Origin of the sequence: Streptomyces sp. SAI-127 (genome assembly GCF_029894425.1) — a bacterium.
Taxonomy (GTDB): domain Bacteria; phylum Actinomycetota; class Actinomycetes; order Streptomycetales; family Streptomycetaceae; genus Streptomyces.
In genome coordinates this window covers 225,076-281,578 of record NZ_JARXYJ010000001.1, presented here as the reverse complement: position 1 = coordinate 281,578, position 56,503 = coordinate 225,076, and the positions used below count along the sequence as shown (strand labels likewise).

Here is a 56,503-nt window from a genome sequence, read left to right as displayed (position 1 = left end):
GCGACTACGAGCGCCGCTTCCGCGAACTCATCGAGCGGGGCGCCGCCGAGGGCGCCTTCCACGTGCAGTCGGCCCGCATCGCCTCGTACTCGATCCTCGACATGGGCATCGGCGTCGCCAGCTGGTTCCACGAGGGCGGCGAGTTCTCCGTCGACCAACTCGCCTACCAGTACGGCGACATCGCGCTGCGCATCGCGGGAGCGCGCCCGCACAGCGGCACGTCGGCGGGGGAGGAGCCGGCGTCGCAGCCCTGAGGCAACCGTGTCGGGCCAGCCGGTGACGCATGACGGCGATGAGGGCAAGGTGCCTGCGGTGCCTGAGCGTTGTGCCGGCGGTGCCACCCATCGCCGCGGGATGCGACGGAATCAATGTTGGCTGAGCCCGGCCACCACGCCGGCCCGTTCAGTGTGGCCCTGATGGACCCCGACGCCCGCCGCAGATCGGTCTACGCCGCCTTCAACCACTACGCGGACAACCGTGCAGGCCCGGGAGGTGACGGCCGGGCGGCGCGAGGCGATGGACGCCGTCCGGCGCTCCGTGGCGGTGCTCGCCGTCCGGGTCTTGCTGCCGCTGGGCTTCACCTCGTGGGAGACGTACTGCCAGGCAGAGTTCGGCGTCAGCCCCGGGCAGGCGTACCGGCTGCTCGACGTCGCACGCGCCCTGACCGCGATCTACGGTGCGGTCACCGCTGGCACCGAGACGTCTCGCACGCGAGACACCGACCCGACCGCTGCGGCCGCGCTTGACCACGGCCTGTCCCAACGAGCCTTGGCCGCCGTCTCCGGACGCCTGAGCAGCGGAAACGCAGCGATCAAGTTCGGTAAAAACGACGGCTTGTAAGAGGTCGGGAGTAATTTGACAGCGGTCGGCGGGCTCGGGCGTCTGCTGTGAACCGTGAGCGAGCGCAAGCCCACAAGCCGCGTGAACCTTCAGTAAGTCACGATCACGCCTATCGACAAGCTTCCAACCGTCAAGGACGGACCAGCTGGCGCGTGATGCCGGCGATCACCGCGGTGGCGAGGATCCAACCGGCGACGATCAGGCCGTAAGCGACGGTCTGCCCCGGCCCATACGGACTCCACGCGGTCTCCTGGCCGAGGTTCACCACCGGCAGTAGAAGATCCAGCGTGTAGGCCAGTGCCGAGAAGGGCGGCGGGTCGTCGCGGGCGGCAGTCGGAGGCATGGCCGCGAAGCACACGGTGCCCGCGGCCAGCAGTACCAGGAGCCAGAGGCCGGCCAACCATGGTCGGTACCCGTAACCGACAAGCAGGTCCTGGATCAGGCCCCACGTCCGACCGGGGGGTGCGAGCGTCCTGCGGCGCTCGCGCTGTTTGTGCAGCAGGACACGCCGGGCGTCCTCGTCGTGGCCGATGCGCCGATAGTGCGCCGCGAGTTGTTCGAGGGGCTGGGGTCGGTAGTCGTTCCGGCCGCGCGAAAGCCAGTCAAGTCGTGCCGGCGCGGGGAGGCGAGGCGCCAGGTCCTCGTACCGCAGACCGTCGAGCCTGGTTTCCCGTGGCCAGTGCGCCGGGTCGTCACACAAGCTGTCGACGTGCGCCTGGCGTAGATCCAGCACGGTGAGGCGGGTGTCGTCGAGTCGGAGTTCGCGCCTGATCCGTGCGCCCCGTAGGTCGAAATCGCGTTCGATCGTGCACACGGCCCGTTTCCCGAAGCCGCAGTACATGCCGTTGTCGACATCGAGGTTTCTTGCGAGGACCCCTCCGCGGATTGTGGAGCCGTCGAGCTCCACGTAGCCCTTGACGTGAGCACCGGGCAACCGTAATTGTCCGTCGAGGACGGCGTCATGGCAGTAGAAGGCGCCGTCGATCGCGGCGAGATCACCCTGTACCGCGACGTTCGGGGAGGTGAACGTCGAGCCGGAGATTTCCACGTCTCCCGTTCGCGCTCCGTAGAGCGACAGCTTGTCGAGTCGGCAGCCCGCGACCTCCAGTTCACCGTCGAGAGTGATACGAGCCGCGTTCATGTGGGAGAGGTAACAGCCGCGTAGCCTGATGCTGCGGGTGGTTGCCTCAGCCAGCAACAGTTCGCCGTCGAATACGCAGTGCTCGAACAGGAGCGAGGTCTGTAGCCGTGCGTTGGCCAGGTCGAGGTCGCCGGAGATCCTGACACCGCACAGGGTGAATCGGCTGGGCGAGTCCGCGCCGGACACCAGGGCAGCGATCACTCCGGCGCGCACCCGACGGTCCTCGCTCCACTGTTCCGCCTCGTTCGGGCCGTAGGCGTCATCGGTTCGGAAGTCGACCACCATCTCCTGGCGGGCCCTCGCTATGAGGCGTTGCTCGGACTCAGACAGGTTGTGGGGCATGTCCATGGCGAAAGCATGCCCGACGAGAACCGAGCACGTAGCCAGCCGCACGTGTGAGGTAGGCCGCGCTTCCACACATAACGTATGGCGGAAGTGCGTCCCGCCCTTAGGTGCCGGCTGGGCGGCTACGGCCGGGGCTGGGTTAACAAGCCCTGCTCGGTCTCGACCAGGACTTCCGCCCTCGGTCAGCCGCTGAGCTTCAGGCGGGTGTTTGTTGTAAGGCCGAGGCAGCGCCTGCTGACTCAACCTCCATGAGGGCTGGTGGCGCACCTTCCGCAAGGCGGCCCTCGCCAGCCAGTCATGGGCCGGACCAGCCGAGATCGAACACCCCGCCCCCTCGCGACGTGACACTCAACGCCCGAGCTCGGCCTGGATATGGGGAAGACCCGCACCACCAACTCGCCTCCCCACGATGATGCCGTTCAACGTGCCCGCTCTGACCGTCTGGGTGGTCGACATGCTCGCCACGCTGCGGAAGGTGGCGGGCGCCAAGGCCGCCGATCATGTGACCGTCACACCTGATCCGGCCGTGGAGGCCGTCGTCGGCTACTGGCACGCGGTCCTCGACCGCCGCCGCGGCCGATGCCCGACGCGAGCTTCGAATCGGTGGTGGGGGCCTATGCGCCGGTCACCCTGGGGCGGTGGCCGATCGCCCGGAGCGATGAGTGAGTGCGACGGATCTGCTTCGCTCGGCTGCTGGCTGCGGCAACCGGCCATGGGGAATGACGCGCTGGACGGCCTTGTTACACCGACTGCATGACATGACCGAGTCAAAGCACTCGGTGGTGGTGGAAGGAGGACCTCATGGCACGCAGCACCACGCGGCCCGTCATCACGCTCAGGTCGACGGCCGGCACCGGAGTCACCTACGTGACGCGCAAGAACCGTCTGACCAACCCCGACCGGCTGGTCGTGCGCAAGTACGACCCGGTGGCCGACAAGCACGTTCCGTTCCGCGAAGAACGATGACACCCTCCCCGGTCGTCGACCGAGGTTTCTCAAGGAGGCACCACCCATGAGGTCCGGCATTCACCCCGTCTCCCGCCCCGTCGTCTTCCGCGACCGCGCGGCAGGCTTCCACCTGCTCACCCGCTCCACCCTCGACACACAGCGCACCGTGGAGTGGGAAGACGGCACAACGTACCCGGTCATCGACGTGGACATCTCGTCCGCGAGTCACCCGTTCTACACCGGCACCTCGCGGGTCGTGGACACCGCGGGCCGAGTGGAGCGCTTCGAGCGACGCTACGGCCGTACCGCTCCCGTCCGTCCTTGACCGCCCGAGCCGTCCGACCCCTGCAAGGCCCAAGGAGGCTGCTATGAAGGTACGCAAGTCCCTGCGCTCGCTGAAGGCCAAACCCGGCGCTCAGGTGGTCCGCAGACGTGGCGTGACCTTTGTGATCAACAAGAAGGACCCCCGCTTCAAGGCCCGCCAAGGCTGACGCCACAGCGCAGCACCCCAGCGGCCCGACACCACACCCGCGGTGCCGGGCCGCTGCATTGCGATGTCGCAGGTATTTCTCTGACGGGCCCCGACGGCCACAGATGGGGCTTGACGCTCGCGGACTCGGTCACACATCCCGCCGTGTGGCCGACGGGTTCGGCGCCATGGTTCCCGCGGGCGCGGACGACTTCGGCACGTCCGGTGGTGAGTCCCGCAGACCGCCGAGCGCCAGGACCGTCAGGACTGCCCTTGAGCCCGTGATCTTGAGCGCCAGCGCCGTTCGCGAGATTGTTGCCCGCGCCGAGGCGGCAGGCTTCGAGTTCGACGACTGATGCTGTCACCAGCAGGTCTGCCGGGTTCAGTCCGCAAACCGAAGGGGCCTGCCGCCCCAGCGCATGTGCTTCTCGCTGCGGATGCGGGCCCGTTCGCGTCGTTGGGCGGTGAGGAAATCGGGGTGGTGGGCGTGCTTGTTGCGCCAGCGCAGATAGGCGTGCAGAGCCCGGGTCTGGACGGTGAATCAGAACGTGGCGTGGCCGCCGAACGGGGGCTCCGACGCGCACCATGCGGCATGGGCGGAGGTCGTCCGGCGGTGTCCTACCGAAGCGTGGTCCCTCTCGACACGTCAAGTGACACCTAGGGCTTGACCGACGAGGTGATCGGCGACCCGGCCGCGGCTCCGGAGTCCGGCACCCCCGCGTAGTGGGGCAGCTCGACGCCGTTGATCGCGCGCCCGACCAGCTCGGTGAACCATTCGCCGGCGAAATCGGGGCCCGGCTCGGCGTCTGGCCCGGGGACGTCGCGGCTGCGGGCGTTCAACCGGCCGATCTCCTGGTTGGCCTCGACGAACGAGCGCATCCGCGCCTCGTAGCGGGCGAACCCGGCGTCAGGGTCCCATCCGGCGACGGCCAGCTCTCCGGCCAGCAGATAGGCGCCGACCAGTGCCAGTCCGGTGCCCTGCCCGGACATCGGCGACGAGCTGAATGCCGCGTCCCCGAGCAACCCCACCCGTCCACTCGACCAGCGGTCCATCACCACCTGGGCGACCTGGTCGAGGTAGAAGTCCGGGGTGTCGTCCAGGTGCGCGAGGATGTCCGGGGCCAGCCAGCCCAGGCCCGCCATCCGCTCCCGCAGCAGGCGCTTCTGGGCCGCGACGTCACGGTGGTCGACGTCGAAGTCAGCCGAGGCGGAGTAGAACATGGCCATCGCCCGGGTGGCGTCCTGGATGGGTCGCAGGAGGGCGGAGCGCCCGGACTCCGGGTCCTGGTACTCGAGCAGCCAGCGGTCCAGCCCGAACTCGTTGGGCACACTGTAGAAGGCCAGCACGTGCCCGAGGTGGCGGAGGAACCGCTCATGCGGCCCGAAGACCATCGCCCGCAGCTCCGAGTGCAGCCCGTCTGCCCCGACCACCAGATCGAAGCGCCGCCGGTCGCCGCCCGCGAAGACGACGTCGACCCCGTCCGCGTCCTGGGCGAGCTCGGCGATTCGGTCGCCGAAGATGTACTCGACGCCGTCGCGGGTGTTGTCGTAGAGCACCTGGGACAAGTCCCCGCGCAGGATCTCGATGTCCGCGATGAACCCGTCGCCACCGTCGTCGTCCGCGCGGAAGGTCTCCAGTACCTGCCCGTCCGCGTCCACGGTGTGCGCGCCGGCGGTGTCGGTGCACGCCGCGCGGATCGCCGCGTCCAGCCCCATGCGCCCGATGACCTCCTTGGCGACCCCGCGCGCGTCCACCGCCTGCCCGCCGGGACGCAGCTCGGGAGCCCGCTCCACCACGGTCACCTCGGCCCCCCGCCGGCGCAGCCAGTGGGCCAGCGCGGGTCCCGCGATGCTCGCCCCCGTCACCAACAGCTTGGGACCGCTCACCCGCGTCCCCCGCTCGCCCGTCCGGATCGTGCGCTCCTGCTCGGAGTCGTCGGTGCCCATCACTGCCTCCATGTGCTTCCTCCCGCGCTGGAACGTTCCCAGCACTGGCCCACCGCTGTCGGTGGATCCGGCAGTATCGACTGGGGATCCGCACAAAACTCATCGGCACGGCCGAAATTACGGGAGTCCTCCCGGACGGGGCGGTCGTCGGTGAAGCAGGGACCCCAGCGGGCGACCGCTGGAATCCCTCGCCTTTAGGCGGGGGAGGAAGTCAAGGGTGTTCGCCGAGTTGGAGGAGGCCGGCGAGGGAGAAGCACAGGGCACCGGTGAGGGTGCCCCAGTTGGCGATGTCGGCGTTCACGAGGCTGTTGGTGGCGGGGCGGGTGTAGGCAGCGAGTGCGGAGACCATGAAGAGGGCGGAGCCGAGTTGGTTCACGGCCACGATCCGCCAGCCGAGGCTGTGCGGGCGGAGGCAGGGCCGGCCGTGGCAGATCTCGACGAAGCCCAGGTGGCCGGATACCAGGAAGAGGGCGCAGCCGATCACGTCGGGCACCCAGATCAGCCGGTTGACCTGGTGGACGTTCAGGCCCTGCAGGAAGGAGTCCAGCAGGTCGACGGCGAAGACGAGGGTGCCCGCGAACAGGACGAACGTGCTCAGCCAGTCCACCCGCATCGGCTCGTAACTCCACCATCGCCAGCGGCCGGTGACCAGTCGGCCTTCGCCGCCGCCTTGGTGGCGGGGCGCGTTGATCACCTGGAGCAGTGAGACGTACCCGCCAGTGGTGAAGAACAGGCCGCCCGCGAAGTAGATCGAGGCGCACTCGGTGGCGTCGCCGGAGCCGAACTGGGCGACGGCCGCGCCGGCGGCGAAGAGTGCCCCGCCGATGACGAAGGCGATCGCCGCGATGACGTTGAGTCTGTGCAGGCGGGCGATGGCGACGGCGTCTGCACGGATGTGCCGGGTTGCGGTCGCACCGTGGGGGCGGACGGCGAGTACTCCGCGTCGGCGCGCGAGCCGAGACTCCCACACGGTGGTGCCGCCCCCGGGAGGGTGCCAGGTGAGCCGGGTGGTGAACGGTCCCGCGCCCTCGGCGCGCTGCTCAGGTTGTCCCACGGGCCGAGCCTGGGAACTCAGGCAGCAGCGGAAGGTGGGCGAAATGGCGTACTGCCGAGCCGTCGCTGCAGCCTGCGGGGGTGTCGAATGGTTCTTGGTCGGCCCGGTCTCGGCGGCGGGATACGGGGCGTGGCCGGTTCATGCGGGCGTGCCCTCTTCCTCGGGGTTGATGGGTGGGCGTCGTTTGGCCGCGCCGCCACAGCCTGGTGGCCATCACGAGGGCCATCAGCAGACCGGTGATCACCGCCCGCCAGGACGGCGACCTCGGCTCCTCGTCAGGCCCCGTGGACGCGGCGCGTCCACCGCGTGACCTGCCAGTAGCTGGCTGTTCGATCGCCTCGTCACCGGTCAACCGCGCTTCCCTCAGGGAACTCAACTCACACCATCCTTAAAGGGGTACGGCAGGTCAAAATTCTGCTCTACCGGCATGATTCTGACTCGCTTTCCGGGATGTGGCGCGGTGAGGCGGTGCTGGGGCGCGTAGTGGAGCTGGCCGGACCCGGAAGGGTTGTGAGAACTGCGGCCGTCGCGAGAGGCGGGACGGCGCCGCGCCCGAGCGGTCCGTAGGAAGGGCGCAATGCCGGGCTCGGCATCGGCAGGGTCGGTGCCGTCCAGGACGACGAACGCCGCACAAGAAGAGGGCCTGGTGGCCCGGCCATCTTGCATGAACCCGCCGTATCCGCCCAACGGTTCTGCGGGGGTTGCGAAGTGAGGGGTGGCGTCGCCGATGTACGTGGCGCCCAGGATCTGCGCGGAACGCTCGCCGCCGACGAGGTAGACGGTGAGCGGAAGTGTGGTGCACAGGGACGCGACCAGGACCATGAGAGCCACTGCCGTGATTCACCGGGCCCCAGCTATGCGGCCCGGTCCCCGGGAAGATGGTAGTTACCCTGTTTGCCCGGTGAGATGTCCTGATCCGGGACATGCCTGTGGCTCCGGATACATCCGGAGCCACAAGCATGCTGCTGCTTGGCGGGTTACCAGCGATACCAGCGGCCCTTGCGGCCGCCCGTGTCAGCGGAGCGCATGACGAAGCCCAGCAGCCAGACGACCAGCACGATGACCGCGAGCCACCACAGTGCCTTCAGCGCGAAACCCGCGCCGAAGAGAATCAGAGCCAGCAGAAGAACGACAAGCAGGGGAACCATAGTTATCAACCTCCGTCGCTCCTCGTGCCCGGCGAATGCAAGAACACACGGTCGATTTCCCTGGTTTCTCCACTGCTCATGCGGGCACTGAACTCAGTTTCTCCACGGCGTTCACTGACTTCCGGGACCGAGTTGAACACAGAGTGGCCGCAGCTGCCGGCGATATGTGGCACGGACGGAGCCCTTCGCCGGCGCAGGTCGACGAGCGCGCGGGTCTGTTACGGCCCAGCCGATCGGCCCACCCGATCGGCGCAGCCTGGGGCTAGAGGGCGGGACGCTGGAACGGTTGGCCCCGGGGCGTGTTCTTCCTGCCGCGCCGCTGGCCTCTGGAACCGCCGTGTCAAGGCGGCGGTTGCCGGTCAGGGCTCGGGGCAGGCGTGGTCCGAGAAGGTCTCGGTCTTCAAGCCGGCTGCGCGCCGGTGCCGATCTGTTGGGTGAGCTTGAGCAGTTCTTCGACGTGGTAGATCTCGGTGATCTTGCCGTCAACAACACGGACGATGTCGGTGCCCGTGATGTCGACCGGGTTGCCGCTGGGCGCGAACCCGAAGGCGTCTGCGGTGTGTGTCCCGGTCATCCGCCAGTGGAGGACCACCCAGCCGCCGGGAAGCTCCTGCTGGAACAGGATCCGGTGCTGCGTGTCGGTGAATCCGTCGCGCACCGCGGCGATCAGCACTCGCATGCCGTCGATCCCCGAGGCGGCGCCGTCAGCGGGGTTGTGGTCTATCACGTCGGGGGCGAACACCTCGTCCGCCCCGGCGACATTGCCGGTGTCGTAGAGCTCAAGGTTGCGCGCGGCGACCCGCAACGGGGTGGTCGTGGCCGAGCGCACCACCTCGCTCGCGGTGTTGGCCGTACTGATCGCGGTCATGAGGTCCTCCATGGTGGGGAGTGCGGGCTGGTCCGGCTATAGTTCCCTGAGGGAATCAGTTCCCTCAAATGAACTAATGGAGAGTGCGTGAGTGAGCTGGACCACCCTTTGCCGGAATGTCCGATCGCCCGGTTCCTGACCGTGCTGGACGGGCCCTGGGCGACGCTGATCGTGCGGGAGCTGCTGACGGGCCCGAAACGCTTCACCGAGCTGCGCGCCGGGCTGCCGGGGATCAGCCCCAAGACCCTGTCCTCACGGCTGCGACGATTCGTACTCCTCGGGCTGGTCACCCGCACGGCCTATCCGGAGATCCCGCCGCGCGTGGAGTACGAACTCACCCCTGCAGGCGCCCGACTCGAGGTCGTGCTGGCCACCATGGGCGCCTGGGCCGAACAAGACCTTCCCCGCACTGGCGCGTTCCCCGTCGAAGATCGGTAAGCAGGACCCGCCGATTGCCCGGGCGCTGAGCGCAAGAGAATGGCCGCGCGCGCCTCGCGGTCAGGCGTCTAGGGTCGACCTCGACTTCTGGCCGCGGGTGCTGGTGTAGTGCACGCCCGCGCCCCACTTCTCCTGCACCGGCGACATGCACCGCTGGCGCAGCGGGATGCCGCCGGGGCCGTACCGGTGGGTCCTGCGCTGGCATCCAGCGCAGACGCACCGACCCCATGGTCAGTAGGCCGGGGCTGATGGCGTGCACATGGGCCGGCGGGCGGCTAAGTCGATGATGTGGAGCTGGGTGTCGGGCTGGCAGTGGGTGCAGGCGCGCAGGCCGTCGGCGAGGAGGCGGCGGGCTTCGTCGCGGCTGACGGGGCGGCGGCGGGAGCCGATCATGTGGCAGGTGCCGGCGTGGACCTGGACGGGTGGCTTGCCGGTGCCGATGCCGACTTCGACGACCCATTCCGGCGTCTGCGGTCGGGTGCGCCGGCCGTGTTCGGCTTCTGCCTTGCGGCGCTCCAGCAGGGCGATCTTCGCGTCGATGCGGTTCAGCCACAAGGCATGCCACACCCGCAAGGTGCGCAGTCGTTCCAGGTCGGGCGGCAGATCGTCGAACACATTTGTGATTTTAGGCTCAAGATCGAGGTGCTGCGCCCTCGCGTGTTCGATTTAATGTTCGATAATGTGGTGGGGGAGGTGAGCACGATGAGGACGCGGGCGACGACGGACGGACAGGGCGTGTTGATGCATGTGCGCTGCCCGGACCGGCTGCCGGAGGAGACATACAGGCAGGTGCTCGAGGAACTGGCCGGGCTGTCGCCGGTGATGCAGGCACTACCGCCGACCGCGGCGCTGGTGGACCTGCGCGGGGCGCTGCGCTACCACGGCGTCGATGCCCGCCGACTGGGGGAGGTCCTGCGGATCAGGACGATCTCCCGCCTCGGCGTCGACGTCCGCATCGGCATCGGCCCCTCCATCACGATCGCCGCCACAGCCTCCGGACAGGTAGGCCTGCCGGGCGGGGTCCTGGCGATCGCACCCGATGACGTGACCGGCTGGCTCGGGGCGCTGCCGGTCGAGGCCCTGCACGGGATCGGCCCACGGCAGGCGGCGGCTCTGCGCGACTACGGCATCCATTGCGTGGGCCTGCTCGCCGCGGTGCCACCCGCGACCGTGCAGCGCCTGCTGGGCGGGAAGGCCGGCCGCCTGGCCGCCGACCGGGCCCGCGGCATCGACCCCCGCCCCGTGGTGCCCCGCGCCCTGCCCGCCACGGCGAGCGTGCGCCACCGCTTCGACGAGCACACCCTGGACGGCGCCGTCGTCCGCGCCGCCCTGCTCGACCTGGTCGTCCGGCTCGGCACCCGGCTGCGCGGCCGCGGCCAGGCCGCCCGCGCCCTGACCTTGACCCTGAAGTTCGCCGGCGGCAGCAGCTGGGAGAAGACCCGACGCCTGACCGCACCCTCCGCCCATGAGGACGACCTGCGCCAGCTCGCCTACCAGCTGATGGACGCCGCCGGCCTGCAGCGCGGCCGCCTGACCGGGCTCGCCCTGAAGGGCGAGGACCTCGTCGACGCCGACCAGGTCGCCTGGCAGCTGTCCCTCGATGACGCCCGCGAGGCCCGCCTCGCCGCCGAAACCGCCCTCGACCGCGTGCGCGACAAGTTCGGGCCGGGCGTCATCGGCCCGGCCGCCGTCTTCCGCCGCGCCTCATGACCCGACCAGGAAGGCTGGACGGAGTGGGACGGCGCGCAAGACGTCTAGCGCCCCTTGACGTCGGCGCAGTCGGAGTCTGCGACGACCGTGGCGGTGGCGGTGGTTGTGTTTCTGCGGGGCGAAGGCCGACGAGGCATCGCTGACGCGGCCCCATGCGCGAGCGGCGTACCTCAGGAGCTGGCGCCGCTGACCCCGGGGGCGACGAAGCGCCGGTGCAGGGGGTAGAACTTCGGCTCAGGGTCGCTTTGCACGCCCAGTTCGCCCTTGAGTACGGGGGCGATCCTGGCCTCGATGAACCGGTTGAAGTGGTCCTCCGACTCCCAGATGTCCATCACGTTGAGGCCGCCGTGGACGAACCAGGCGGCGTGCAGCACGCACCCGTCCGGTGCGTCTTCTTCCCAGCGCACCTTCTGGCGCACCGCGTCGTACACGGCGGGTGTGATCTCGGGCCAGGAAAAGGTCATCACGACTGCCATGGAGCTTCCTTTCGCCGCCTGACGCGCCGCGGTCGGACGGCCCGCGGCATAGCACTGCGAAGCTAAGCCGCTGGTATCGCCGGTGCACTCCAGGGCGTCCATCCGAGAAGGGGCTAGGTCGACGGGATGAAGATTCTGCGTCTGTCCGCTGCGCACCTCGACCGAGCCGGCGGCCAGGACGCCGAGGGTGCCGATGGCACGGCGGCGCTTCGCGCCCTCCTCGCCGCAGTGGAGGCCGCCCTGGACGACTCGGGCAACGGTTGGTCCGGACTTCGTCGACGAAGTCCTTCGCGGATACGAGGCTGCCGGCAGCCTCGTACGCGGAGTATCCGGCGCCTGGAGGAACTCAGCCTTGTGCCGCAGTGCCGTCTCACTGTCGACGACGAGGGCATTCGCGGGGTGCTCGCCCGGCTCCACGAGCTGACCCCGCGGCGGCCACACCACATTGCATGCCCCCATGAGGAGGGGCACGAGATGCGCGGCACAAGGCAAGAACAGTCGATACGCCCAGGTGCCGAGGACGCCCACGAACGGTAGAACGTAAGGGTGAGGGACGAGACCAGCCCTGCTGAGGGTGCCCGGCCACATCGTGTGGCGAGGCCGGGGATCGACTACCAGGCGCTGTTCTCGGTCACCCCCAGCCCCTGCATGGTGCTGGGCCCGGACCTGGTGCTCGCCGACGTCAATAAGGCGGCCTGCCGGGTGACCGGCCGCACTCGGGAGGACCTGGTCGGGCGGTACCTCTTCGATGCCTTCCCTGACAATCCGGCTGATCCGGATGCTGACGGGGTACGGAATCTGCACGCCTCCCTGCACGGGGTCCTGCGCTCGAAGGAGCCGGACACGATGGCGCCGATGAAGTACGACATTCCCGTGGCCGACCGGCCCGGGGTGTTCGAGGAGCGGTGGTGGTCCGCGATCAACACGCCGGTGCTCGGGCCGGACGGTCAGGTGGAGTGGATCCTGCACCGGGGGGAGGACGTGACCTCGTTCATCCTCTCCCACCCTCGTCGGCGAGGAGGCGGGGCGCTCAGCGACGTGGAGGCGATGGAGGTCGAGCTGTACGCGCGGGCGCGTGAGCTCCATCGAGTGAACGATAGATTGCGCCAGGCCCACGCCCGGGAACGCCAGGTCGCTGTCACCTTGCAGGAGGCCATGCTCCACTCGCCCCACCTGGCCCGGCACCGGGACACCGCGGTGCGCTACTTGCCCGCCGCCGGGTCACTGAACGTATGCGGCGACTGGTACGAGGTGGTCGACCTGCCCGAGAACAGATTCGCCGTCGCGGTCGGCGACGTCGTCGGCCACGGCCTGGAGGCCGCCGCCGTCATGGGCATGCTCCGCAGCGCGTTGTCCGCCGTCGTCCGGGCCGTCGACGGGCCCGCGAGAGCCCTGGACGTCCTGGGCCTGTATTCACGCTACGTGGAGGGCGCGCTGGCCACCACCGTCGTCCAGGCCGTCGTCGACACCCGCGCCCGCCGCATCCTGTACAGCAGCGCCGGCCACCCGCCCCCCATCCTGCTCCACCCGGACGGCACCTGCGATCTTCTCGACCAGGCCACCGACCCTCCGCTGGGGGCCCGCCCCAAACCCGTCCCCCGCATCCAGGCCGGCCTGCCCTACACCCCTGGCGACACCTTCGTGCTCTACACCGACGGTCTCATCGAACGCCGCGGCGAGGACATCGATGCCGGCCTGCAACGCCTCACCGACGCGCTCGCCCGCCATGCCCGCCACAGCCCCGAACGACTCGCCGACGCTCTGCTTGCGCACCTCGGCGTCAGCAGCGGCGCCCGCGACGACATCGCCCTGATCGTCCTCCGCCTGTGACCCGTGCGCCGCAACCTGCACGCAACAGGTGGCGAACCCCGTCCACTGAAACGCTCATGTGCACCTGCGGTTGCCTGCGGAACTGGACGTAGAGACCACACAATCGCCGTCCATCGCCAACAGACCTCGCCAGATGCGATGAACAGAACCGCCGTGACCAGCCAGGACGCAGTGGCTCCTCGCCAACTACCGTGAACAGCCACAGTCGGGCCAGATCCGGTCCCATGCCCCGGCAGGCCCTCTGCGAGGCGGGATCCGAAAATCGCCCCGCGGATGCGGTGCGGTGAGGTGCGCGTGAGGCTGGTGCCATGTCGGAGCGCCGCGCCATCATCTGCCCGCCGTATGGGACGGGCGGCCGCAGGGCGTGCACCGACGATCAGTTGCTCCGCACGGCCTGCCGTCTCCACGCCCTCACCGTGCCCGTGCAGAACGCGGTCCGCACTGGCAGACACGAGGTGGATGTCGTGGAGTCGGGACGGAACGTGCGGCATGAGGACAGCCCGGAGGTGCGGGGACACTGAGCACGCGCAAAAGCCGTCGGGGCAGCGAAGCAGACGACGTGGAAGCCGTCCTCGACGAGCTGTACACCACGCCGCCGGCTGACTTCGTTGCCCGGCGGGAGACGCTGGCCGCCGCCGCGAAAACAGCCGGCGGGCTGGACAATGCCCGCCGCATCCGCGCCGCCCGCCGCCCCACCCTCGCCGCCTGGGCGGCCAATCTCCTGCTGCGCACCCAGCCGGAAGAGAGCCGGCAATTCCTGGAACTGGGCCGCGCGCTGCGCGAGGCCTACCAGGCCCTGGACGCCGACGTGCTCAAGGATCTCTCCGCACAGCGCCGCCGTGTCGTCTCCGCCCTGTCCCGGCAGGCCGCCCAGCTCGCCAGCGAGGCCGGGCACGGGCTCTCGCAGCCGGTCCAGCAGGACCTCGAAGCGACCCTGCGCGCCGTACTCGCCGATCCGGACGCAGCCGATCAGTGGGCGGGCGGCCGCCTGGTCAACGCCCTCACCCCGCCCTCGGAATTCCACCCGGGCAGCGCACCAGCGGCCGAGAAACCAGGCACCCGCAGTCGCCCGGCCTCCCCGTCCCCGTCTGTGTCTCCGGGACGGGCGTCCAAGGACGAACTCGCAGAGCGGCGCCGCGCCCGCCAGGAGCAGCTGGCCCGGGCGCGGGAGGCAGCCGAGGCCGCCGAGCAGCGCCTGCGTGACGAGCGCGCACGGCAGGCGGACGTCGACGCCGAGCTGCAGCGGGCGCGCGAGCGCACCGAACAGGCTCGCCGACGGATGTCCGCCATTGAGGAGCAGCTGCGCCAGGCGCGCGAGGAGTGCCGGCAGGCCGAGCACGAACAGCAGGAAGCCGAGGCACACGGCCGGTCCGCTGCCGAGGTCGTCGCCCAGGCCGAGCGGGCGGCACACGAGACCACACAGCAGCTACGCCGCATGACCAGAGGCGCCACATAGCCAGCACCGGATGACCAGAGGTCGTTTTCTCCCGTTGCTATGAGTAGTCGTACTTGAGGACGAAGGCGCTGTCTTCGGCTCCGTCCTGGGCGGCGACCGTGACGCTGTGGGTTGGCAGCGATGCCAGGTTCACCCAGGCGGAGACCGAATAGCTGCTCGTGGGGTCGAGCACCTGGGCGCCGCTCGTGGCCTCGCCGCTCGTGCCGTCCAGGGTCAGGACGGTGCCCGGGTGGCGTTGGTAGTCCTGGTTGCTGTGCGGTAGAGGGCGAGCGGACTGTTGCCCGGGTCGGGATTGGCCGGGTTGGCGTTGCGGCTGTTCGGCGAGTCGGTCGCCGCGGTGGCCAGTGCGCCGAAGGCCGGGCTGGTGAGGTTGACTAGGTGCGATGTCCTGTCGCACGGACGTCCGCGCAGTGGTTCTCGCCCACACGTGATGCTCACTCACAAATGACTTCGGAGCTCCCATGCTGCTGCGAAGGCACTTCACCTCGGAGGACGCGTCCTGCACGAGCCCTCGGACTGCCCGGACCGTCCGGGCGACTGGCTCGGGAGCGGGCTGCCTCCCGGGCTTCCAACAGATTGGCCTGACAGGGTGACCGTGGCACCGCGTCTGCCCGCCAAGCCTCTCATCTGTGGTGATGCCTGCTAGCTTCGCCAGCTGATCTGTGGTCCCGTACGCCTGCAGCGCAGGTTGGGCCACGACTGCGAGGCGAGGAAGACTGGTGTGAGGGAAGACCCTAAGAAGCCAGCGGTGGCTCCATTCAAACGCAGGACTTTCCTGGCCACGGCCGCCGTGACGGCCGCCGCGTCGGCCACCGCGACAGCCGCACCGGCGTCGGCCGCGGGTCCCCACAGTGGACCAGCCGACCCGTGGCCTCTCGACTCCGTGGCGCGCCTGCTGGCCATGCCCGAGGCCGGCCGCGGTATCGACTGGCTCAGGTCGGCGCTACAGGTCGCCGTGGAGCTGGAACTGTCCACCATCCCGCCGTACCTGTGCGGCTGGTGGTCCATCAGGGACCGCGGCGCGGATGCCGCGCGCCTGATCCGGCGCATCATCGACGACGAGATGTACCACCTGGGCGTGGTGTGCAATCTGCTCGTGGCCGTGGGGGGCAAGCCCCGGATCAGGGCGGCGGCACCCGTCTACCCCGGCCCGCTGCCCGGTGGCGTACGTGCCGGCGTGACCGTGTACTTGTCGGGTTTGACCAGGTCTTTCGTGCACGACGTGATGATGGCCATCGAAGCGCCCGAGGAACCACTCGCCCTCAGTGACAGCGCCCCGCCCACCGTCGGCGCCTTTTACGGCGCTGTGCTGCAGGGTTTCAGGGCCGTGGCCCCGCAGTTGTCGGCCCGCGGACAGCTGAGCGCTCACATCGGATCTGACGAACTGCGGCCGGTTGAGACGCTCCTGGACGCAGAGCGCTCCATCGACATCATCAGGGAACAGGGCGAGGGCACGAGCAGTTCCCCGGCCGACTCCTTCGCCGACGACCACCCGGCCCACTACTACGCTTTCGGCGAGATCTACCACGGCCGGCAACTGCGGCAGACCGACACGGGCTGGACGTTCACCGGGGCGCCCGTCCCCTTCCCCGATGCACGCCCCATGGCCCGGGTTCCGGCCGGCGGCTGGCCCGGCCCGCCGGCGCCCGTGCAGGAGTTCCTGGACCGGTTCGACACCACCTACACCGCCTTGCTCGACTCCCTCGATGCCGCCTGGGGCGACGGCGGTACCCGTTCCCTGGGTGCGGCCATTCACGCCATGCGCGCCCTGGAAGAGCCCGCCGTACGGCTGATGGAGATTGAGATCCCCGGCGCTCACAGCACATATGGCCCCCAGTTCCACGTACTTCCCTAATGAGCGGACAGGACGAACCTCATTCTGAAGCGTCAGGTAGTGCTCTTCCTCGTGCCGTTCTGGCAGAAGCAGGCTTGGGACGCGTACTACCAGGCCAGCCGCTGATGGACACAACGGCTCGATGGGGAGGGGAACTGGCCCAGTGGGCTTGCGGGGAGTGCCAGGGGGAAGCCGCTCGGGGGATGGGGCCGGTGCCGGCTTGCGGAAGGGTGGTTGTGGGAGGCCCGGTTGCCCCCGACGTGGCCGAGTGTGCGGATCACCGTCGGCGGTGCCTGTCCGCTGTGCGCGGTCGGCTGCGCATCCGCATGGGCAGAACCCTGGAAGCTGCGCAGAGCCCTGGAAGCCGCGTGGCGGTCACAGGCTGCGCAGGAACGGCAGCGAGGGCATGAAGAAGTATTCGCCGCCTTTCATGGTGACCGTCTGCTCGGGGGCGGGGGCCTCCTGAGTCTCGTTGTCTGCCCATGCCTGTGGCCATGTCTGCGAGGGCCGACTGCCCTGGCCGGTGACCGGGTCGAGGCCGGGCTCGGCGGCGGTGCCGTGTCGGGGGAATCCGGGGTTGTCCGCCCACCGTCGCTGGACGAACTCGAACTGCTTGCCGAGGTCGGAGTTGCATGCCATGAACAGCAGGCCGACGCCGCTGTCGGGCTGGTCGCCTTCGGTGCGTTCCCCGTAGGTCTGTCCGCGCCGGGCCAGCAGGTGCAGCCTTTCTTCCTCCGGTGTTTCGAAGCCGCCGGATCCGCGTGGGTTGCTCTTGCGGATATGTGCCTGGAGCGGGCATTTGCGGCCGGCGGTGTCGCTGGCGTAGGTGAAGTCGTTCATCACGGGCTTGTGCGCTCCGGCCTGGGCCTGCAGCGTGAGCGGGGTGCCGTCCCTGAAGCGGCCGACGAGCATTGCGCCGGCGCGTTCGCGGTCGTGGTTGTCCAGTTTCAGGGTGTCGGCGAGTTCTTCCTCGGCCGCCTTGAAGGCGCGCACGTTCTGTTCCAGCTTGCGCAGCACGAAGTAGCTGCCGAAGTCGGTGGTGGGGTCGGGGGCGGCCGGGTCGGCGACCAGGACTCTTCCCAGCGGCAGGAACGGATTCCAGACGGAGGTTCCGTCCATGGTGTCGCGCTCGGCGTCCAGGTCCTCGGTGAGGAACAGCGGCAGGCTGCGCCCGTCGACGTACCCGAAGTGCTCGATCGCGCGGCCTGCGTCATCGTGCTGGGTCTTGCCGGTCTCTTCGGCGAGCACGGTGATCGAATCGTTCAGAAGTGCTTTGACCTCGCCGAGCCGGGTGTTGGCAGGAAGGGAGTCGGCGTCGCCCACCAGGACGATGGCGTGGATTTCCTGCTGGTAGCCGGGTTCCCACTGCGTGGGGTCGGGGTCATTCAGGTTGGCGAGGGACTGAGGGTCTCGCATGCCGCGCTGGAAGACGGGGTCCGAGGGCGCCGCGCTTGTCAGGCCCAGCCTGGCGTAGCCCGCGTTCGTCAGCCCCACGCCGACATAGGGGGTGCCCTTCGTGCCGTGTTGTTTGAAGGCTTCCGCTTCTTCGAGTCCGGTCTTGGCCGACTTCATCAGCGGGACCAGGGCGGCCAGGAACGCGCGGGCTGCCGCGGTGGCCTCAGGCCCCTGTCCGAACTGCAGGAGCAGGATGTGCAGACGGTCGCGGACATGGCCCTTCAGGATGTTCGGCTGCAGGTGCTGCAGCATGGTCTCGTTGTCGCCGGTGGCGTTCTTCCACGACAACGGCACCGTGTCGTTGAGTTCAACGGGCATGTCTGTTCCCTTTGTCGATCCAGAATCCGGTGAGTTTCACGAGCGGTATACAGGTCGGCCGGTGCCGGATGCCGGACCCTGCCGTGCAGAACGTTGCCGGCATCACGGCACCTGTTGTCAGTCTGGGGGAGCCGCGTGGAATATGCGACTCGATCGAAACACCAGCATTGCCGAGCGTGGTTTTCCGTTGGCGAGGCAGGAAGTTGAACAACGAAAATCTTGGTTGACGGGAAAATTGCTTCACTTGGGTGACGGGAAAGAGTGCTTCGCTCGCCGGAACACGGAGACGGTTCGCACTGCCCCGTGAAGAGGGACAGGCTGCTACCCGGCTGGCCAACGGGGTGGAATGCCATCGCGGCCGAACACCGCGGACGGCCTCATGGTGGTCGTCGTTGAAACGGCCGGCAGGCGGTCGCCGCGTTGTCGCCGCGCCGCCCGGGGCTCGCTGACGTACCGTGGGAAAAGAGGCGTTCGGTCCTGCCGCATGCGTCGAGCGAACCGTGGGCGGCTCAGACGGTGCGTTACTCGTATTCCCCGGTCCCACGGCCGCCACCACGCCTTCGAACCAGTGGTCTTCGCCGTATCGTCACCGGACCACCCGGGACGGCCAGGGTTTTCCCAGTCGGGAGATGATCCCCATGACGATGCTTTCCGGTTACCGAAGCAACAGGATCGTCCAATTGATGGACGAATCCGCCGAAGCCCGCGGCGCGGACTGGCTGAAGGATTCCTTGCAGCAGGCTGTCATGCTGGAACTGGCGACTCTTCCACCGTATTTGTGCGCCATGTGGTCGATCAAAGACCAGGACGACGATGTGTGCGAGGAGATAAAGCGGATCGTCTTCGACGAGATGTCTCACCTGGGCCTCGCGGGAAACCTGCTCACCACCATCGGCGGCGTGCCCCGCCTCGCCGGTGCGGGAACAGTGCCGGCCTACCCAGGCCCGCTGCCCGGCGGTGTCCGACCCCAGCTGACCGTCTTCCTCAGCGGACTCACAAAGGAATCCCTCGAGCTGTTCTCCCAGATCGAGGAGCCAGAGGAACCAGTGGTCGCGGACGTGGTCGCCACACCCTCCATCGGTGCGTTCTACACCGCGATTCTCGACGCGCTCCGCGACAACGCAGACCTGGTCCGCGGTACCCGCCAGCTGACCCGTGACATGTCGGGCCACGGTGCCGGAAACAGCATCGTGGCGATCAACTCCCTGGAGGATGCCGAGGCGGCCATCGACGTGATCAAGGAACAGGGTGAGGGAACAACGGCGTCACCCGAGAACCCGTTCCCCGGCGAGGCCGGAGAACTCGCCCACTTCTACGCCTTCCGGGAGATCCTCCACGGCCGCAAACTGATCAAGGTCTCCACCGACCCGGTTCGATGGGATTTCCTCGGAGACGAGATACCGATGCCTCCTGCTTTCCCCATGGCCACGGTACCGGCCGGAGGGTGGGGAGCATCAGGCACTGCGGGACCCGACCCCGCAACCCAGACACTCATCGACGCCGGCAACCAGGCCTACAGCCACATGTTGCGCTGCTTGGAGGAGGCCTGGCAGGCAGAGGCGGCCGCGGACGGGAGGCGGCTGCTCGGCAAAGCCGTCCGCCACATGTTCGAGCTCCAAGAGCCGGCTCAGTCGCTGATGAGCCGCGAGCTGCCGGACGGCAGCGGCCGCACCTACGGCCCGGAATTCCGGTACGTCGATCTATGAGAGTGTCATCGCCTGGAACCGCGCCCGCGACGTCGCCGACAGCGAGCCCCTCGACCTCGACGAGATCAAGGAGGTCACCCGGCTTGCCCTGGGCCGCGACTTCGGGATGCACGACACCCGCTGGATGTCCCGCTTCGACTGCGACGAACGCCAGGCCCCCGCGTACCGTGTGGGCCGGGTCCAACTCTCCATAGAGCTCGTAACACGATCATGGTGAAGGGCTGTTGAGTCGTCTCCAGCAGATCAGTCCGCAGGCCAGGGAGACTATGGCGTTGTGGAGGTCGAGCCGTCTGCCAGCGGACTGCGAGGCGCTTGAACTGGCGCGCGACGGTCTGCCTCGACGACATTCCGCAGCCCGTCGAGACCGACGATGTCCGCCGCCCCTTCGCTGTTACTGTCGCGCCATGTCCAAGATCGAGATAGACGTCGTGACCGCCGAGTTCTTCGATGCCTTTGACAACCGGGGCGGCAAGGCTGCCGACGTGGCCCGGATCCGCCAGCTGATTATTCCGGGTGGCGTGATCGTCAAGACCGGCCCGGAGTTCACGGTCTACACCGTGGACGAGTTCATCGAGCCTCGCCAGCGGCTGCTGACCGACGGTCGGCTGGTCGAGTTCTCCGAGTGGGAGACCTCTGAACGGACAGAGATCGCGGGCGATATCGCGTCGCGGTTCGGCGAGTACCGCAAGTCCGGGATCTTGGATGGTGAGCCGTTCGAGGGAGACGGGACCAAGACCATCCAGTTCGTCCGCACCTCCGAGGGCTGGCGGATCGCAGCGTTTGCCTGGTACGACCAGCCCTGACCGCGGGGCGGTCCGGCTGCGGCTTGTCAGCTTGGGTTGATGTGGTGCGTCGACCGGCGACGGACCGGTGTCGGCTCCCCCCTTTTCGCGCGGATGTGGGAGCCGTCCACGCGCGCGCGACCAGTCGAGTTCGCCGGCCGCGTTCAACTCGGCGAGCAGGATACGGTGCAGCTGGTCGAAGACACCGGCCTGCTGCCACCGTTCCAGGCGCCGCCAGCAGGTCTGCCCGGAGCCGAACCCCAGCTCCAGCGGCAGCAGTTGCCAGGCTATGACGTTGCAGAAGACGTACAGGATGCCCTGCAGACACAGCCGGTCCGCCACCGGCCGCGGCCCCGGCGCCCGCTCCGGCCAGGGCAACGGCAGCAGTGGCTCGATCAACTCCCACAAGTCGTCATCCACGACCCACGGTCGAGTACTCACACCCTCCCGAACGGCCGAATCGTCTCGGTCACGCCCGACCAAAGCACTTCAACAAGATCGTGTTACGAGCTCATAGGAGAATCAAGTTCTGCATAATTACTCTGGCTTTGTTCAGCTAGCGTCTGAGACCCCAGGGCCCGCGCTCCACCGCTCGGCATCCCATTCTGGAGCGCTCGGCTGGGAAGTCCGCATCGGATCAGCGCTCGCATTCCAGGGCCGGCGCCGCTTCTGGGTCGGTGTTCTTCAACAGATTCACTCGGAAGCACTGTGACGAGCGGACCAAATGCCGTACGACCTGGGCAAATTACCGTGCCCTCGCCGTCCTGGCCCCCGTACCCGACGGCTACCGTCTCCCGCGCCCGGCCTGGCCGGGCCTCCGGCGGTGAACCTCCTTCCGTGCTCCAGGTGTTCGCCCCACGGGAGGGGCCGCCGCTGTACAGCATCTGACGCACGAGAGCACCAGTCCGTTTGCCACCACTGGGGCGGCGCCCCGCACACCTACCCCGATGATTCCTCTATCAGCTCTCCCGGAACCACTACCGCGACCTGGTGCCAGGTCGGCAATGGGCTTTCGGCGTCGAGCCTGATACCGGAAAGGTCTACTACGTCTTGCCCGACGGGGAAGCCTGGTTCGCCAACTCCTCCATCGACCTCTGGCTGCAGACACTGCACCACTACGGCCGACGAGTGAGCCAGTCTCCGATCCTCAACGACCCGGACGAGCACGAGGACGAAGCCCTGGCCGAGCTGAGCGAGCTTGCGGACGAGCTCTAGGCGATCGACCCGCCCGCCTTCGAGGGCTACATCGGCTTCATCTGGGCCGAGTTCCTCGATCGCTGGCTCTGGTGAGGGGCAGCGTTGCAGATAATCCAGAACCACAGTGGAAGTCGCGGCTCCGCCTGCCGTCGGCACCATGCTGAACGCAAGGTACCGGGCGGCGAAGGTCGACTTGCCGCAGCCGCTCCGGCGACCAGGGCGCACACGTTGCCGGCGGGCAGGATCGGCGGTTGCATCGCGTCCCTTCAACGACAGCGGGCCGCGGTGGCCGGGGCCCGGAGGCTGCTCAGGCGCCGGTGTCGTCTGCCGTGGTCGTGCCGGTGACCGTGGCCGTCTCGTACGGAGCGGTGAGCCGTCCAGCGCGTGGCGGACACGGGCGGTGGTGCTCATTACGTACTCGCGGTGGTGCTCAGCTACTCGCGCCAATCGTAGATCGTTTCGGTCGTGGCAGCGTGCGGCATATACACATTGCCAGGCCCGTCCTATTCGGGTGGGGCGGGTCTGCCCAACCACGGCCTCAGGCCGCGCTGCGCGCCCCGCAACACCTCATCAGGCGGCAGTCCAGCAGCTGATTCGATCACAACAAGTCCCCAAGTTCTTCCGGCCGACGGTGCCGAGCGTCACCGCACGCTCGCGCAGCAGGTACTGCACCGCCGACGCGACATCCACCACTGGGGGGCTTACCTCGTAGCGGGCGAGCTTTCCGACATACCAGTCCAGCCACTGCGCCCCTTCCCTCCTGGCGGCTCGGGACAATGCAGCTTCGGCGTTCCCATCGAGAAAGACCATGACCGGGCAGAGCGGCGCGAGCACCTCTGTGAGGTCAGTCATGAACGCATCGATCGTCTCTTCGCCGTGCCCCATGGCCAGCAGCGTCGGCACGAACGGCATCAGGGCGTCCGCGATCACCACATCACCGCCGGTCGCCAGGAACGAATCTACGAACTCGGCAGTTGTTGCGAGCAACGTCCCCAGGCCGACGGCGCCGGTCGCCTTGAACTCCTCAGCCACTGCGGCGAACTGCGGCCTTGTCAAGATCTCCTCCTCGCGGAAATGGTCCACCCTCAGTCCCTCATCGACCAGCCATCGGGACAGGCCAGCACATAGCGTCGACTTGCCCACTCCGGGAGATACTCCCCACACGGTGATCAGAACCGTCATAGTCGCCGAGCCTAGGAAGGGCGATCATCACTGCCAACCCCGCCGCGTCTCCACCCATCCCTGAGCAATGAGCAGGCGCTGGATCTCGTTGCAGCAGCACTACAGGCCGCCATCCCTGGCCCTGGACCACTCGACAAGCACAACACGCGAAGCCACATGGACTGCTACCGCGTATCCGCGTCCACCGCCCGCATCCACGTCGTCGCCGACCTTGACCGTACGGGTCAGGCGACCCAGATCCAGACGGACATCAGAGGGGCGACATCTGCGCCGGGCAACGAGCTGAAGAGCACGCGCCACCCGCCTGGTCAGCCACGCTCAAGACCCCCGTGCCGCATCCAACTGGCTAGCCCGCAGGCCAATGTGGGTTCGGCATGCCGTCATCGCTCATATGCGCCCGCTGCCAGATCCGTTTCCAGTTGAACGGGGTCTCCGGGACGAACCGATGACGCTGCCCGCACGGACACGGCGCCAGGACCCACGCGCACCCACGGCACAGCTCCACCCAGCCGTGCCCGGTCGAGTTCGACTCCAGCGGTCTCTCGTCGCCGCAGGCGGGGCAGCCGGGAAGATCGGCGCCGTCCAGAATCGCGTTCTGTCGCCGGACGTACTCGGGCAGCCGCAGCGACGGATGGCGAAACGGGTCTTCGAACCAGGCGCGGTTCGGGCCCTCCCACCTGCTCCGCAGCCACCACGGTCGCGGGTTCACTACGGCCCGCCGCCCGGCTCGCTTCTCTGCCCGGCGTTGCTCGGCGTACTCCTCCGCCCGCGCGAGCCACAGAACCCTCGCCTCATGCAGTTCCTCCACCGCCCGCACCAGCGCGTCCGGGTCCACCTCCAGCCGCCGGGGGATCGCGACGCTGAGCGTGAGGTGGTGGTACGTCGCCCGGAAGCCGTACGGAGCAAAGAGGGTGATGCACGTCCGCAGCGCGCTGTGCCGACGGCGGAGAGGGAGGCCGGCGTCGTGCACGCGCGCCCGGTGGGTCAGGAAGCTGGACATTGTATGGGCCCCAGGTCCAGCGCCCGGGCCAGGGCGGCGGTAACGGCGGCGGCGTGTGCCGGCAAGTGTTGTTCGGCCCAGCTTCCGGCGAGGTTGAGGAAGTCCTGCAAGTCCCGCTGGGCACCGGTGACGAGCGTGCGTACCTGGTCTACTGGCAGCTCGATCACCGGGCTGTCTTCATCGCCGTAGGCGTCGAGAGTCAGCCGGACACTGTCGCCCACGCGTTCGGCCATCGAGGACGGGTTGTGGCCGAAGTAGGAGCAGCCGGTGCCGTCGAGCACCTCCAGCCAGTCCCGCCAGGTCTCCAGTCCGCTGCAGCAGCCCGGCTCGACGAAGACGGTGCCGGTGGCGTTGTCGGTCACCCGGAACCCGCCGGCGGCGAGCAGGTCGGGCATGGTGAGCAGTCCGTGCAGGAACGTGCCGAGCGGGTCGGTCGGGCACGGCCCGTGCTCCTCCTCCGGCTCGAAGCCGTTGTAGTCGGCGATCCGCATAACCGCCGTGCCGACCTCCACCGGAGTCAGCTCCCCGTTGAGAACGAGGTAGCCGTACGACTTGTGCTCGCCAACAGGCCAGAGCGTGAAGTCGTCGGCAGCGAAGATCTCCAGAACGGGTTGCATCACCATCACACGGGGATGATGCCGGACCCACTGCTCCACCGCCACGGGCTTTAGCTGCGGCATCGGGCTCAGGGCGGGCCCGCGAACTCGCCGAGGCTCTCGCGGGCGGCACGGGTCAGCACGCGGGGCGTCGGCATGTCGGCGGCCTTGCTCGTCCCGGATATCAGGCCATCGTAGTGAGCCAACCGCTCTCGACCGCCAGGCTTCATGGTCGGCCTGTCCGACCCCCGTCGGCGCCCTCGCGACGCAGCGCGGTCAGCAGCCTGGCAAAGCAGCGCGGATTCAGTCCGGAGCCGCCGAAAATCCGGGACGGCTCCGGCGCCGTGATCACAGCAGCCACGCCTTGATGCTGGCATCGCGCCTGCACCCTCTCTGACCGGAGTCTCAACGGCGGACCATGGTGGGAAGGGCGACCTTGTGACGGACCCGGCAGACCCGGAACTGGCGCACCGCCTCGCCGACCAGGTCAATGGCATCGCCCGACGCTACTTCTCGACCGCCACCATCGAATCCCGGGCCAAGAGCGACGGGAGTCCCGTCACTGACGCCGACCGGGAGATCGAAATCGTTCCTTCGCTCCCTGACCCGCCAGGAGTACCCCGACGACGCGTTTGTCGGTGAGGAGTTCGGCGCCTATGGGCACGGCAGATGGCGCTGGATCATCAACGCCATCGACGGAACAGCAAGCCTCCTCGCTGGCGAACCGGAGTGGAGCACCCTGATCGCCGTTGAGGGGAGTGGCCGCATCACCATGGGCATGGTCTCCGCCCCGGCCCTTGGGCGCCGCTGGTGCGCCAGCCCGGGTTCAGGCTCCGGGACAGGGCCGTGCCCGTCCCGCCCAGCCGCACCGACGCACGGGTTGAAGCTTCAAGCCCACACCGCCCTGATCACGGCGTGGCCTGCTGCAGCCGCCCGCCCATAGAACTCTTTTAGGCCCCTGTGATGGTCGAGGAACTCCTGCCTGACCTGCGCCTCGTCCCAGCCGGCCCAGACGAGCTTGGCACCGGCGACGTTCCACAGCTCGTCGAACGAGACACGTGCGAGGAAGCCTGCGGCCTGTGACACCCCAGGCGGCTCCAGAATCCCCAGGGGCGGGTTGGAGGGGTCGGCATCAGCGCTGTGTGCCACTGGCCGCCCGCCGTAAATCGGCAGCTCCCAAGAGTCGTCGCCATCCACATCGAGGACATCCGCAGCGGCGTACAGGTCATTGACGGAGCCCCAGACCTTGTCAATCGACTCGGCGATGCCCGCTGCGTACTCGTCGGGGTGGTTTTCCCAAGCCTGCCACATGAACGCTGCAAGCCAGGTGTGGTCGTCCCGGATCTCGGATCGCGCGACTGCGCGCATGTGCATGTGGATGCTCACTGCGACGAGTCCTCCCAGTTCGGCGGCCCGTCTGGTGGGCCGAACGGAGAGAACCTACTCGACGGCACTGACGGCGCGATGCCCGTCTCTGCCAGGACGTCCTCCGGCACCCGATCGCCGCCTGTCGTCAAGATCCAGCACTGCATCCACACATCCGCACGGACTTTCGCAATAGGCCTGACCAAGCGCTACTTGACGCCGTTCGGCACCAACCGGGGCAGCGGCACGACGACTTGGCCCGACGACAAGGCGTTCCTCGGCAAGACCGCCGACGCTGACACCGGTCTCAGCCACATTGGTGCACGCGAATACGACCCGGCCATCGGCCAGTTCACCAGCATGGACCCGCTCCTCCAGGTGGACATCCCGCAGACCCTCAACGGCTACACCTACGGCTCGCAGAACCTGGTGAGCCACGTGGACCCGGGCGGCATGGGCCTGCTCTGCGGCAGGTCTGGTGAACCCGTCTGCCCGACCCGCCCTGGCGGTACCCCCGGCAACGGTCGGCCCAACGAGGCGTTGCAGCCGGCGGTAGCCTGACCGCGCCTCATCAACCCGCAGTGCCTGGAGTACACGGGCGGAACCTCGGGAGGGGGGCGGGGGCCGGGCACCCCGGGCTGCGACTACGGAGCCCAGTTCGAAAAGTAGGTCGCCGAATACGGGTGCGACATCGAGGGGGACGAGTACCAGGTTCCCTCGGCGCTGGCGGCGATCTTCGTGCACAGGCCGGTCAACGCCAAGGGCAGGCCGCTCAGGGCTCCGTCGTTCTGATGTTCATGGGTCCGCGCAGGTGGTCCCACGCGGCGCACATGCCCTCGCGTACGGCAACGCTCTTGAAAACCGTCGTGGCAGCGATGCCACCGTGGCCCACCGCCTCTGCGTGTTGGACAGCAGTGACTCCGGCCCCCGACATTGGGTAGTTGGTCGGGGGCCGTTGTCGCGTCGCGTTCGGCGCTAGAAGTCGATCAGGCCACGCCCCCAGGTGTCCGCGTCGGGCTTCTGCTTGTAGGCGAAGGTCGACAGCGCCTTTGCCGGGTCGAGGCTCTTGTTGTGGGACAGCAGGAGCGCGACCGCGCCGGCCGCGAAGGGCGCTGCCATGCTCGTGCCCTGCATCGCCACATGGTCCTGGTCGATCATCCAGCGGCGGCTGTTCCTGGAGTCGCGGGACTGCGCGGAGACGATCATGGCACCGGGCGCGGCGAAATCAGGTTTGGCTTTGCCGTCACGTCGCGGCCCCAGGCTGCTGAAAGGCGCGATGTCGTCCGGCTTCAGCCAGCTGGCCTCGCGGCTGGTGCCATCGATGTCCGTCCAGCGAGTCCTGGTCGTGTAGGCGGCAACCGTGATCGCGCTGGTCGCGGTGCCCGGAGATCCGATCGTCATGGAATTCCTGGCATGCGGACCGGAGAATCTGCCATCGCCGAGAGCCCAGACGTCCACCCGCGTCGTTTGCTGGGCCGCCTTCTTCCCTCGGACCAGCAAGGTCCAGGTGCGGGAGCCCGCGGCGTTGGCAGGGGGTCGAAGGCGCACGGTGAACTGATGGTCCTGGTTCCTGCTGTCGGGCCCGGGGGTGCCGATCTGCACCGTCCAGTTACCTAGCCGGTAGACCCTGTTCGGGTTGCCCTGCGGACCGTTGGGCAGAACGCCCTGGAACGGTGTTGTCAGGCCTTCCGGCGCGGCTACCGCCACCTCCACCTCGTCGCCGCCCGCGTACCAGCCGTTGAACCACAGATCCTGGACGACGCCGCCGGGGTCGGGGCTGTGCAGGCAGGGAGCTCTCAGCGTTTCCCCTGGGTTCGGGGCGAGTTGGGCATGGATGTTGTCTTCTCCCTCGTTCCCCGCCGCGCAGCACACGATCCTGCCGGGACCCGACTCATCGTCGATCGCCTTGGCCAGGGCGTCCGTTCCGTCATGGGGATCGCTGTGGCCGCCGAGGCTCAGGTTGACCACGGCTGCCTTGCCGAGTTCGCGGGCGAGGCGGAACACATACTGGATGCCGTCGATGATGCCCACGTCCGTCATGTTCGTCTTGACCACGACCACATCCGCTTCCGGCGCCACACCCTGGAACTTTCTGTCCGAGCCGGCGGCGATGCCCGCGACGTGGGTGCCGTGCCCATGGTCGTCCTTGGACTTGACCAGGTCGGTGTGGTTGGCGTACTCGATGCCGTACTGGCCTTCGGGCACACCTGTTCCACCACGCGCCTCCTGGTCCCATATCCGGAGGATGCGGCCGGCGAAGGTCGGGTGCCGCGCGTCGATCCCACTGTCGACGACACCGATGATGACGCCCTTGCCGGTGAGCTGGTTTGTCGTCCGGAAAGCGGGGAGCCCCACTTTGCCCGGGGCTACGTCCATCAGAGGATGGACCCTCTGTGCCGGGGCCACGCGCTCAACTCCCGGATACTGAGTCAGGGTCGGCAGGTCGCTGAGCGGGACGATGGCCGTGCGCACCCTCCCCCCACCGGCGTTGACCTCGATTCCGGTAGTGCCCTCCAAATCACTGAAGTCAGCGTCCGGCGAACACTCCAGTGTGACCACGACCCGAGCGGGCTTGGCGAAGTCCCGTGGCGCCACAAAACCCGGCATCTGGTCTTCCTGCACGTGGTCAGCGAGCGCTTGGCGCCCCTCGGCGTACTCGTCGTAGGCCATGGCAAGCGTTGGAGCGAGTTTGCTGTAGTCCATGAGCGTTCTCCCTCAGCAAGGCGAGACGATGGAGCGGACCTTAGGCTGGCTGATGCAGCACCGCCGCCTGGCGCGGGACTACGAAGCCCTGCCGGAGATCCCGGACGACGCATCCGCGTGAACACTGATCAGATGCCCTCTTAGTGCACGATGATGAGCGGTCCCGCCTCGACGGTCACGACCGGGGCCTGGCCGGACTGGGCCAGGAAGAAGGGTGTCCCGGCAGTGTTGGCGCACGCGTTCCAGAGGTAGATCCACACCTCGCAGGTGTCTCCCTGGTGCATGTCGAACAAGAGGGGGAAGAGGCGCTGCCCCGGGAAGGGGCCGCCTGACATCCCGGTGATGTCGGCCATGGCGATGTTCACCGACTCTCCGGTGCCGGGGGACATGCCGACCCGGTTCCATAGCGTGGCCTTCGTGTCCACGAGCGTGGTGCCGCCACTGCCGTACACGACGGCCCCGGCCCCGCCCGTCGTCCGGAGGTTGGGATGGGTCTGCAGGTCGAAGAACGAATGCTCGTACGTCCCCTGCGGGATGACCGCCACCGACACGTCGGCGCCGGCCGTGACGAAGAAACTGAAGCCAGCGCCGGAGAACTCGTCGCCCCCGAGTAGCGTCATGTGTCCGTCGACGTGCGACAGGGGAAGCCCGAGGCCGGTCTGCCAGCTGTGCTCGTACGGGGCCGCGACCACCTGGGTTCCGGGGTGGATGTCCAGCCTGAGCGGGGTGAGTTCGGGCCGCAGCCTATGGGTGAGGCCGTCGAGCATGTCCTTCTTGAACGCCTCCATCGTCTCGTCGTCACCCATCACCGTGGGGGCGTCCGATTCGAGGCCGGTGGGATACCGGCGGTAGGAGCTCAACTCCGCGAGCCGGGCGTGCCCGAATTCGGCCAGGGACTGCTGAAGCTTCTTGAGGGAGGTGTTGCGAACGACTTCTTCGGAGGTAGCTCGGCTGATCGGCCGGGTGATCTCACGGGTGGGGGCCAGTGTCATGGTGTCACCTCGTTTTGCTGTCGTCATCGCAGAGAGGGCGTGACATCGCTGCGCGGTCAGGCAGTGGGACAATCGGCAGCCGCACACGGGCGTCGTCCGGGAACTGCCGCACCAGAAACGGCCCGCATCGCGTTAATCGTCGTCACGCCGCGGCGCGCGGAAGCCCTGATTCCAGAGTGCACGCGTCGTTCTGAAGTCGCCAGTTGGGCCAGTCGTCGGGTGTGAGGCACGCGTAGGGCACCCGCAGCTCGGTGCTGCCGGTCTCCCGCCGCCACCGCCTCGCCGCCTCGTTCCCGCGCCGCCAGTACGCGCCTTCAGGGCCCGTGACCCGCAGCCGCACGAACTGCGTGAGCACCGCGGGGTCGCGTCGCGTTCCTCGCTGAAGCGCAGCACCGCGGCCGCCGCCGCGCGTGGCAGCCTCCTCCTGGTCCTCGTCGTCGTCCGCTTCGTCGAACTCCCCGTCGACGACGTCTTGTTCGCCTCCCGGGCGGCTGCTGCGGCGGCGTGGATCAGCCAGTGCCTCGATCGTCTCGGTGGCGTGCGCGCGGAGCGCTCCGAGGATCTTCGCGAGGGTCCCGTACGGCTGTGTCGTTCAGGTGACGTGTCCTGGTTGATCACATGATGGCGAGGGGGATCAGTGGACGGTTGGCGTCGCGGGTGTGGTGGCGGAGTCCAGCGGCGATGTTCGTCCGGCCGCTGAGTCGGAGAGCGCCGATGGCCAGGTTGCGCAGGGACGCCATGGCACGTGGAACGGTGCCGGTGCGTACGCGGGAGGTGTCCTCGGCGTACGTGGTGTCCCTGACGTGGTGGATCTTGTTCTCGATGCCCCAGTGGTCGCGGACGCGGCGGGCGATCTCGGTTGTTTCGGCCTGCTCGGCGGTCAGGTCGGTCACCCCGTAGACGCGTTCCAGGGTGACCTTGCCGTTGGTGACGGGCCGTCGGCGGCGGACGATCTGGACGGCCTGCACCGCGTGCGGGAAGGCGATCTGGGTGACGGCGGCGGCTTTGATCCGGCGGATCTCGTCGCGGCCGTGGGCGGGTGGCCCGCGTCTTGTCCAGGAGTGGTACCTCCCGCCATGGCAGGGCCTTCAGCCACCGGTGCAGGGTGGCTGGTCGCCCTTGATCAGTGCGACGTAGTGGGCGTGCTTGTCCTCGACGAGGAAGCGTGCGTGGGCGGTCTGCGAGTGGAGGGCGTCGAAGGTGACCACGGTGCCGTGCAGGTCGAGCGGGGCGAGCAGGGGCTGGAAGACGGTGATCTCGTTGGTCTTGCCGTCCACCTCTCGCTGGGCGGTGACCGGGCCGGTCACCGTCATCGCGGCGAGCAGGTGGACCTGGGTGGCGTCGGTGCGGCGGGCACCGCGCACGGTCTTGCCGTCCACGGCGAGGGAGGGCAGGGGCCGACCGCTGTCGTTCTCCGCCTGGCCGGCGGCGCGTTCGCGCCCGGCGAGCCAGCTTCCGACGGCCGTATCCCGCGCGTAGGCGTCGATGCGCTGGAGGATGCGACGCACGGTGGCCTCGGCCGGGGCGACGGGGCCGCGGTCCGGCTCCCGGCGTGGGCCGCCGAGCCGGGCCAGGACGTGCGGCGGGGCGTCGGCGGCCCACTCCGCGATAGCGGCCAGGGACTTCGCTCCGGCCAGGACCGCGCACGCGGCCAGGGACAGGACGAAGGCGAGTGGGTGGCGTCGGCCCTGGTCCCGTCGGGGATCGGGCACCTGAGCCAGACAGGTCAGCAGGCCGGGGAGGTCATCTGTGATCAGGGACTCGACACCTCATGATCACCGGAAGTCGCGCCTGCCTCCGCGTCAGCCCCCGGCGACCACCTCGCGGTCCTGCCTCAGCACCTGAAGCCCCATCAACCCGGACACACCGACTGAACGACGCCGCCCTGGCAGGCCATTAGCTTCCCCGCCCCAAGGAAGATGAAGATCGACATGGTCCATATACTCGATCGGCATACCGCGGCGGGGAAGACTTACCAGCAGAGCGTCCGCGACGTGGAAAGCAATGACGGTATTCGCTATAAGGACAAGTTCTACGACGACATACCCCGGAGCAGATTGAGTCCGGGCTTATCAAAATGCCGGTAGTTCGGTCAAGGTGTAGGGTGAGCGGTTTCAAATGAGGCGCATCAGCAAGGGAATGGCCATCGAATTTTGGTACAACAAGACGACGCAGTTAATTGAAACGGCATATCCGATCGGTCGTGGGTAATGTTTCAGGTATTCGTGGACGTTGAATCGCTGGAAAAGTCGGCGTCTGGGGCGACCTGGGGGAATGTCTGGCATGAGTTCGATGGGCACCCATTCCCTCACTGGCGGTGGAACGACATGGTGGTTCCATATTTCACGGCGCTGGCGCAAGGTGTACGGGACGCCTGTAGTGGTCGACAAGTCCAGGTGATGTTCTTCGACGGGCCGTTCTGGATCAAAATTGGGCGGATGGGGGGTGACCTGGAGCTTGTACCTGGCGGGGGAGGAGCTGATGTTCCTTCTTGCGTGACGGACCGTGCGAGTGTGTCGTCCGCGGTCCTGGCCGCCGGGCGGCTCGTCCTTCAGGCGTGTGAGGGCAAAGGGTGGGACGACGACGTTCGTCGGCTGAGGTCGTCCCTCCAGCGACTTTCACCGTGATCCGTTCGACTTCTGGAATGAGTTCAAGTGGAATTTGTCAACAACGACTTCACTGAGCGGTTCCACGATATCGCTCTCTCCTCGGGATGGCATGTTCCTACTCGCCCGGCGCAAATGCTTGGAGCGTGGGAAGATTTCGTCACAACGTGCACGGACGGCTACGAGTTCGATCTGTCCGAGTATCCGAACGACCTCCATTCGACAGTTCATCCAGCTGGTGCTGGACGATTCCGAGGCCAAACGCACCGTGATGTACACGCTCTTCGTTGAGCGCATCCGTCGCATCGACGATCGGTTCCGCGGGTTGGTGAGAGAAGGGCCACTGATTCATCGACGAGTTGCCGGCCCGGAGGCCAGCCGATCGCGTCGTAGCCGCGGTGCGCAATCCCAACGGTGCCGTGGATCTCGCCGCTCGCGGTGTCCATGTCCGCCTCGGTGACTACGATGACCCGGCGACGCTGCGCACCGCGTTCAAGGGAGCCGACCGGCTGCTGCTGATCTCGTCTCCGGAGCTGGAACCCTACCGCCGCGCCCGCCAGCACCAGGCAGCCATCGACGCGGCCCGCGCCGCCGGAGTCGGATCGATCGCCTACACCAGTTTCCTGGGTGCCGATACCCAGGCCGACGGCGTTACCGCCGCTCACCACTCCACCGAGCGCACCCTGCTCGCCAGCGGACTGCCCCACACGCTGTTGCGTCACCCCTTCTACAGCGAGGCGTTCCTCAACCCGGGCTTGCACGCCGCCGTCGCCTCGGGTGAACTGGCTGACGGTACCGGCGGGCGCGGTATCAACACCGCCTTCCGCAGCGATCTCGCCGAGGCCGCCGCTCGCGTCCTCACTGAGGACTGCCACATTGGCCGCGCCTACGACTTCACCGGCAGGCTGTGGACCTACAACCAGCTCGCCCACGCACTCAGCCGCATCTCCGGCAAGCCCGTCGCCCACCGAGACCGGCACGACCGCGCGCCCCGCGTCCAGGGCTGGTTTGAGGAGCAGGTTCGTGCCGGCGCCCTGGAGCAGCAGACCGACGATCTTGAGCACGTCCTCGGTCACCCAGTCACCACCCTCGACCAGGCTGTCACCGCAATCCTCACCCAACCCGCCCCACCGACCGCCGGCCCTGCCCTGGAGTGAGTGCGCGCCATGGAAGGTGCCGGCAGCTGAAATTGGGCTTGTGTGGTGTCGTGATCAATCAGTCGCCTTCAGCGGGTCGTTGATCGAGATCATGGAGGCGCGGAGGCGTAGGCCTGCGAGGTAGCTCTCGGGTGTTGTGTCGTATCGAGTCGCGATGCCCCGCCAGGCCTTCAGTTTGTTGATCAGGCGCTCGACGGTGTTCCGCTCCTTGTAGAGATCGGCGTCGCCGCTTGTGGGTCGGCCGCCGCGACTGCCCGTCCTCTTCCGGTTGGCGGCCTGGTCCTTCTTTTCCGGGATGACTGCCTTGATATTGCCTTTGCGCAGGTAAGAGCTCGTAGCGCGATCTTGTGACCTCAGGGTTTGCATCGCTGGTACGCGGCCGCCTACTCGCTCGCGATACTTGAACTATGGACAGCTACGAGAGCACCGCGACGCTTGAGTGGTGGGCCAACCGATCGAAGTGTCTGGGCAGTCTTCGTGTGCGGGTCGCGGCCCGTGCCGCCGGGGACATCTGGACGTGCGAGGCAATTCTCGAACCTCACGTGGCCGCGGAGGACAGGGAGAGCTTCCACGTCCTGATGCAACTCGATCCGCACTTCACCCTGCGTTTTGACGACGCGAGCGCGCTGCTGGTCAAGGTCGTCGAAGCGGGAGTTGAGGGACGGCTCATCCTCACCGCAGCTGAGGCAGACCCTGCCGAGCCAACCGGAACCAGGCACGTTCCGCACCAGTAGCCCCAGAGCCTCTCGAGGTGCTGCGCTGCGCGTGATCGCTTGGGACGCGTTCACGCGTGTGCCTTGAGGCGTCTCCAGTAAATGAGGCTGCAGGCGACGGAGACGAAGTCGTCGTGCAGTTCGGTGCGGCGTTCCCATCGGACGGCGAGGCGTTTGAAGTGGTGGAGCAGGGCGAAGGTCTGCTGCACCACGTAGCGGAGCTTGCTGAGTCCCTTGATGTTCGGAGCTCCCTTGCGGGAGGTGACGGGCAGGATCCGCTGGTGACGCAGCGCGTCACGGTGCGCGTCGGAGTCGTATCCCTTGTCGCCGAGCAGGGGTTCGGGCCTGCGGCGGGGCCGGCCGGGGCGCCCCGATACGGTCGGGATGTCGTCGGCCAGGGCGAGGGTCTGAGTGACGTCGTTGACGTTCGCCGCAGTGGTAATGACCTTCAGCGGGGTTCCGCGTGCGTCGCAGGTAAGGTCGTGTTTGCTGCCCGTCTTCCGCTGGTCGACGGGCGACGGCCCGGTGTCGTGCCCTAGTTGGCGCGATGTGGGAACCATCCACGCATGCGCGTGACCAGTCCAGCTCGCCGACCGCGTTCAGCTCGGCGAGCAGAACCTGGTGGAGCCGGTCGAAGACCGGTGCCTTCTGTCACCGCTCCAGTCGACGCCTACAGGTCTGTCCTGAGCCGAACCCCAGCTTTTGAGGCAGCAGTTGCCATGCTAGGTCGTTATGGAGGACGAACAGGATGCCCTGGAGACGGAGCCGGTCTGCCACCGGTCGAAGCCCGGGTGACCGCTCCGGCCACGGCGGCAGCAACGGCTCGGTCAACGCCCGCAGCTCATCGTCGACGATCCACGGTCGAGTACCCACACCCTCTCGAACGGCCGACTCGTCACACCGGTAACGCCCAACCAGGGCACCTCAACAAGATCGTGTTACGAGCTCTTGGCGGCGGCTGCCGCGACGGTTGCCAGGTCTTCGCCCGAGAAGCCGGCGCGGCTCAGCACCGCCAGAGATTTGTTCGTCGCCAGCGTGCACAATGCCAGGTCTGCCGCCTCCTGCTCACCGGCCCCCGCCGCCAGCAACGCCTGCTCCAGCCTCGCCCGCAATCCGTCGATCATGGCGCGGACCATCGCCTGGCCCTCCGCGTCAAGTGCCGGGAACTGCGTTGCCGACACCGTGAGCAGGCAGCCATCCGGGACTGTCGGGTCGGCGATACGGTTCAGGGCGACCTGTAGGAAGGCGGCCACAACGGCGCTCGGGCTCGGGTGGGGGCCGGACAGTGCCTGCTCGTACAGCGGGTGGTAGGTCTGCGCGTACCGTTGGAGGCTTTTGCGGAAGAGGGCGCTCTTGTCGCCGAAGGTGCCGTAGAGCGAGCCCCGGCCCAGGCCTGTGCCCTCGGCCAGGCGATCGATCGAGGCTTCCGAGTAACCCCAGCGCCAGAAGACGTGCATCGCGCGTCGTAGCGCCTCGTCCACGTCGAATTGCTTGCGGCCTGCCATGGTCCGTCAGCCTACACATCTTGTACCGATCGTTCAAACATGGGTATGGTCGCCAGCATGACAAGCTTGAGTTCGCTGCGGCTGCCTGACGGATTCCTTGACGTCTTCACCAGCCGGCTCGTGGAGGTGAACGGGCTGCGGCTGCACGCCGTCACCGGTGGGGACGGCCCGGCACTGCTACTGATCGGCGGGTGGCCCCAGACCTGGTACGCCTGGCGGGAGGTGATGCCCGCGCTCGCCCGCCGGCACACCGTCGTCGCCGTCGACTCGCGCGGGGCCGGCCTCTCCGGCAAGCCCGACGACGGGTACGACGCCGGCACGCTGGCCGCCGATCTGGTCGCATTGATGGCCGCGCTCGGGCACGACCGGTTCGACGTGGTCGGCCACGACATCGGCACGTGGACCGCATACGCCCTCGCCGCCGATCACCCCGAGCGGGTGGGCCGGCTCGCCATCCTCGAAGCAGTGATCCCCGGCCTCACGCCGTCCCCGCCGTTCTTCGGCCCGGCCGCGGCCAACCTGAAGCTCTGGCAGTTCGGCTTCAACCGGCTCACCGACCTCAACGAGGAACTGGTCCGGGGACGGGAGCGGCTCTTCTTCGGCTGGCAGTTCGCCACCAAGGCCGCCACGCCGACCGCGATCCCCGCGTACGCCGTCGACGTCTACGTCGACGCGATCACCGCGGATCCTCGCGCGCTGCGGGCGAGCTTCGCGTACTACCGGGAGCTGGACGAGACGATCGCGCAGAACGAGCAGCGCAGCAAGACCCGGCTGACACTGCCGGTGCTCGCCCTCGGCGGCGCGCTGTGGAGCGGCGACAACGCCGCCCAGACGATGCGACTGGCGGCCGACGACGTCACGGGGATCGTCCTCGACGACTGCGGCCATTACCCGGCCGAGGAGCAGCCGGCGCGGTTTGTCGAGATCCTGGAGGACTTCCTCGCGGCCAACCGGTAGCAGGCACGCCACACAGCTGAACTTCGCGAACGACAGGTGGAGCTTCACACACCCCGTTGCGTCATCGAGGAGGCCGTCGCCCTCCTCCACCAGTTCAAACGCCTCACCATCCGATGGGAACGACGCCTCGAACCCCACGACGCCTTCATCTCCGGCATGCAGCCTCATCTGCTGGCGACGCCTCAAGAAGGCGCACCCATGATCCTGTTACGAGTTCGCAGAGAGCGCCGCAGCAGCCTTCGGTGCACGATGCCTCGGCCAACCCCACCTTGTGCCGTACCGATTCAGCTGTGAGAGGGCCGCCGGGCACCAACCGCGCGGTCTTGGCGCAAGCCAAGCCCCGGGGCCACTTCAGGACGCGGCGGACGCAGGCGGCGGTTGTGCGACGCCGACGATGAAGTTTCCCTGGGACCGGACATCTGCCGACCAGCCCAGTGCGGCGAGTTCACCGGTGAGTGTTTCCGGGTCATGGAAGATTTTCTCGATGCGGTACTCGCGGCCGTCGTCGAGCCGGCGCAGTTTCGCGGCCACCTCTTCCCGCGCTGCCTCGGCGGGGCCTTCGTCAATAAAGACCGCTTTGCCGTGCGGTGCGAGTGCGGCACCGACGGTGTCCCAGAAGGCGCTCAGCTGGGACAACGGGACGTGGGAGAGGAAGAAGGCGAAGAACACGGCGTCGAAGCGGTGCGGCGGCTGCCACTTGAACACATCGGCCTGGGCGAACCGGACGTTGGGGAAGCCGGCCCTCTCCTGGGCGATCTCCAGCACCTCGGGCGAGGCATCGACAGCGGTCAGTGAGCGTGCCCGCGCGGCCAACGCCCGAGTCCACTGACCCGTTCCGCAGGCAAGTTCCAGTACATCTCCGGTGATCGGAAGGCCGTCGACCGTAGCCAGCAGCTCCCGCAGGTCCTCACGCTCGGAATAGACCCGGTCGTACTCGGAAGCGCGGGCCCGGTAGTAGGCAATCTGCTCCGCCAGAAGGGCTTCGTCATCGATTGTCATGACCTCGACCCTAGCCGTTCCCTCCCGCCTTCGGCCTGCTCTACGGCCGAAGCGGTTCACAGGTGGTCCCAGAACAAGCCATTCCCCGGGGCCACTTGAAGACGTTGCGACGACACGGGATCTTCACTAAATGGGGCCGCTCGAAGCCAACATGCCGGGTCCGCTGAACAACGTCAGAGCCAGGACTGGTACCAGCTGACCTTGCTGCGAGAGCGGGTGGGTGGGACAGGCCCGGCGGAGGGCGAGGCGATCGGGCGCCTCGGGTGTTGCTCGCGCGCGACGGCGGGGCCGCGCGCGACGCCGGGCAGACCAGGTGCCCGACCGGGGGCGGCGGTCAGGCCGACCGAGGGCAATCCGGGACGACAGCGGCTGCGGCGACTGCGTTGACCAGCAGGTCCTGCACACGTCGGTACCTGGCTTTTCACCGAACGCAGCCATCCGGGGTCGGTCCTCCGCGCAAGTTCTATGCGCTCAACGATGCCGGACGCGAGCAGCTCGCGAAGTTCTGGGCGAAGTGGCAGTACGTCTCATCACGCATCGACAGGCTCAAGGGGGGTGCCTCTATGTTCTTCGTCAATGCTGAGTGGGTCATGCGGGGGCGGTTTCGGGGGTGCGGGGCTCGTAGAAGGTGCCGTCGCGGAGCATGGCGAACAGCACGCTGATGCGGTGACGGGCCAGGCGGAGAAGGGCCTGCGTATGGGTCTTTCCGCGGGCCCGGCATTTGTCGTAGTAGGTGCGGGAGGCGGGATCGTGCAGGGCGGCGAAGGCGGAGAGGAACATGGCCCGTTTGAGCTGCCGGTTTCCGCTTCTGGGTGCATGTTCGCCGTGGATCGAGGTCCCGGAGGATCTGGTGGCCGGTGCCAGGCCGGCGTAGGAGGCGAGGTGGGCGGCGGTGGGGAAGCTGGTGCCGTCGCCGACGGTGACCAGCAGCACGGCAGCGGTCCTGACCGCGACCCCCGGCATCGAGGTCAGGACCTTCGAAAGAGGGTGATCCTCCAGGAGGGTTTTGATCTGGGCTTCCAGGGCCCGGCGTTGTTCGTGGACGGCGGCGAGGGAGCGGGCCAAGGACGGGATCACGGTGTCGAGGGTGCCGGTGCCGGGGACGACGACGGTCTGTTCGCCGAGTGCGTCGAAGACCTCGTCGATCAGGCGCTGGGCCATGCGCGGGGCCTTGGGCCGGATCACCTCAACGAGCTTGCGGCGACCGGCCTTTCGCAGTGCGGCCGGGGATCCGTAGCGTTCCAGCAGCCAGGTCACGGCGCTGTGGTCCAGGCGGGGCCCGAGTACGCGTTCCAAGCTGGGGTGGAACTGGGTGAGCAGGCCGCGTATTCGGTTGGAGGTGCGGGTGGCCTCGGCCGCCAGGTCCTGGTCGAAGCCCACCAGGACCGTGAGTTCGGCGGTGATCTCATCGGTCAGTTCCAGCGAGCGCAGGGTGTGCGGCATGGTGCGGGCGGCGTCCGCGATCACTGCGGCGTCCTTCGCGTCGGTCTTCGCCTCGCCCGGGTAGAGATCGGCGATCCGCCGCATCGACAGGCCGGGCAGGTAGGCGACCTTGCAGCCGGCGTCCCGGGCGACCGTCAGGGGCAGGGCGCCGATCGAGGCGGGCTGGTCCACGATGACCAGGACGGTGCCGAACTTCGCGGCCAGCTTGTCGAACACGGCCCGCAACTTGGGCTCGCTGTTGGGCAGCTGTTTGTCGAAGACCTTCTTGCCGGCCGGGGTCAGCCCGTGCCCGTGGTGAGCGGTCTTGCCGACGTCCAGGCCGAGGAAGACGCCCACGTCGTCGATGTCGTCCAACCCATCCTCCCGAGCAGGGTTCGTGTGGTGCTGGCCAGGGCTTCGGTGTCGTATGCGCGCATCCACGTTATGCAGACCTGCCGCCCGCAAGCAGCCGGGCATTGCGCCAGGCCGGGCGGTAGTCGGACCTCTCATCAGCGTCTCCAACGGCACCCCGCGGACCCGGTGACACCACCCCCCAGGTCATCCCTGCGACAGGGGGGAACAGTGATGCCGGGCCCGGAGGCCAGCGGTCCCATTGCGGAACCGCGAAGAACATAACGGGGGCGGGAGATGAACTTCTGGGAGAAGATCACAGGCAGCGATCTCACCAGGGAATGGAAGGCGTTCGAAGCCCGGGCCGAGGCCCTGCCGGACGCCTACCGGGCGGCGTGGGGGCAGGTCATCGCCCACCTCTTCCCCTATGGGGACTTCACCGGCCGCAACCTGATGCCGATCCTCGACGCCGCCCTGGGGCTGCTCGAAATGGCAGCGGCGGACGGACAGAGCGTCCAGGAGGTACTCGGCGACGACATCCCAGGTTTCTGCACCGCGCTGGCTGGTGGACAGGGGGCTCGGACCTATCGCGACCGGTGGCGCGAGCAGTTGAACAGGAACGTCGCAAAGAAGCTGAGCCGGTTGGGAGACTGACGTGAGCATCCAGGACATCATCGAGGGCAAGAAGCAGTGGCGGGCGCACATGGCCCGGGTCAAGGCGCTCCCGCAGGACTACCAGATCGTCTACAAGGAGATGCAGAAGTACCTGTTCAAAGTCGGACCGGTCGACCTGCCTGACGGACCCCTGCTTCCCAGGATCGTTGACTTCTTCGAGGAAGGCGCCGCAGCAGCCCAGGGGGTCCTGGAGCTCATTGGCAACGACGTCGCCGCGTTCTGCGACGACCTGGTCAAGGACTCTCCCACCTATGCGAACGCCTACCAGGAGTCCCTGAGCAGGGCACCCGGTACGGCCGAGAAGTAACACCCCCCGCCTGCTGCCAGTGGGCGTAGCAGCCCGCGGTTCGTTCGCCTCGACGCAGCGCGAAGGGGCTCGGGCCAGCGGCATTCGTCGTCCCCGCGCTCCGGCCCGTCCAGCCAGTAGGCGCCGGTGGGCGAAGCAGGCGTCGCTGGGGACCCCGTGAACACGTGCAGCAGGCCCATGGCCTGGCTGTAGCCAGGGCGTTTCGGTTCGGACCAGTAGCCGTGGTGCCCGCTGGACTCCCGCTCCGGCCAGACCGGTCGCGGGAGCCGGTCGGCTCCGTCGGGCTGCGCCTCAGCCGAACACGGCCGTGCCGTTCCGTCGGCTCACCGAGGCGATCGCGGACCTGTGACATCGTTCGCGCTCCCGGTGATCCCGCTGTTGGCCATCGGTGGCCGCCGCCCAGCTGAGCCTTTCTCACCGGGGGCGCTGCAGCCGCCGCCGCTTATGACCAGACGCTGCGCCTGCAGGCCCGGACTGTCTTGGAACCCACACTCTTGGAACCCATCAGCAACGACGTCGCCGCGTTCTGCGACGACCTGGTCAAGGACTCGGGCACCTATGCGGACGCCTTCCAGGAGTCCATCAGCAGGGCACCCGGTACGGCCAAGAAGTCAAGCGGCGCCAGGACCTGCCCCGCACTCGCAGAACCGGCGTGTGCCCTGGCCGGCGCCAGGTGCGGGCCCGGATCCGCTCGTGGCGCTCATGGTTGGAGTGCTTGCCCCGTCCTGTGCCCCTTGTGCGTGAGCAGCATCAGGCGCCCGCTCAGCGGCTTGTGGAAGCGGGAGGCGAGCAGCGGCCGTACGACCTTGTTGGCGGCTCGGAAGATCTTCACCATAGGTGGCCTGGTCGCGTTCGCCGTGGGTGTGCCGGAGGTGCTCACCAGATGCCGCCGGGGACGGTGTGGACGATCTCGGCCTGGTCGCGCTTGGTGTACGCGTCCCAGTAGTGCTCGGCGATGGTCTCGGGCTCGGTGCCGGGACCGCTGCCGATGAACACCCCGATCGCCACGTGCGCGGCGTGCACCCCGCGCTCGGCGAGGTCGACGCTCAGGGCCATGGCGTAGTTGCGCAGGGCCGCCGCCGCGACGCCGATGCTGCCGAACGGGCCGCCGATCGGCCGGACCGAGGAGGCGCCCGTGGAGAACAGCAGGGTGCCACTGCCGCGTTCGAGCATGGCGGGCAGCACCTGACGGACCGCGGCGACCGCTCCGTACAGGTAGTAGTCGAGCTGCTTGTGGAGGTCCTGCGCCTTGGCGTCGACGGCGGCGGCGCCGGCGAACGTGGGGTCGGCGGGTGAGTACTCCAGTACGTCGACGGCCCCGAACCGGTCGGCGACCGCGGCGAGCGCCGACTGCAGCGAGTCGGGACGCGTCACGTCCGCGGCGAAGCCTGCGGCCTCGATGCCCTCCTCGGCGAGCCGCGCGGCGAGCGCGTCGAGCTTGTCCTGGGTCCGGGAGACCAGGGCGACCTGGAAACCCTCCCTTCCGAAGCGGCGGGCGATGGACAGGCCCAGGCCGGGGCCTGCTCCGATGACGGCGATGACGGGCATGGGTGGTGCTCCTCTGGTCGGACGGGCTGGACGGATGAGGGGCACCTCCCGCCACGACAGCGGTCAGGACTGAAAGTCGAGGGCAGCCTCATGTTCTTGGATCGTAGCAGAGAACATGAGGCACCCCTCCGGTTGGTAGTCTGAGTGACATGGCCATCGACCCTCCGTCCGCCTCCGCCGGGAACCCCGCCCCTGTCCGCCCCCTGCGGCGCGACGCGCAGCGCAATCGCGAGACCCTGCTCACCGCGGCCCGCTCCTGCTTCGCCGAGCAGGGCCTGGAGGCACCCCTGGAGCAGGTGGCCAAGCGGGCCGGGCTGGCCATCGGCACGCTGTACCGGCACTTCCCCACCCGGCTGGACCTGGTGCAGGCGACCTTCGCCGAGAAGCTGGCCCTCTGGCGGGAGGCCGCCGAGAAGGCCGTCACCATGGACGACGCCTGGGCGGGGCTGTGCCATTTTCTGGAGACCATGTGCGAACTCCAGTCACAGGACCGGGGGTTCAACGACCTCGCCTCCATGCGGTTGCCGGAGAGCGCCTGCCTGGCGGGCGCCCAGACCCGCATCCGTGAACTCGGTGTACACATCGTCGAGCGTGCGCAGGAGCAGGGCAGCCTGCGCCCCGACCTCACCCCCGAGGACCTTGCCTTCGTCATCTGGTCGCACAGCCGCGTCACCGAGGCCACCCACGCCATCGCCCCGGACGCCTGGCGCCGCCACCTTTACCTTCTGCTCGACGGCTTCCGAACCGACCGCGCCCACCCGCTACCGGCGCCGCCGCTCACCGGGGAGCAGCTGTACCGAGCCATGATCAGCCTCGGCGGAAACGGGGCCTGCGGCGCCTGACCGTCGGGACGCGTCGTTGTCTCAAGGCGCCGCGGGAGCCCCTTCCCGGCGACCAGGCCGAGCCGGTACACCTCCGTCCCGGCGATGCAGAGTTCGTGGAGACGTTTGGTGACCTCCGCGCGCACCAGCGACACGGCGCGCTCGAAGGCCGCCTCGTCGGCGAAGCATTCGCACATCCAGACCACGTCCGGGTCCTCGAGGCTGACATGCATCAGGTAAAGCAGCCACGACGCCACGCTCTACAAAGACCGCAACACAGTCCCTACCGAACCCGGAACGGTTCAGGAACGAGGCGAGAGGTACCGCTGCGACAACCGCAAGCCACCAAGTGGCCTTTCTTCCATGCCTGCCGACCGGCCAGCTCATCCGTACCAGCACGTTGTTCGAACTTCGCCGACCATGCAAGCGGATGGAGAGCAGACAGTTACGTGCGGCTCCGGGGTTCGGGCCGCTGTCCGGTTCAGGCCAGGCCGAACCTCTCGGCGTGCACCTGACTCGCGGGGACCCGCAGATCCCGCAGGCCGGCAAGCACGGCTTTGGTCATGGCGGGTGGGCCACAGACGTACACGTCGCGTTCGGTGATGTCGGGCACCAGGTGGTGCAGGCCGTCCGGGCTGAACGGCGGAGGGGCGCCGCCCTCGCCTGTCCGGCCGGTGAGCAGATGCAGCTGTCCGCCCCGCAATTCGATCAGCTGACGCACCTCGTTCAGCAACACGGCGTCCGCCTCGCTGCGTACCCGGTACAGAACGACGACGTCGCCGGTAGCCTGCTCCTCCAGCATGGCCCGCACGGGCGTGATCCCCACGCCGCCGGCGATCAGCAGGGCGCCGGGCCGGGTCCGGTGCAGCGTAGTGAACGCCCCGTACGGACCCTCGACGAAGGCGCGGCTGCCGACCTGGAGGTTTCGCAGGCCGGCGCTGGTGCTGCCCGCCGCCTTCGCCGTGAGGCGCAGCCCTGTTCCGCCTGGCGCCGCCGACAGGGAGAAGGGGTTGGCCAGCCACCAGTGGTTGTGCCCGGGGAACCGCCAGATGCAGAACTGACCCGCCCTGGCCGGCAGCTTGTCGAGGTGTCGGCCGGTGACGTACACGGAGACCACGTTGTCCGACTCCGGCACCACGGCCGCGACGCGGAACCGGTGGTAGGCGTTGCGCCACAGCGGCATGACGACTCGGCCCGTCAACAGGGCGCCGAACGCGAAGAGCCACAGAATCCACCAGTAGGCCTTGGCGAACGCGGAGGACGTGAACGTCGTGGTCTCCTCCAACTGGTGGACGAATGCCAGGCCCAGGGCGACGTAGAGCAACAGGTGCAGGCCGTGCCAGACCTCGTAGCGCAGCCTTCGGCGCAGGGGCCGGGTGGAGATCACGCCGATCACGAGGACGGTGGCGGCGGCCCACATGCCCAGCAGGGAGGCCGGTACGCCGCTCAGGGCGACGAACGTCTTGCCCATGGACGTGTCGTCGAGTGTCGCGTAGCCGAGTATCACCAGCGTGGCATGGGTGAGGACCGTCCACAGCAGGGTGAAGCCGACCCAGCGGTGCCACACCGTGAGCCGATCCATCCCGATACGGCGGTCCAGCCACGGTATCCGGGCCACCAGCAGCAGTTGGAACATCATCAGCAGAGCCGCGTGCAGTCCGAAGAACTTCGCGGTCGTGAGGACCCCGTTCTTGCCCGAACCGGCGCTGAGGAAGAGCGTCTCGACGATCACCGCGTTGACAATGACGAAGGTCCACATCGCCCAACGTGCTGCGTCCACTGGGGGAACGGTGCCTCTGCGTACCGCGTTGCTCGCCGTCACCACGGTCGCCTCACATCCCCCGGGGCCGCGGCACTTGCGGCCCGTATGCACAAAACCCATGAAGATCGAGTCATTCATCCGGATGAGTGGCTCGATCGGGTAAGCATACGGAGCGCGGGTCCGATTCGTTCACGCTGGAACCGATTCCATCCCGGTCTGCAAGGGCGGCAAGGGCGCTGGTGGTCCGCACGCCGCTGAAGGAGAAGGTCAGGAGGCGACCACGCGCGCGTGGAGCTCCGTGACGATCTTGCGTGCCGAGGAGATCGCCCCGTGCTGCCAGGCGTCGAGATAGCTCAGGTAGTCGCCGGCGAAGTACACATTGCCCTGCGCCATGTTGAGCGGCGCGTACGCCGGCGCGTCGGGGCCCCCGGGCATCGAGTGCCAGGCTCCCTCGAGGTACGGGGCGAGCTTCCACTGATGGGAGAAGGAAGCCGCCAGCTCGGTACGGTACTTGTCGCCGTGGATCATGACACCCTGCGCGACAGCACGCTCCAGCCGTTGGGCCGGGGTGAGCGCTGAATACACGTCTGAGTGAGCACCGGTGTTGTAGTAGCCGATGATCAGGCCACGGTCGCCGAGGTGGCCATAGGACGGGTACCAGATGTGGTCCAGGTCCATGTCGGTCTCGGTAATGCCGCCGAAGATTCTGAGGTCCTTCTCCCACCACCGGCTCTTGTACTCGAGGCCGATCTTGGAGGCGTTGGCGGGCTTCACGGCGAGGAGCGCGGTCTGCACTTTGGTGCCGAGGTTGTGCGGGGTCTTCGCGAGGACATGCGGTGCCAGGGTGGCGATGCAGTAGTCGGCCTTGACCACACGGGTACGGCCGCTTTGGTTGTAGGTGACGACCACGCCGTCCGTAGTGTTCTTGATATCAGTCACGGCCGCGCCGGTGTGGATCTTCTCGTGTCCGATGGCACGCGCGAAAGCCTTGGGTATCTGGTCCATCCCGCCGACCGGCTGGAACATCAGCATCGCCTGGTCGTAACCGAATTCGAACGAGAAGTAGCGGCCCACGTTGGAGGCGAAGACGTCCGACAGCGACGGAACGCTGCCGAGTTCCTCACCGGGCGTGCCGGAGGCGCCGGGGTCGACGCTGAACCCCCGGTGTTCGGTGCCGGTGTACGTGTAGTCGGCGCCGAGCGAGCCGTAGCTCTTGAGGAAGGTGAGCAGCCGCTCCTTGTCGTCGGCCGTCAACTCGCCGTCGAGAGCGCCCGCGTTGGTCGCCTTGGAGAGCAGCTCGGAGACATAGCCGTATACATCGGCCTTCGCGGTCCGGTATTGGACCGGTTCCGTCATGCCCCGGCCCGGGTTGTAGATGAGCGCACTGGCATTGGTGTTGGTGAAGGCCTCGATCGGTACGCCGAGTTCGCGGCAATAGTCGAGGGTGACCATCCATTGGGCGAGGCGGGCCGGGCCTGCATTCATGTACTGGCCGTTGCTGAAGTGGGCCGTCTGGCTGCTGCCGTTGATGTCCGTGAGGCTGTCGCCGCCGCGGATGGTGAGGTTTCGGCCACCGACGCGGTCCCGGGCCTCGAGGATCGTACAGTCGTAGCCGGCCTTCCCCAGCTCGTAAGCTGAGGTGAGGCCCGCGATGCCGCCTCCGATGACGACTACTCTGGCAGGCTTGCCGCCGCGTCCCTGAAGGGTGAAGTCGCTGCGGCGTGGTGCCTGGAAGGACCCCTCCTTCTCTGCCGCGTAGGCGGCCGTGGGTGCGAGGCCGAGGGCCCCCATGGTGGCGAACATGGCTCCGGCGCCACCGGCGACTCCGACGCGGCGCAGGAACGCTCGGCGACTCGTTCCCGGCCCGACCTGAGGCTGTGCCATGACTGGGCTCCCATTCGGTCTGGAATGAAGACCGGGGAAGCCTCCCAGTGATCGATTACGTCCCGTGGATTGTTGATGTGACCCACACGTTTCTGCAAGGTCGCATCTCGAAAGGACAGGGTGGCGTGTACGGGTGTGAGTGGGCGGGTTGGTGGCAACGGGTGGGTGTCAGCAGGATGGGATGCTTGTTGGGCCCGCATCATTTTGGCATGTGCGGCCGGGGCGCCGAATACGCGTGTGGCGGCGGATCTCAAGGTGACCGCCGACACGGTCAGGAAGTGGCGGTCGCGGTTTTCTGACCATCGGCTCGAGGGGCTGACGGACATGCCGCGGCCAGGCCGGCGCAAGGCAGAACTGATACTCAGCGAGGACGAGCGGCATCAGTTGATGCGTTGGGCGAAACGAGCGAAGACCGCCCAGTTCCTGGCCCTGCGGGCGAAGATCGTGCTGCGGTGTGCGGAGGGCGGGACGAGCAAGCAGGTGGCGGCCGAACTCGGGGTGCGAGAGCAGTCGGTGAACCGCTGGCGGGCCCGGTTCGTCAAGCGGCGCCTGGACGGGCTGGTCGACGAGCCCCGGCCGGGGCGGCCGCCGTCCATCCTGCTCGACCAGGTCGAGGACGTTGTTGTCGCGACGCTGGAATCGACGCCGGGTAAGGACACGCACTGGTCGCGGGCCTCGATGGCCGAGCGAACCGGGCTGTCGAAGTCGACCATCGGGCAGATCTGGAAGAGGTTTGATCTCAAGCCGCACTTGCAGGATGCCTTCAAGCTCTCCACCGACCCGCAGTTCGTCGCCAAGGTCGTCGACGTCGTCGGGCTGTATCACCACCCGCCGGAGAAGGCGGTGGTGCTGTGCGTGGACGAGAAGTCCCAGATCCAGGCGCTGGACCGGTCCCAGCCCGTGCTGCCGATGATGCCGGGCATGCCCGAGCGCCGTACCCACGACTATCTGCGGCACGGCGTCACCAGCCTGTTCGCCGCCTTCAACGTCGCCGACGGCACTGTCGTATCGACACTGCACCGCCGCCACCGGGCGATCGAGTTCAAGAAGTTCCTGGTCACCATCGACAAGGCGGTGCCGGCTGGTCTCGACGTCCATCTGGTCTGTGACAACTACGCCACCGACAACACCGCCGAGATCAAGACCTGGCTGGGCAAGCACCCCCGCTTCCACGTCCACTTCACCCCGACCGGCTCCTCCTGGGTGAACGCCTCGACGACGCCGACCGTCGTCGACCGCGTCGCCGTTCAGGCGGGTCAGCAGTCGGCCCAGGGCCGTGGCGGCCGGCGTGCAGGCTGTGAGGCCGAGACGTCGGCGTAGGCCCGGGCCGCTGTTGGTGGCGTAGCGCGCGATACAGGCCAGCGAGGTTGCGCCGCTGAGCACGGCGACCAGGCACAGTGTGAGCAGGACGCCGATGCGGTAGCGGCGGCCCCGGGCGCGGCGGGGGTCCGGAACCCGGTCCAGGACCTCGGCCGGAGTGCACAGTTCGGACAGCCCTGCAGACGGGCTTGGAAGTACGACGTCCTCGCGGTGGAGCACGAGGACGTCGATAAGGGAGGACGGCATGCGAACGCTACCCCTGCCCGTGATCTTTGGCTTCGATCAACCCTGATCATCACGAGTCGCCGTTTCCAGTCCGGCGAATCACCCGCGAATGACCGCACTTGGGCGCACCCCTCATGTCGTCACCCGAGAACGCATCGGCCTGGACCGCTACGCGCCCGGCGCCCGGTACTGGATTCGTTCGGCTTTGCGCAGGGCATCGATGGTTTCATCGACGGTCAGGAGAACTGTCGTCTCGAACGAGCTAAGCGCGCCGCCTCCGCTGATAGCCAGCGCAACCGCGGCCATGGACACGTTGTCGGGGGCCTCCCACAGGTTGTAGCCGTCGTGCGTGCCGAAGGCATACCAGAAGCCGTGGAGCTTCCCGCCGACGGACTCGATGTACGCCTGAGCGGCCTTTGCGCGGTCCTCGGGTTGGACGATCAGCCTCGCCCAAGTCTCCGGTGTGTAGCTGAACCTCGATAGATAGAGCGGCATCATGTTTCCCTTTCGTTTCACCAAGGGATGCCCCGGGGGGCCGGGAAACGCGCTGGATGTGGCCCGCGTGTCCCCCGAACGGCTGGGGACAATGGCCGGCACGGCCACAGCCAACGGGTGAGCGACTGACCCGGGCGGCTCTGGCCCTGCTTCGTACACGGTGGCTGATACGCCCACGTACCGGTCCGTGTGACCACTGCCGGGCACACCCTGCCGGCGCGTGAGCTACTTCATCTCACAACCTGAGAAAGCATCAGCCCTGCCTCCAGTGCTGCAGACCCGCCCCCTGCAGCCGAAGCAGTTATGGGAAAGTCTTGGATAGCTGCTCCTGCGAGTCCGCTGGATCGCTGCATCTCCGCGATCGTTGAATGTACGCTGCAGGAGGTCTGGGACATGCCTGAGTGAAACCGTTCGGCCGCTCAGTAATATACCGAAAGCATGCTCGAGTAACCCTGCGGTGTGTTCCGGGTGCCGGCCAGAATAGGTACTGAGGCCGCCTCCATGGCCGGATCCGGCCTCGTTGGCGAACCGCACCCTCTTGACGGTGTAACTACCGTAATTGGTATGGATCAGAAGTTCCTTCTGGAAGACGTCACTCTTGTCATTCCGGGTCCGGAAGCGGGGCAAGTGCAGCGGCTTCCGGCGGATGCGTCCGTGCGCGTGCGCCGGGATGGGGCATGGTCTGCTTGGGTCCGGGTTAAACCACCACACATGGGCATCACCCCGGAAATCTTCCAGGCCGGCGTCATCGTGCACGGCGAGGTCTCGTTCGCTGTAACCCGCGGGGGTGCGGGCGTCTGGATGAGTGGATTTGGAGGTGGTTTCTCATGCCGCGTAGATGGCGTCCATACCGCACCTGTTCCCGTTGCACGCCCCGCTCGCAGTGGGTGCTTGGGTAAGGCTTGGAGGCGCGTTGCGGGGGCTCTCAAGCGGCGCCAGAAGGAGAATGCCTGACGTTCGGCGGTCAGTTCGAGTTTACGGAACGACTCTGTGGTGTGCGCATCTACCTGACCGCCCGCCGCACGGCTCACTGTGACACAGTGTGGGGAGTGGGCGTCGCAATTCTTGAGGCTGGGCCTTGCTTTTGTAAGTGAGGTTCGATGATTTGCCAACTTGCCCTTCTAGGCATATGCCCATTAGACGCACTGAGACTTTCCAACCTCAGGCCCGGCAGTGGGTGGAGTGGCCGGGCTGCAGAGGGCGTTGGAACTCCAGGTAGTTGGGTTTGTCGCCGAGTAGGTCCATGCGGCCGCGTGCGGCCGCATGTTTACGTCAGGACCGATCGATCTCGCGGTGGGGCAGCATGGTCGGTGCTGTCGCATCCACTCGGCGTCAAGGAGAGCGGCAGGGGCCGCTGCGGCACGGCCTTCGCGGCGAAGAGTTCACGGAACTGAGCGGGATCACCCTCCGCGGTGAACCTCGCGACTTCGCGTTCTGACGACGGTGGCCCGCCGAGCGAGTGGAGCCGTTCAGACAGTCGGCTCGACCTTCCCCTGGGTCTGCCGGGCCTCGGGGCTGTGAGACATGAGGTGTGCCTCCCGGTCATGGGAGACGCATCGGTGACCAGTGAGAACGTGACCGATCCCCAGCCTGTCGAGTCGGCAGAGGTGGCGTCGGCGACATCTGCTCACTTCGCCGGATTCGGGGTACGACAGATCAGCTCCCCGGGGACAGAGGGAACTGCCTGGCTCAGGAGCGGTTACCCCGGATAGCCGCTCGCGTCTCCCGGCGTGCTCTCGCCCTGGCGGTCAGGATGGCCGGGCAGGGGGAGTGAGAACCACACGGCTTTGCCTTCCTCGGCGAGCAGGGTGCCCCAGGTGGAGGCCAGTTGGTCGAGCAGCGCCAGGCCGCGGCCCGACTCCTCGTCGGGGCCTGCGGTCCTGGCGCGGGGCAGGACCGGGCTCCCGTCGCAGACTTCGATGTGGAGCTCGTCCCGGGTCCGGCGCAGGCGCAGCCGCAGAGGATCGCAGGCGTGGCGCACCGAGTTGGACAGCAGCTCGGAGGCCAGCAGGCAAGCCGTGTCGGTGAGAGCCTCGCAGTGCCAGTCCTGCAGCGTGTGGCGCAGGAATTGGCGCCCTTCCCGCACGCTGATGGGCTGGGCGGGAAGGAGTGCGGACACGGCGGTCACGGGAGCGGGTGGGATGCGGGCCAGGAGCAGGGTCACGTCGTCGCTATAGTCCTGGGGGTCGGGTAGCAGGGCGGTGAGAACGGAGTTGGCGGCCCGCTCCAGGCAGTCGGTGTCGGCGACGGCCTTTTCCAGGGCGATGGCCAGGGCGTCGATCTGCAACTCGATGTCGCTGGTGGGGGTTTCCACCAGGCCGTCGGTGTAGAGGGCAAGCACCGAGGCCGGCGGCACGGTGAGCCGGGTCTCCTGGTGGGGCACGTCGCCCACGCCCAGCGGCACGCTGACATCAACCGGGAGCCTGCGGACCTGTCCGGTGGTATCCACCACCAGCACCGGCAGATGACCGGCCGAGCACACCGTCAGAGCGCTCTCGTCGGGGTCCAGGACCAGGTAGCAGCAGGTGACGAGCTGGTCGGGCAGTTCGCTGACGACCGCGTCCAGGGCCCGCATCAGCTGCCAGGGCGGCATGCCGGTCTTGGCCAGGGCATGAGAGGCCGAGCGCAGCTGGCCCATGACGGCGGCGGCCTCCAGGCCGCGGCCCATGACATCGCCGATCAGGACGCCCATGCGGCCGCCGCCCAAGGCGATCAGGTCGAACCAGTCCCCGCCCACGCCGGGTCCCTGGCGTGCGGGGAAGTAGCGGCTGGAGGTGTCCATGCCGGGCAGTGGGGCAGGTGAGCCCATCAGGCTGCGCTGCAGGGTCAAGGCGACATGGCGCTGCTGTTCGTAGAGTTCGGCAAGCTGGGTCTCGGCCTTCTTGCGTTCGCTGACGTCGCGGATGGCGGCGGAGACCAGCGTGCCCTCCGGGGTCTCCAGCGGGCTGAGGCTGATCTCGACCGGGAACTCGGCCCCGTTCCGGCGCAGCCCGTACAGCTCCAACCCGGCGCCCATGGGACGCACACGACGGTTGTCGACGTAGCCGTGGCGGTGGGTGGGGTGGTGATCGTGGAACCGCTGGGGGACCAGGATTTCCACGGGCTGTCCCAGGAGTTCTTCGCGCCGGTAGCCGAAGAGGGCTTCGGTCTGTGCGTTGACCAGCTGGATGGTGCCCGTGTCGTCCACGATGACGATGGCGTCCGGGGCGGCTTCCAGCAGAGCGCGGAAGCGGGCTTCGGCGGCCTTGCGTTCGCTGACGTCACGTACGGCGGCGGAGATCAGCAGTCCGTCGGGGGTCTGCAGCGGGCTGATACTGATCTCGACCGGGAACTCGGCTCCGTCCCGGCGCAGCCCGTACAGGTCCAGGTTGGCGCCCATGGGGCGGACCTGCTGGTTGGCTGAGTAGCCCAGACGGTGGCCGGGGTGCTGCGCGCGGAAGCGCTGGGGGACCAGCATCTCGATGGGGCGGCCGAGCAGTTCGTTGCGGGGATGCCCGAACAGGGCTTCGGTCTGGGCATTGACCAGGCGGATGATGCCGGTGTCGTCCACGATGACCATCGCGTCGGGGGCTGTCTCCAGCAATGCGCGAAACGGCTCCTCGGCCACGGGGATCATGCTGGGGTGCGTCTGGGGCCTGCCTCGTTCCATGGCACATCTCAGCATCGGCTGCGGCGAGGGCGGGCGTCTTGTAGCGAAGTGTCCTTTCGTGACATTTCCTGGCCGGAGTGGATGCGCAGTTTCCGGGGCGAGGTCACATCTGCGGATGTGGCGAACTGAGGAGGCTGTCGATGGTCAGCCGGATCGACCTCGCACCGCTCGGCGAAGTGCTTCTCCTCAAACTGACAGGGGGTCGGCGTCACCTGATGAAAGCTGCTGGCGGGTCAACCCGTCTGCGGTGTGCACAAGTTGCACGGATTCTGGTGTCCGAGGGCTTGCCGAACGCTGAGGTCAACATTTAAATCAAGACGTGAACTAAGCCGTGAGACAGCTTCGTTGCATGTTGCACAACCTCACGCACCGCACGACTGCCACAGCACGGCCTTTCGTGACCATCCTTCATCCACCCCCAGGGGAACATGGCATGGGCCTCAGATCTCTCGGTGTCGCGCTCGCCAGTACGGTGGCGCTCATCGCCCTTCCTGTCGTCGCACCACCGTCGGCCCTCGCGGCCGACGCCAATCTGTCCCAGGGCAGGACGGCCGCATCGTCCTCCACGGAGAACGCAGGAACGCCCGCCGCCGCGGCGGTTGACGGGGACACAGGCACCCGCTGGTCCTCGGCCGCGACCGACGACCAGTGGTTCCAGGTCGACCTCGGCGCCACGGCCTCGATCAGCCAGGTCGTCCTCAACTGGGAGGCGGCCTACGCCGCGGACTACAAGATCCAGGTCTCGCCGGACGGCGGCTCCTGGACCGATCTTCGAACCGTTACCGGAGGGGACGGCGGCACCGACACCCTCACCGTCTCGGGCCAGGGCCGCTACGTCCGTATGCAGGGCATCCACCGGGCCACCCCATGGGGTTACTCGCTCTGGGAGTTCCAGGTTTTCGGGACCCCCGGCACAACCCAGCCCGGCAGCTGCTCGACCGCCGACTCGGCACAAGGAAAGACCGCTTCAGCGTCCTCGACGGAGAACGCCGGCACCCCCGCATCCGCAGCAGTCGACGGCAACGATTCCACCCGCTGGTCCAGCCAGGCCGCGGACCCGCAGTGGCTGCGCGTCGACCTGGGCTCGGCCCAGGACATCTGCAAGATCGGCCTGAACTGGGAAGCCGCATACGGCAAAGACTTCCAGCTCCAGGCTTCCACCGACGGTCAGAACTGGAACACCCTCAAGACCGTCGCCGGCGCGACCGGAGGCCGCGTCTCCTACGACGTGAGCGGCACGGGCCGCTACGTCCGCATTCTCGGAACCGCTCGCGGAACGGCCTACGGCTACTCGCTCTGGGAAGTCGCCGTCCACACCACCTCCGGCGGCACCTCAGGCCCGGTCCAGGGCGGCGGCGACCTCGGCCCGAACGTGATCGTCGTCGACCCCTCCACGCCCAACCTCCAGCAGAAGTTCGACCAGGTCTTCACCCAGCAGGAGTCCGCACAGTTCGGCTCCGAGCGGTACCAGTTCCTCCTCAAGCCGGGCACCTACAACGGCATCAACGCCCAACTCGGCTTCTACACCTCGATCTCAGGTCTCGGACTGAACCCCGACGACACCCAGATCAACGGTGACATCACCGTGGACGCGGGCTGGTTCAACGGCAACGCGACGCAGAACTTCTGGCGCTCGGCGGAGAACCTCGCGATCACTCCGTCCAACGGCACCGACCGCTGGGCTGTGGCTCAGGCCGCGCCCTTCCGCCGTATCCACGTCAAGGGTGGCCTCAACCTGGCGCCCAACGGCTACGGCTGGGCCTCCGGGGGCTACATCGCCGACTCCAAGATCGACGGTACCGTCGGCCCGTACTCGCAGCAGCAGTGGTACACCCGCGACAGCTCAGTCGGCGGCTGGACCAACGGTGTGTGGAACATGACGTTCACCGGTGTCCAGGGTGCCCCCGCGACCAACTTCGACACCGGACCGTACACCACGCTGGACACCACTCCGATCTCCCGCGAGAAGCCGTTCCTCTACCTCGACGGCAACGACTACAAGGTCTTCGTCCCCGCCAAGCGCACCAACGTCCGCGGTGTGTCCTGGCCCGCCAATGCCGGAACGTCGCTCCCGCTCAGCCAGTTCTACCTCGTCAAGCCCGGCGCGACGGCTGCCACCATCAACACCGCACTGGCTCAGGGCCTCAACCTGCTCTTCACCCCCGGTGTCTATCACCTCGACCAGACGATCAACGTCACCCGGCCCGACACCGTGGTGCTCGGGCTGGGCCTGGCCACGCTGGTGCCCGACGGCGGCATCGACGCCATGCACGTCGCGGACGTCGACGGCGTCCGGCTCGCCGGATTCCTCATCGACGCCGGCGCAACCCGGTCCGACACCCTGCTCCAGATCGGCCCCGTCGGCGCGGGCGCGGACCATTCCGCGAACCCGACCACGATGCAGGATGTGTTCATCCGCATCGGCGGCGCGGGCCCCGGTCTCGCGACCAACTCCGTAGTGGTCAACAGCGACGACGTCGTCATCGACCACACCTGGATCTGGCGCGCCGACCACGGCCAGGGCGTCGGCTGGGAGACCAACCGCGCCGACTACGGTCTGGTGGTGAACGGCGATGACGTCCTGACCACCGGCCTGTTCGTCGAACACTTCAACAAATACGACGTGTTGTGGAACGGCGAACGGGGCCGCACGATCTTCTTCCAGAACGAGAAGGCCTACGACGCCCCCAACGCCGCCGCCATCACTCACGACGGCATCGTCGGTTATGCCGCTTACAAGGTCGCCGACACGGTGAACGTCCACGAGGCCTGGGGCCTGGGCAGTTACTGCAACTACACCTCGGATCCCTCCATCGTGCAGCGTCACGGCTTCCAGGTGCCCGTCAAGTCCGGCATCAAGCTGCACAGCATTCAGGTGATCTCCCTGGGCGGCAAGGGTCAGTACGCCCACGTCGTCAACGACACCGGTGCGCCCACCTCCGGCACGGATACCATCCCATCCAAGATCACCCAGTACCCGTGACATGCGGCCGGTGAGCCGGCCCGCCACCGACCAGGACACCGACCCCAATCTTGCTGCGGACCGCGTGCACGGTCCGCAGCAAAATTGGCGTGTGAGGGGCACCGACCACACGAAGTGGACAACGGTCTGATTACTGACACCGCTTGGGAGAATCCGGCTCTTACCTCGGTGTCTTGATGGTGGCCGTCCGCCTGCCCGAGCCAGGCCGTTCGTCCTCACGGGCAAGCGGCGGGGTGGTGGATATGGACTTCGGCATGTGGGCCTCCGTAGTGATCGGAGACCCAGGTGTCAACGATGATCGGCAGTTTTAGACCGCTTCGGCGCTCAATGAGCGAACGACATCTTTTCAGTCGAGGATCGCGATGGCTTCGATCTCGACCAGGTGGTCGGGGACGTCCAGTGCCGCAACGCCTATCAGCGTGGTCGGCGGGGCCGGGGTGACCCCCAGTTTCGCGGCTGCGCGGGAGATCCCTTCCAGGAGCGCGGGCATCTTGTCGGGGGTCCAGTCGACGACGTAGAAGGTCAGCTTCGCCACGTCGTCGAAGGAGCCGCCGATCTCGGCCAGGGCGGTGCCGACGTTGAGATAGCTCTGCTCGACCTGGGCGGTGAGGTCACCTTCCCCGATCGTGACTCCCTCGGCGTCCCATGCGACCTGCCCGGCGATGAAGACCAGCCTTGATCCGGATGCGATCGACACCTGCTGGTAGACGTCGATCTTGGGCAATCCGTTGGGGTTAACAAACGTGATGGCCATGCTGCCTGTCTCCTCGTCCTGAGCGCCGGTGGGCTCGCGTCCGCGACACCCAAGACACTCTTTGGTCTCTTGTGGTTACTCAGGCACTGTAGGAGAGTGGTCGCTGACGTGGAAGAACGCACTTTTCAGTGACAGGAGAACCTTATGGTGACCAAGCAGTTCACGGGCTCGCCCGAGGACGCAGACCTTGCGCGTGCGGGCTCGTTGGCGCGGGAGATCTTCTCCGACGTCGCCAACAAGTGGGCGTTCCTGATCGTCGAGGGTCTCGGTGATCGCACTCTGCGCTTCAGCGAGCTGCGGAACGAGATCGAGGGCATCAGCCACAAGATGCTCACCCAGAACCTGCGCATGCTGGAGCGCAACGGCCTGGTCGAGCGCACGGTGCATCCCACTGTCCCACCGCGGGTCGAATACACCCTCACTGAGCCGGGCCAGTCTCTGCGAGCGACAGTCGACGGGATGTGCGGCTGGACCCGCCGGTACCTCGGTCACATTGAGGCCGCCCGCCGTCAGTTCGCCCCCTGACTTCTGCAGCCAACTGGGATGCTCAGAGTGACCAACCAGCGTGCT

General features: G+C 67.6%; 51 protein-coding genes and 8 pseudogenes (1 of these 59 cut by a window edge). 27 read left to right on the top strand and 32 right to left on the bottom strand.

Annotation, left to right across the window (positions count from 1 at the left end):
• Both M2157_RS01465 and M2157_RS01460 read left to right on the top strand, forming a co-directional pair.
• On the top strand, window positions 1-254 hold the 3' portion of the coding sequence (locus M2157_RS01465) for a TetR/AcrR family transcriptional regulator (protein ID WP_280864121.1). The gene continues 463 nt to the left of window position 1, outside the view; the window shows 254 of its 717 coding nt (coding positions 464-717); the start codon falls outside the window, past its left edge; it ends in the stop codon at window positions 252-254.
• A 223-nt stretch (window positions 255-477) separates the two neighbouring features.
• A complete protein-coding gene (locus M2157_RS01460; RefSeq protein WP_280864120.1) occupies window positions 478-840 on the top strand; it encodes a hypothetical protein in 363 nt (120 codons plus the stop codon).
• Window positions 841-970: 130 nt separating this feature from the next.
• Here the strand turns inward: M2157_RS01460 and M2157_RS01455 are convergent, their stop codons facing one another.
• Window positions 971-2,329, bottom strand: coding sequence for a hypothetical protein (locus tag M2157_RS01455; RefSeq protein WP_280864119.1), 1,359 nt, complete (start codon window positions 2,327-2,329; stop codon window positions 971-973).
• 798 nt (window positions 2,330-3,127) lie between these two features.
• Between M2157_RS01455 and rpmG the strand changes: the two genes are divergently transcribed.
• The 3 genes from rpmG to ykgO are packed head-to-tail and all read left to right on the top strand — an operon-like array spanning window position 3,128 to window position 3,765.
• Window positions 3,128-3,292 (top strand): 50S ribosomal protein L33, encoded by a 165-nt coding sequence (gene rpmG / locus M2157_RS01445; RefSeq protein ID WP_280859945.1) that lies wholly within the window; start codon window positions 3,128-3,130, stop codon window positions 3,290-3,292.
• Window positions 3,293-3,338: 46 nt separating this feature from the next.
• Window positions 3,339-3,599 (top strand): type B 50S ribosomal protein L31, encoded by a 261-nt coding sequence (locus M2157_RS01440; RefSeq protein ID WP_280859944.1) that lies wholly within the window; start codon window positions 3,339-3,341, stop codon window positions 3,597-3,599.
• A gap of 43 nt (window positions 3,600-3,642) precedes the next feature.
• On the top strand, window positions 3,643-3,765 hold the full coding sequence (ykgO, locus tag M2157_RS01435) for a type B 50S ribosomal protein L36 (RefSeq protein WP_006130958.1): 123 nt from the start codon (window positions 3,643-3,645) through the stop codon (window positions 3,763-3,765).
• 360 nt (window positions 3,766-4,125) lie between these two features.
• Here the strand turns inward: ykgO and M2157_RS01430 are convergent.
• The 5 genes and pseudogenes from M2157_RS01430 to M2157_RS01410 all read right to left on the bottom strand — a co-directional run.
• Window positions 4,126-4,281: pseudogene (locus M2157_RS01430) on the bottom strand (IS630 family transposase); the annotation flags it as partial.
• A gap of 119 nt (window positions 4,282-4,400) precedes the next feature.
• Window positions 4,401-5,702: an FAD-dependent monooxygenase gene (locus M2157_RS01425; RefSeq protein WP_280864118.1), complete on the bottom strand. Its 1,302-nt coding sequence runs from the start codon at window positions 5,700-5,702 to the stop codon at window positions 4,401-4,403.
• A 199-nt stretch (window positions 5,703-5,901) separates the two neighbouring features.
• The gene (locus M2157_RS01420; RefSeq protein ID WP_280864117.1) at window positions 5,902-6,744 is read right to left on the bottom strand and encodes a hypothetical protein; all 843 of its coding nucleotides are present in this window, start codon (window positions 6,742-6,744) and stop codon (window positions 5,902-5,904) included.
• Window positions 6,745-7,721: 977 nt separating this feature from the next.
• Window positions 7,722-7,892, bottom strand: coding sequence for a hypothetical protein (locus tag M2157_RS01415; protein WP_020121623.1), 171 nt, complete (start codon window positions 7,890-7,892; stop codon window positions 7,722-7,724).
• A gap of 400 nt (window positions 7,893-8,292) precedes the next feature.
• A complete protein-coding gene (locus M2157_RS01410; RefSeq protein WP_280864116.1) occupies window positions 8,293-8,760 on the bottom strand; it encodes an ester cyclase in 468 nt (155 codons plus the stop codon).
• An 87-nt stretch (window positions 8,761-8,847) separates the two neighbouring features.
• On the opposite strand from M2157_RS01410, the gene M2157_RS01405 reads away from it, so the two are divergent.
• A complete protein-coding gene (locus M2157_RS01405) occupies window positions 8,848-9,198 on the top strand; it encodes a helix-turn-helix domain-containing protein (protein ID WP_266514226.1) in 351 nt (116 codons plus the stop codon).
• Window positions 9,199-9,429: 231 nt separating this feature from the next.
• Here the strand turns inward: M2157_RS01405 and M2157_RS01400 are convergent, their stop codons facing one another.
• Window positions 9,430-9,813: a DUF6233 domain-containing protein gene (locus M2157_RS01400; RefSeq protein WP_280864115.1), complete on the bottom strand. Its 384-nt coding sequence runs from the start codon at window positions 9,811-9,813 to the stop codon at window positions 9,430-9,432.
• Window positions 9,814-9,900: 87 nt separating this feature from the next.
• On the opposite strand from M2157_RS01400, the gene M2157_RS01395 reads away from it, so the two are divergent.
• Window positions 9,901-10,908, top strand: coding sequence for a hypothetical protein (locus M2157_RS01395; RefSeq protein WP_280864114.1), 1,008 nt, complete (start codon window positions 9,901-9,903; stop codon window positions 10,906-10,908).
• A 170-nt stretch (window positions 10,909-11,078) separates the two neighbouring features.
• Here M2157_RS01395 and M2157_RS01390 read toward each other — a convergent pair whose 3' ends face one another.
• A complete protein-coding gene (locus tag M2157_RS01390) occupies window positions 11,079-11,384 on the bottom strand; it encodes a hypothetical protein (RefSeq protein ID WP_280859938.1) in 306 nt (101 codons plus the stop codon).
• A 591-nt stretch (window positions 11,385-11,975) separates the two neighbouring features.
• Between M2157_RS01390 and M2157_RS01385 the strand changes: the two genes are divergently transcribed.
• The 4 genes from M2157_RS01385 (at window position 11,976) to M2157_RS01370 (ending at window position 16,525) form a co-directional block, all read left to right on the top strand.
• Window positions 11,976-13,214: a SpoIIE family protein phosphatase gene (locus M2157_RS01385; RefSeq protein ID WP_280864113.1), complete on the top strand. Its 1,239-nt coding sequence runs from the start codon at window positions 11,976-11,978 to the stop codon at window positions 13,212-13,214.
• A 308-nt stretch (window positions 13,215-13,522) separates the two neighbouring features.
• Complete coding sequence (locus M2157_RS01380; RefSeq protein ID WP_280864112.1) at window positions 13,523-13,735, top strand: hypothetical protein; 213 nt, start codon at window positions 13,523-13,525, stop codon at window positions 13,733-13,735.
• Window positions 13,736-13,773: 38 nt separating this feature from the next.
• A complete protein-coding gene (locus tag M2157_RS01375) occupies window positions 13,774-14,670 on the top strand; it encodes a hypothetical protein (protein ID WP_280864111.1) in 897 nt (298 codons plus the stop codon).
• 748 nt (window positions 14,671-15,418) lie between these two features.
• Window positions 15,419-16,525: a ferritin-like protein gene (locus M2157_RS01370; protein ID WP_280864110.1), complete on the top strand. Its 1,107-nt coding sequence runs from the start codon at window positions 15,419-15,421 to the stop codon at window positions 16,523-16,525.
• A gap of 354 nt (window positions 16,526-16,879) precedes the next feature.
• Here the strand turns inward: M2157_RS01370 and M2157_RS01365 are convergent, their stop codons facing one another.
• On the bottom strand, window positions 16,880-18,277 hold the full coding sequence (locus M2157_RS01365; RefSeq protein ID WP_280864109.1) for a hypothetical protein: 1,398 nt from the start codon (window positions 18,275-18,277) through the stop codon (window positions 16,880-16,882).
• Window positions 18,278-18,915: 638 nt separating this feature from the next.
• On the opposite strand from M2157_RS01365, the gene M2157_RS01360 reads away from it, so the two are divergent.
• The 3 genes and pseudogenes from M2157_RS01360 (at window position 18,916) to M2157_RS01350 (ending at window position 20,786) form a co-directional block, all read left to right on the top strand.
• Window positions 18,916-19,983 carry a ferritin-like protein gene (locus M2157_RS01360; RefSeq protein ID WP_280864108.1) on the top strand — a complete coding sequence of 356 codons (1,068 nt, stop codon included), beginning with the start codon at window positions 18,916-18,918 and terminating at the stop codon, window positions 19,981-19,983.
• Window positions 19,984-19,987: 4 nt separating this feature from the next.
• Window positions 19,988-20,173: pseudogene (locus M2157_RS01355) on the top strand (FAD-dependent oxidoreductase); the annotation flags it as partial.
• Window positions 20,174-20,387: 214 nt separating this feature from the next.
• Complete coding sequence (locus tag M2157_RS01350) at window positions 20,388-20,786, top strand: nuclear transport factor 2 family protein (protein WP_280859931.1); 399 nt, start codon at window positions 20,388-20,390, stop codon at window positions 20,784-20,786.
• 111 nt (window positions 20,787-20,897) lie between these two features.
• Here M2157_RS01350 and M2157_RS01345 read toward each other — a convergent pair.
• Window positions 20,898-21,206, bottom strand: a pseudogene (locus M2157_RS01345) (transposase); the annotation flags it as partial.
• A gap of 549 nt (window positions 21,207-21,755) precedes the next feature.
• Between M2157_RS01345 and M2157_RS01340 the strand changes: the two are divergent.
• Entirely contained in the window at window positions 21,756-21,980 is a 225-nt protein-coding gene (locus M2157_RS01340; RefSeq protein ID WP_280864107.1) for an SUKH-4 family immunity protein, read from the top strand.
• A gap of 552 nt (window positions 21,981-22,532) precedes the next feature.
• Here M2157_RS01340 and M2157_RS01335 read toward each other — a convergent pair.
• The 5 genes and pseudogenes from M2157_RS01335 to M2157_RS01315 form a co-directional block, all read right to left on the bottom strand.
• Window positions 22,533-23,144: a hypothetical protein gene (locus M2157_RS01335; RefSeq protein ID WP_280864106.1), complete on the bottom strand. Its 612-nt coding sequence runs from the start codon at window positions 23,142-23,144 to the stop codon at window positions 22,533-22,535.
• Window positions 23,145-23,490: 346 nt separating this feature from the next.
• Entirely contained in the window at window positions 23,491-24,144 is a 654-nt protein-coding gene (locus tag M2157_RS01330) for a hypothetical protein (RefSeq protein WP_280864105.1), read from the bottom strand.
• The gene (locus M2157_RS01325) at window positions 24,129-24,767 is read right to left on the bottom strand and encodes a hypothetical protein (protein ID WP_348541771.1); all 639 of its coding nucleotides are present in this window, start codon (window positions 24,765-24,767) and stop codon (window positions 24,129-24,131) included. The genes M2157_RS01330 and M2157_RS01325 overlap by 16 nt, the downstream gene beginning before the upstream one ends.
• Before the next feature lie 202 nt (window positions 24,768-24,969).
• Window positions 24,970-25,101, bottom strand: a pseudogene (locus M2157_RS01320) (IS5/IS1182 family transposase); the annotation flags it as partial.
• A 527-nt stretch (window positions 25,102-25,628) separates the two neighbouring features.
• Window positions 25,629-26,126 carry a DUF1877 family protein gene (locus M2157_RS01315; protein ID WP_280859929.1) on the bottom strand — a complete coding sequence of 166 codons (498 nt, stop codon included), beginning with the start codon at window positions 26,124-26,126 and terminating at the stop codon, window positions 25,629-25,631.
• A gap of 192 nt (window positions 26,127-26,318) precedes the next feature.
• Here M2157_RS01315 and M2157_RS01310 point away from each other — a divergent pair, with 192 nt between their 5' ends.
• Complete coding sequence (locus M2157_RS01310) at window positions 26,319-26,666, top strand: RHS repeat-associated core domain-containing protein (RefSeq protein ID WP_280864104.1); 348 nt, start codon at window positions 26,319-26,321, stop codon at window positions 26,664-26,666.
• Between the two features lie 414 nt (window positions 26,667-27,080).
• On the opposite strand, the gene M2157_RS01305 is transcribed toward M2157_RS01310, so the two are convergent.
• Complete coding sequence (locus tag M2157_RS01305) at window positions 27,081-28,808, bottom strand: S8 family serine peptidase (RefSeq protein WP_280859928.1); 1,728 nt, start codon at window positions 28,806-28,808, stop codon at window positions 27,081-27,083.
• 1 nt (window position 28,809) lies between these two features.
• On the opposite strand from M2157_RS01305, the pseudogene M2157_RS01300 reads away from it, so the two are divergent.
• Window positions 28,810-28,902 (top strand): annotated as a pseudogene (locus tag M2157_RS01300) (IS5/IS1182 family transposase); the annotation flags it as partial.
• Window positions 28,903-28,948: 46 nt separating this feature from the next.
• Here the strand turns inward: M2157_RS01300 and M2157_RS01295 are convergent.
• From M2157_RS01295 to M2157_RS01280, 4 genes are all read right to left on the bottom strand, one after another.
• A complete protein-coding gene (locus tag M2157_RS01295; protein ID WP_280864102.1) occupies window positions 28,949-29,800 on the bottom strand; it encodes a hypothetical protein in 852 nt (283 codons plus the stop codon).
• Between the two features lie 142 nt (window positions 29,801-29,942).
• Window positions 29,943-30,155: a hypothetical protein gene (locus tag M2157_RS01290; RefSeq protein ID WP_280864101.1), complete on the bottom strand. Its 213-nt coding sequence runs from the start codon at window positions 30,153-30,155 to the stop codon at window positions 29,943-29,945.
• A 259-nt stretch (window positions 30,156-30,414) separates the two neighbouring features.
• The gene (locus M2157_RS01285; protein ID WP_280864100.1) at window positions 30,415-30,768 is read right to left on the bottom strand and encodes a hypothetical protein; all 354 of its coding nucleotides are present in this window, start codon (window positions 30,766-30,768) and stop codon (window positions 30,415-30,417) included.
• 120 nt (window positions 30,769-30,888) lie between these two features.
• The gene (locus M2157_RS01280; protein ID WP_280868150.1) at window positions 30,889-31,521 is read right to left on the bottom strand and encodes an ISAs1 family transposase; all 633 of its coding nucleotides are present in this window, start codon (window positions 31,519-31,521) and stop codon (window positions 30,889-30,891) included.
• A 1,244-nt stretch (window positions 31,522-32,765) separates the two neighbouring features.
• On the opposite strand from M2157_RS01280, the gene M2157_RS01275 reads away from it, so the two are divergent.
• On the top strand, window positions 32,766-33,563 hold the full coding sequence (locus tag M2157_RS01275) for an NAD(P)H-binding protein (protein WP_348541770.1): 798 nt from the start codon (window positions 32,766-32,768) through the stop codon (window positions 33,561-33,563).
• A 54-nt stretch (window positions 33,564-33,617) separates the two neighbouring features.
• On the opposite strand, the pseudogene M2157_RS01270 reads toward M2157_RS01275, so the two are convergent.
• A pseudogene (locus M2157_RS01270) lies at window positions 33,618-33,893 on the bottom strand (IS5/IS1182 family transposase); the annotation flags it as partial.
• Window positions 33,894-33,970: 77 nt separating this feature from the next.
• On the opposite strand from M2157_RS01270, the gene M2157_RS01265 reads away from it, so the two are divergent.
• Window positions 33,971-34,297: a hypothetical protein gene (locus M2157_RS01265; RefSeq protein WP_280864099.1), complete on the top strand. Its 327-nt coding sequence runs from the start codon at window positions 33,971-33,973 to the stop codon at window positions 34,295-34,297.
• Window positions 34,298-34,347: 50 nt separating this feature from the next.
• Here M2157_RS01265 and M2157_RS01260 read toward each other — a convergent pair.
• A pseudogene (locus M2157_RS01260) lies at window positions 34,348-35,149 on the bottom strand (IS5 family transposase).
• A 65-nt stretch (window positions 35,150-35,214) separates the two neighbouring features.
• Window positions 35,215-35,781, bottom strand: coding sequence for a TetR/AcrR family transcriptional regulator (locus M2157_RS01255; protein ID WP_280859920.1), 567 nt, complete (start codon window positions 35,779-35,781; stop codon window positions 35,215-35,217).
• A 57-nt stretch (window positions 35,782-35,838) separates the two neighbouring features.
• Between M2157_RS01255 and M2157_RS01250 the strand changes: the two genes are divergently transcribed.
• Window positions 35,839-36,738, top strand: a complete 900-nt coding sequence (locus M2157_RS01250) for an alpha/beta hydrolase (RefSeq protein WP_280864098.1) — start codon at window positions 35,839-35,841, stop codon at window positions 36,736-36,738.
• Window positions 36,739-37,089: 351 nt separating this feature from the next.
• On the opposite strand, the gene M2157_RS01245 is transcribed toward M2157_RS01250, so the two are convergent.
• Window positions 37,090-37,737, bottom strand: coding sequence for a class I SAM-dependent methyltransferase (locus M2157_RS01245; RefSeq protein ID WP_280864097.1), 648 nt, complete (start codon window positions 37,735-37,737; stop codon window positions 37,090-37,092).
• A 431-nt stretch (window positions 37,738-38,168) separates the two neighbouring features.
• On the opposite strand from M2157_RS01245, the pseudogene M2157_RS01240 reads away from it, so the two are divergent.
• Window positions 38,169-38,294, top strand: a pseudogene (locus M2157_RS01240) (PadR family transcriptional regulator); the annotation flags it as partial.
• 31 nt (window positions 38,295-38,325) lie between these two features.
• Here the strand turns inward: M2157_RS01240 and M2157_RS01235 are convergent.
• Complete coding sequence (locus tag M2157_RS01235; RefSeq protein WP_280864096.1) at window positions 38,326-39,534, bottom strand: IS110 family transposase; 1,209 nt, start codon at window positions 39,532-39,534, stop codon at window positions 38,326-38,328.
• A 273-nt stretch (window positions 39,535-39,807) separates the two neighbouring features.
• On the opposite strand from M2157_RS01235, the gene M2157_RS01230 reads away from it, so the two are divergent.
• A complete protein-coding gene (locus M2157_RS01230) occupies window positions 39,808-40,164 on the top strand; it encodes a DUF1048 domain-containing protein (protein WP_280864095.1) in 357 nt (118 codons plus the stop codon).
• A 1-nt stretch (window position 40,165) separates the two neighbouring features.
• Window positions 40,166-40,492, top strand: a complete 327-nt coding sequence (locus tag M2157_RS01225) for a DUF1048 domain-containing protein (protein ID WP_280864094.1) — start codon at window positions 40,166-40,168, stop codon at window positions 40,490-40,492.
• A 700-nt stretch (window positions 40,493-41,192) separates the two neighbouring features.
• Here the strand turns inward: M2157_RS01225 and M2157_RS01220 are convergent.
• Complete coding sequence (locus M2157_RS01220) at window positions 41,193-41,327, bottom strand: hypothetical protein (protein WP_280868374.1); 135 nt, start codon at window positions 41,325-41,327, stop codon at window positions 41,193-41,195.
• A gap of 41 nt (window positions 41,328-41,368) precedes the next feature.
• Entirely contained in the window at window positions 41,369-42,040 is a 672-nt protein-coding gene (locus M2157_RS01215; protein WP_280864093.1) for an SDR family NAD(P)-dependent oxidoreductase, read from the bottom strand.
• A 149-nt stretch (window positions 42,041-42,189) separates the two neighbouring features.
• Between M2157_RS01215 and M2157_RS01210 the strand changes: the two genes are divergently transcribed.
• Complete coding sequence (locus M2157_RS01210; RefSeq protein ID WP_280864092.1) at window positions 42,190-42,882, top strand: TetR/AcrR family transcriptional regulator; 693 nt, start codon at window positions 42,190-42,192, stop codon at window positions 42,880-42,882.
• 460 nt (window positions 42,883-43,342) lie between these two features.
• Here M2157_RS01210 and M2157_RS01205 read toward each other — a convergent pair whose 3' ends face one another.
• Together M2157_RS01205 and M2157_RS01200 are read right to left on the bottom strand one after the other, a co-directional pair.
• The gene (locus M2157_RS01205) at window positions 43,343-44,620 is read right to left on the bottom strand and encodes a ferredoxin reductase family protein (protein WP_280868148.1); all 1,278 of its coding nucleotides are present in this window, start codon (window positions 44,618-44,620) and stop codon (window positions 43,343-43,345) included.
• A 270-nt stretch (window positions 44,621-44,890) separates the two neighbouring features.
• Complete coding sequence (locus tag M2157_RS01200; protein ID WP_280864091.1) at window positions 44,891-46,507, bottom strand: flavin monoamine oxidase family protein; 1,617 nt, start codon at window positions 46,505-46,507, stop codon at window positions 44,891-44,893.
• A 120-nt stretch (window positions 46,508-46,627) separates the two neighbouring features.
• Here M2157_RS01200 and M2157_RS01195 point away from each other — a divergent pair, with 120 nt between their 5' ends.
• Entirely contained in the window at window positions 46,628-47,827 is a 1,200-nt protein-coding gene (locus tag M2157_RS01195; protein WP_348541769.1) for an IS630 family transposase, read from the top strand.
• Between the two features lie 393 nt (window positions 47,828-48,220).
• On the opposite strand, the gene M2157_RS01190 is transcribed toward M2157_RS01195, so the two are convergent.
• Window positions 48,221-48,547: a GYD domain-containing protein gene (locus tag M2157_RS01190; RefSeq protein ID WP_348541825.1), complete on the bottom strand. Its 327-nt coding sequence runs from the start codon at window positions 48,545-48,547 to the stop codon at window positions 48,221-48,223.
• 1,699 nt (window positions 48,548-50,246) lie between these two features.
• Window positions 50,247-52,163 (bottom strand): PAS domain S-box protein, encoded by a 1,917-nt coding sequence (locus tag M2157_RS01185; RefSeq protein WP_280859913.1) that lies wholly within the window; start codon window positions 52,161-52,163, stop codon window positions 50,247-50,249.
• Between the two features lie 466 nt (window positions 52,164-52,629).
• On the opposite strand from M2157_RS01185, the gene M2157_RS01180 reads away from it, so the two are divergent.
• Window positions 52,630-55,179 carry a discoidin domain-containing protein gene (locus tag M2157_RS01180; RefSeq protein ID WP_280864089.1) on the top strand — a complete coding sequence of 850 codons (2,550 nt, stop codon included), beginning with the start codon at window positions 52,630-52,632 and terminating at the stop codon, window positions 55,177-55,179.
• Between the two features lie 346 nt (window positions 55,180-55,525).
• Here M2157_RS01180 and M2157_RS01175 read toward each other — a convergent pair whose 3' ends face one another.
• Entirely contained in the window at window positions 55,526-55,933 is a 408-nt protein-coding gene (locus tag M2157_RS01175; RefSeq protein WP_280859910.1) for a RidA family protein, read from the bottom strand.
• Between the two features lie 144 nt (window positions 55,934-56,077).
• On the opposite strand from M2157_RS01175, the gene M2157_RS01170 reads away from it, so the two are divergent.
• The gene (locus M2157_RS01170; protein WP_280864088.1) at window positions 56,078-56,458 is read left to right on the top strand and encodes a helix-turn-helix domain-containing protein; all 381 of its coding nucleotides are present in this window, start codon (window positions 56,078-56,080) and stop codon (window positions 56,456-56,458) included.
• Window positions 56,459-56,503: the final 45 nt, after the last annotated feature.

Coding starts and splice junctions, on each gene's coding strand:
- M2157_RS01425 (WP_280864118.1), bottom strand. CDS start 5,702: ATGGAGGCAGTGATGGGCACCGACGACTCCGAGCAGGAGCGCACGATC.
- M2157_RS01175 (WP_280859910.1), bottom strand. CDS start 55,933: ATGGCCATCACGTTTGTTAACCCCAACGGATTGCCCAAGATCGACGTC.
- M2157_RS01255 (WP_280859920.1), bottom strand. CDS start 35,781: ATGGCAGGCCGCAAGCAATTCGACGTGGACGAGGCGCTACGACGCGCG.
- M2157_RS01245 (WP_280864097.1), bottom strand. CDS start 37,737: ATGACAATCGATGACGAAGCCCTTCTGGCGGAGCAGATTGCCTACTAC.
- M2157_RS01230 (WP_280864095.1), top strand. CDS start 39,808: ATGAACTTCTGGGAGAAGATCACAGGCAGCGATCTCACCAGGGAATGG.
- M2157_RS01215 (WP_280864093.1), bottom strand. CDS start 42,040: ATGCCCGTCATCGCCGTCATCGGAGCAGGCCCCGGCCTGGGCCTGTCC.
- M2157_RS01455 (WP_280864119.1), bottom strand. CDS start 2,329: ATGGACATGCCCCACAACCTGTCTGAGTCCGAGCAACGCCTCATAGCG.
- M2157_RS01170 (WP_280864088.1), top strand. CDS start 56,078: ATGGTGACCAAGCAGTTCACGGGCTCGCCCGAGGACGCAGACCTTGCG.
- M2157_RS01380 (WP_280864112.1), top strand. CDS start 13,523: ATGTCGGAGCGCCGCGCCATCATCTGCCCGCCGTATGGGACGGGCGGC.
- ykgO (WP_006130958.1), top strand. CDS start 3,643: ATGAAGGTACGCAAGTCCCTGCGCTCGCTGAAGGCCAAACCCGGCGCT.
- M2157_RS01395 (WP_280864114.1), top strand. CDS start 9,901: ATGAGGACGCGGGCGACGACGGACGGACAGGGCGTGTTGATGCATGTG.
- M2157_RS01360 (WP_280864108.1), top strand. CDS start 18,916: ATGACGATGCTTTCCGGTTACCGAAGCAACAGGATCGTCCAATTGATG.
- M2157_RS01180 (WP_280864089.1), top strand. CDS start 52,630: ATGGGCCTCAGATCTCTCGGTGTCGCGCTCGCCAGTACGGTGGCGCTC.
- M2157_RS01220 (WP_280868374.1), bottom strand. CDS start 41,327: ATGGTGAAGATCTTCCGAGCCGCCAACAAGGTCGTACGGCCGCTGCTC.
- M2157_RS01415 (WP_020121623.1), bottom strand. CDS start 7,892: ATGGTTCCCCTGCTTGTCGTTCTTCTGCTGGCTCTGATTCTCTTCGGC.
- M2157_RS01390 (WP_280859938.1), bottom strand. CDS start 11,384: ATGGCAGTCGTGATGACCTTTTCCTGGCCCGAGATCACACCCGCCGTG.
- M2157_RS01365 (WP_280864109.1), bottom strand. CDS start 18,277: ATGCCCGTTGAACTCAACGACACGGTGCCGTTGTCGTGGAAGAACGCC.
- M2157_RS01190 (WP_348541825.1), bottom strand. CDS start 48,547: ATGCCGCTCTATCTATCGAGGTTCAGCTACACACCGGAGACTTGGGCG.
- M2157_RS01250 (WP_280864098.1), top strand. CDS start 35,839: ATGACAAGCTTGAGTTCGCTGCGGCTGCCTGACGGATTCCTTGACGTC.
- M2157_RS01325 (WP_348541771.1), bottom strand. CDS start 24,767: ATGGTGATGCAACCCGTTCTGGAGATCTTCGCTGCCGACGACTTCACG.
- M2157_RS01305 (WP_280859928.1), bottom strand. CDS start 28,808: ATGGACTACAGCAAACTCGCTCCAACGCTTGCCATGGCCTACGACGAG.
- M2157_RS01350 (WP_280859931.1), top strand. CDS start 20,388: ATGTCCAAGATCGAGATAGACGTCGTGACCGCCGAGTTCTTCGATGCC.
- M2157_RS01410 (WP_280864116.1), bottom strand. CDS start 8,760: ATGACCGCGATCAGTACGGCCAACACCGCGAGCGAGGTGGTGCGCTCG.
- M2157_RS01265 (WP_280864099.1), top strand. CDS start 33,971: ATGGACAGCTACGAGAGCACCGCGACGCTTGAGTGGTGGGCCAACCGA.
- M2157_RS01440 (WP_280859944.1), top strand. CDS start 3,339: ATGAGGTCCGGCATTCACCCCGTCTCCCGCCCCGTCGTCTTCCGCGAC.
- M2157_RS01185 (WP_280859913.1), bottom strand. CDS start 52,163: ATGATCCCCGTGGCCGAGGAGCCGTTTCGCGCATTGCTGGAGACAGCC.
- M2157_RS01330 (WP_280864105.1), bottom strand. CDS start 24,144: ATGTCCAGCTTCCTGACCCACCGGGCGCGCGTGCACGACGCCGGCCTC.
- M2157_RS01205 (WP_280868148.1), bottom strand. CDS start 44,620: ATGTGGACCTTCGTCATTGTCAACGCGGTGATCGTCGAGACGCTCTTC.
- M2157_RS01200 (WP_280864091.1), bottom strand. CDS start 46,507: ATGGCACAGCCTCAGGTCGGGCCGGGAACGAGTCGCCGAGCGTTCCTG.
- rpmG (WP_280859945.1), top strand. CDS start 3,128: ATGGCACGCAGCACCACGCGGCCCGTCATCACGCTCAGGTCGACGGCC.
- M2157_RS01295 (WP_280864102.1), bottom strand. CDS start 29,800: ATGACACTGGCCCCCACCCGTGAGATCACCCGGCCGATCAGCCGAGCT.
- M2157_RS01210 (WP_280864092.1), top strand. CDS start 42,190: ATGGCCATCGACCCTCCGTCCGCCTCCGCCGGGAACCCCGCCCCTGTC.
- M2157_RS01335 (WP_280864106.1), bottom strand. CDS start 23,144: ATGACGGTTCTGATCACCGTGTGGGGAGTATCTCCCGGAGTGGGCAAG.